The sequence below is a fragment of the Microbacterium sp. NPDC089186 genome (assembly GCF_040685115.1).
Lineage (GTDB): Bacteria > Actinomycetota > Actinomycetes > Actinomycetales > Microbacteriaceae > Microbacterium > Microbacterium galbum.
The window spans coordinates 57460-113946 of record NZ_JBFBHJ010000002.1; the positions used below are offsets into that span (position 1 = coordinate 57460).

Annotated in this window: 51 protein-coding genes (2 of these 51 cut by a window edge); 26 read left to right on the forward strand and 25 right to left on the reverse strand. The window is 71.6% G+C overall.

Going from position 1 to position 56487, the window contains the following annotated elements:
• The 10 genes from AB0N82_RS06505 to AB0N82_RS06550 form a co-directional block, all read left to right on the forward strand.
• Positions 1–135, forward strand: partial view of a nitrilase-related carbon-nitrogen hydrolase gene (locus AB0N82_RS06505; protein ID WP_363389557.1) — the 3' portion only. The gene continues 714 nt to the left of window position 1, outside the view; 135 of the gene's 849 nt are visible here — the last part of the coding sequence; the start codon falls outside the window, past its left edge; its stop codon occupies positions 133–135.
• A gap of 2 nt (positions 136–137) precedes the next feature.
• Complete coding sequence (hydA, locus tag AB0N82_RS06510; protein ID WP_363389560.1) at positions 138–1574, forward strand: dihydropyrimidinase; 1437 nt, start codon at positions 138–140, stop codon at positions 1572–1574.
• An 11-nt stretch (positions 1575–1585) separates the two neighbouring features.
• Positions 1586–2614, forward strand: a complete 1029-nt coding sequence (locus AB0N82_RS06515; protein WP_315994658.1) for a TIGR03842 family LLM class F420-dependent oxidoreductase — start codon at positions 1586–1588, stop codon at positions 2612–2614.
• A 7-nt stretch (positions 2615–2621) separates the two neighbouring features.
• Positions 2622–3575: an ABC transporter permease subunit gene (locus AB0N82_RS06520; protein WP_363389564.1), complete on the forward strand. Its 954-nt coding sequence runs from the start codon at positions 2622–2624 to the stop codon at positions 3573–3575.
• On the forward strand, positions 3572–4366 hold the full coding sequence (locus AB0N82_RS06525) for an ABC transporter ATP-binding protein (RefSeq protein ID WP_363389567.1): 795 nt from the start codon (positions 3572–3574) through the stop codon (positions 4364–4366). Before AB0N82_RS06520 ends, AB0N82_RS06525 begins: the two co-directional genes overlap by 4 nt.
• A complete protein-coding gene (locus tag AB0N82_RS06530) occupies positions 4363–5145 on the forward strand; it encodes an ABC transporter permease subunit (RefSeq protein WP_363389570.1) in 783 nt (260 codons plus the stop codon). Before AB0N82_RS06525 ends, AB0N82_RS06530 begins: the two co-directional genes overlap by 4 nt.
• A 72-nt stretch (positions 5146–5217) precedes the next feature.
• Positions 5218–6390 carry an ABC transporter substrate-binding protein gene (locus AB0N82_RS06535; RefSeq protein WP_363389573.1) on the forward strand — a complete coding sequence of 391 codons (1173 nt, stop codon included), beginning with the start codon at positions 5218–5220 and terminating at the stop codon, positions 6388–6390.
• A 213-nt stretch (positions 6391–6603) separates the two neighbouring features.
• Positions 6604–7863: an LCP family protein gene (locus AB0N82_RS06540; RefSeq protein WP_315994663.1), complete on the forward strand. Its 1260-nt coding sequence runs from the start codon at positions 6604–6606 to the stop codon at positions 7861–7863.
• An 85-nt stretch (positions 7864–7948) separates the two neighbouring features.
• Positions 7949–9109, forward strand: a complete 1161-nt coding sequence (locus AB0N82_RS06545) for a glycoside hydrolase family 3 N-terminal domain-containing protein (RefSeq protein WP_315994664.1) — start codon at positions 7949–7951, stop codon at positions 9107–9109.
• Between the two features lie 97 nt (positions 9110–9206).
• Complete coding sequence (locus tag AB0N82_RS06550; RefSeq protein WP_363389578.1) at positions 9207–13421, forward strand: DUF3418 domain-containing protein; 4215 nt, start codon at positions 9207–9209, stop codon at positions 13419–13421.
• A 327-nt stretch (positions 13422–13748) separates the two neighbouring features.
• On the opposite strand, the gene AB0N82_RS06555 is transcribed toward AB0N82_RS06550, so the two are convergent.
• Positions 13749–14243, reverse strand: a complete 495-nt coding sequence (locus tag AB0N82_RS06555; RefSeq protein ID WP_315994666.1) for a MarR family transcriptional regulator — start codon at positions 14241–14243, stop codon at positions 13749–13751.
• A 40-nt stretch (positions 14244–14283) separates the two neighbouring features.
• On the opposite strand from AB0N82_RS06555, the gene AB0N82_RS06560 reads away from it, so the two are divergent.
• Complete coding sequence (locus AB0N82_RS06560) at positions 14284–15177, forward strand: EamA family transporter (RefSeq protein ID WP_363389582.1); 894 nt, start codon at positions 14284–14286, stop codon at positions 15175–15177.
• A gap of 27 nt (positions 15178–15204) precedes the next feature.
• Here the strand turns inward: AB0N82_RS06560 and AB0N82_RS06565 are convergent, their stop codons facing one another.
• The 9 genes from AB0N82_RS06565 to AB0N82_RS06605 form a co-directional block, all read right to left on the reverse strand.
• Positions 15205–16026, reverse strand: a complete 822-nt coding sequence (locus AB0N82_RS06565; RefSeq protein ID WP_363389585.1) for a DUF2807 domain-containing protein — start codon at positions 16024–16026, stop codon at positions 15205–15207.
• Positions 16023–16688, reverse strand: a complete 666-nt coding sequence (locus AB0N82_RS06570) for a response regulator transcription factor (protein ID WP_363389588.1) — start codon at positions 16686–16688, stop codon at positions 16023–16025. The genes AB0N82_RS06565 and AB0N82_RS06570 overlap by 4 nt, the downstream gene beginning before the upstream one ends.
• Complete coding sequence (locus tag AB0N82_RS06575; protein ID WP_363389591.1) at positions 16676–17998, reverse strand: histidine kinase; 1323 nt, start codon at positions 17996–17998, stop codon at positions 16676–16678. Before AB0N82_RS06575 ends, AB0N82_RS06570 begins: the two co-directional genes overlap by 13 nt.
• Positions 17999–18079: 81 nt before the next feature.
• On the reverse strand, positions 18080–19297 hold the full coding sequence (locus tag AB0N82_RS06580) for a substrate-binding domain-containing protein (RefSeq protein WP_363389594.1): 1218 nt from the start codon (positions 19295–19297) through the stop codon (positions 18080–18082).
• Positions 19298–19368: 71 nt separating this feature from the next.
• Complete coding sequence (gene mmsB / locus AB0N82_RS06585; protein ID WP_315994672.1) at positions 19369–20646, reverse strand: multiple monosaccharide ABC transporter permease; 1278 nt, start codon at positions 20644–20646, stop codon at positions 19369–19371.
• Positions 20633–22159: a multiple monosaccharide ABC transporter ATP-binding protein gene (mmsA, locus tag AB0N82_RS06590; RefSeq protein WP_315995257.1), complete on the reverse strand. Its 1527-nt coding sequence runs from the start codon at positions 22157–22159 to the stop codon at positions 20633–20635. Before mmsA ends, mmsB begins: the two co-directional genes overlap by 14 nt.
• 156 nt (positions 22160–22315) lie before the next feature.
• The gene (gene chvE, locus AB0N82_RS06595) at positions 22316–23419 is read right to left on the reverse strand and encodes a multiple monosaccharide ABC transporter substrate-binding protein (RefSeq protein ID WP_315995258.1); all 1104 of its coding nucleotides are present in this window, start codon (positions 23417–23419) and stop codon (positions 22316–22318) included.
• A gap of 350 nt (positions 23420–23769) precedes the next feature.
• Complete coding sequence (locus tag AB0N82_RS06600) at positions 23770–24795, reverse strand: LacI family DNA-binding transcriptional regulator (protein ID WP_363389597.1); 1026 nt, start codon at positions 24793–24795, stop codon at positions 23770–23772.
• A gap of 242 nt (positions 24796–25037) precedes the next feature.
• Positions 25038–26360 carry a M20/M25/M40 family metallo-hydrolase gene (locus tag AB0N82_RS06605; protein ID WP_363389600.1) on the reverse strand — a complete coding sequence of 441 codons (1323 nt, stop codon included), beginning with the start codon at positions 26358–26360 and terminating at the stop codon, positions 25038–25040.
• Positions 26361–26476: 116 nt separating this feature from the next.
• Here AB0N82_RS06605 and AB0N82_RS06610 point away from each other — a divergent pair, with 116 nt between their 5' ends.
• Both AB0N82_RS06610 and AB0N82_RS06615 read left to right on the forward strand, forming a co-directional pair.
• Positions 26477–27460 (forward strand): Gfo/Idh/MocA family oxidoreductase, encoded by a 984-nt coding sequence (locus AB0N82_RS06610; RefSeq protein WP_363389603.1) that lies wholly within the window; start codon positions 26477–26479, stop codon positions 27458–27460.
• Positions 27461–27735: 275 nt separating this feature from the next.
• A complete protein-coding gene (locus tag AB0N82_RS06615) occupies positions 27736–28596 on the forward strand; it encodes an NYN domain-containing protein (protein WP_315994676.1) in 861 nt (286 codons plus the stop codon).
• Positions 28597–28716: 120 nt separating this feature from the next.
• On the opposite strand, the gene AB0N82_RS06620 is transcribed toward AB0N82_RS06615, so the two are convergent.
• Both AB0N82_RS06620 and AB0N82_RS06625 read right to left on the reverse strand, forming a co-directional pair.
• Positions 28717–29343, reverse strand: coding sequence for a hypothetical protein (locus AB0N82_RS06620; protein ID WP_363389606.1), 627 nt, complete (start codon positions 29341–29343; stop codon positions 28717–28719).
• A 4-nt stretch (positions 29344–29347) separates the two neighbouring features.
• A complete protein-coding gene (locus AB0N82_RS06625; RefSeq protein WP_363391164.1) occupies positions 29348–30892 on the reverse strand; it encodes an ATP-dependent DNA ligase in 1545 nt (514 codons plus the stop codon).
• A 185-nt stretch (positions 30893–31077) separates the two neighbouring features.
• On the opposite strand from AB0N82_RS06625, the gene AB0N82_RS06630 reads away from it, so the two are divergent.
• A complete protein-coding gene (locus AB0N82_RS06630) occupies positions 31078–32742 on the forward strand; it encodes a RecQ family ATP-dependent DNA helicase (protein ID WP_363389609.1) in 1665 nt (554 codons plus the stop codon).
• A gap of 72 nt (positions 32743–32814) precedes the next feature.
• On the opposite strand, the gene AB0N82_RS06635 is transcribed toward AB0N82_RS06630, so the two are convergent.
• Positions 32815–33222, reverse strand: a complete 408-nt coding sequence (locus tag AB0N82_RS06635; protein WP_363389612.1) for a hypothetical protein — start codon at positions 33220–33222, stop codon at positions 32815–32817.
• 122 nt (positions 33223–33344) lie between these two features.
• Between AB0N82_RS06635 and AB0N82_RS06640 the strand changes: the two genes are divergently transcribed.
• Positions 33345–33836, forward strand: a complete 492-nt coding sequence (locus AB0N82_RS06640; RefSeq protein ID WP_363389615.1) for an N-acetyltransferase — start codon at positions 33345–33347, stop codon at positions 33834–33836.
• A gap of 82 nt (positions 33837–33918) precedes the next feature.
• Here the strand turns inward: AB0N82_RS06640 and AB0N82_RS06645 are convergent, their stop codons facing one another.
• From AB0N82_RS06645 to AB0N82_RS06660, 4 genes are all read right to left on the reverse strand, one after another.
• Positions 33919–34695, reverse strand: coding sequence for an LLM class flavin-dependent oxidoreductase (locus AB0N82_RS06645; protein ID WP_363389618.1), 777 nt, complete (start codon positions 34693–34695; stop codon positions 33919–33921).
• A complete protein-coding gene (locus tag AB0N82_RS06650; protein WP_363389621.1) occupies positions 34692–35573 on the reverse strand; it encodes an LLM class flavin-dependent oxidoreductase in 882 nt (293 codons plus the stop codon). The genes AB0N82_RS06645 and AB0N82_RS06650 overlap by 4 nt, the downstream gene beginning before the upstream one ends.
• A 105-nt stretch (positions 35574–35678) precedes the next feature.
• The gene (locus AB0N82_RS06655) at positions 35679–38204 is read right to left on the reverse strand and encodes an ATP-dependent Clp protease ATP-binding subunit (protein ID WP_363389624.1); all 2526 of its coding nucleotides are present in this window, start codon (positions 38202–38204) and stop codon (positions 35679–35681) included.
• Between the two features lie 87 nt (positions 38205–38291).
• Positions 38292–39122, reverse strand: a complete 831-nt coding sequence (locus AB0N82_RS06660; protein ID WP_363389627.1) for a hypothetical protein — start codon at positions 39120–39122, stop codon at positions 38292–38294.
• A 75-nt stretch (positions 39123–39197) separates the two neighbouring features.
• On the opposite strand from AB0N82_RS06660, the gene AB0N82_RS06665 reads away from it, so the two are divergent.
• The 4 genes from AB0N82_RS06665 to AB0N82_RS06680 all read left to right on the forward strand — a co-directional run bounded on the left by AB0N82_RS06665 (position 39198) and on the right by AB0N82_RS06680 (position 42008).
• The gene (locus AB0N82_RS06665; RefSeq protein WP_363389630.1) at positions 39198–40010 is read left to right on the forward strand and encodes an EI24 domain-containing protein; all 813 of its coding nucleotides are present in this window, start codon (positions 39198–39200) and stop codon (positions 40008–40010) included.
• Between the two features lie 24 nt (positions 40011–40034).
• Positions 40035–40184 carry a hypothetical protein gene (locus AB0N82_RS06670; protein ID WP_298873232.1) on the forward strand — a complete coding sequence of 50 codons (150 nt, stop codon included), beginning with the start codon at positions 40035–40037 and terminating at the stop codon, positions 40182–40184.
• 55 nt (positions 40185–40239) lie between these two features.
• Positions 40240–41343: a methyltransferase gene (locus AB0N82_RS06675; protein WP_363389634.1), complete on the forward strand. Its 1104-nt coding sequence runs from the start codon at positions 40240–40242 to the stop codon at positions 41341–41343.
• A gap of 119 nt (positions 41344–41462) precedes the next feature.
• Positions 41463–42008 carry a hypothetical protein gene (locus tag AB0N82_RS06680; protein WP_363389637.1) on the forward strand — a complete coding sequence of 182 codons (546 nt, stop codon included), beginning with the start codon at positions 41463–41465 and terminating at the stop codon, positions 42006–42008.
• A gap of 28 nt (positions 42009–42036) precedes the next feature.
• Here the strand turns inward: AB0N82_RS06680 and AB0N82_RS06685 are convergent, their stop codons facing one another.
• Complete coding sequence (locus AB0N82_RS06685) at positions 42037–42501, reverse strand: DUF3817 domain-containing protein (RefSeq protein WP_363389640.1); 465 nt, start codon at positions 42499–42501, stop codon at positions 42037–42039.
• Positions 42502–42806: 305 nt separating this feature from the next.
• Between AB0N82_RS06685 and AB0N82_RS06690 the strand changes: the two genes are divergently transcribed.
• From AB0N82_RS06690 to AB0N82_RS06705, 4 genes are read left to right on the forward strand one after another with little or no spacing between them, the layout of a single operon-like run.
• Positions 42807–43832, forward strand: a complete 1026-nt coding sequence (locus AB0N82_RS06690) for an FUSC family protein (RefSeq protein ID WP_363389643.1) — start codon at positions 42807–42809, stop codon at positions 43830–43832.
• 5 nt (positions 43833–43837) lie between these two features.
• A complete protein-coding gene (locus AB0N82_RS06695) occupies positions 43838–44323 on the forward strand; it encodes a hypothetical protein (protein ID WP_363389646.1) in 486 nt (161 codons plus the stop codon).
• Between the two features lie 18 nt (positions 44324–44341).
• Positions 44342–45178 (forward strand): PfkB family carbohydrate kinase, encoded by an 837-nt coding sequence (locus AB0N82_RS06700; RefSeq protein ID WP_315994693.1) that lies wholly within the window; start codon positions 44342–44344, stop codon positions 45176–45178.
• Positions 45175–46101 (forward strand): nucleoside hydrolase, encoded by a 927-nt coding sequence (locus AB0N82_RS06705; protein WP_363389650.1) that lies wholly within the window; start codon positions 45175–45177, stop codon positions 46099–46101. Before AB0N82_RS06700 ends, AB0N82_RS06705 begins: the two co-directional genes overlap by 4 nt.
• A 177-nt stretch (positions 46102–46278) precedes the next feature.
• On the opposite strand, the gene AB0N82_RS06710 is transcribed toward AB0N82_RS06705, so the two are convergent.
• From AB0N82_RS06710 to nrdH, 6 genes are all read right to left on the reverse strand, one after another.
• Positions 46279–47427, reverse strand: a complete 1149-nt coding sequence (locus AB0N82_RS06710) for a GDSL-type esterase/lipase family protein (RefSeq protein ID WP_363389653.1) — start codon at positions 47425–47427, stop codon at positions 46279–46281.
• Positions 47424–48002 carry a TetR-like C-terminal domain-containing protein gene (locus AB0N82_RS06715; RefSeq protein ID WP_363389656.1) on the reverse strand — a complete coding sequence of 193 codons (579 nt, stop codon included), beginning with the start codon at positions 48000–48002 and terminating at the stop codon, positions 47424–47426. Before AB0N82_RS06715 ends, AB0N82_RS06710 begins: the two co-directional genes overlap by 4 nt.
• A gap of 107 nt (positions 48003–48109) precedes the next feature.
• A complete protein-coding gene (gene nrdF / locus AB0N82_RS06720) occupies positions 48110–49084 on the reverse strand; it encodes a class 1b ribonucleoside-diphosphate reductase subunit beta (protein WP_108320566.1) in 975 nt (324 codons plus the stop codon).
• A gap of 38 nt (positions 49085–49122) precedes the next feature.
• Positions 49123–51279 (reverse strand): class 1b ribonucleoside-diphosphate reductase subunit alpha, encoded by a 2157-nt coding sequence (nrdE, locus tag AB0N82_RS06725; RefSeq protein ID WP_363389659.1) that lies wholly within the window; start codon positions 51277–51279, stop codon positions 49123–49125.
• Positions 51261–51701, reverse strand: coding sequence for a class Ib ribonucleoside-diphosphate reductase assembly flavoprotein NrdI (gene nrdI / locus AB0N82_RS06730; protein WP_315994698.1), 441 nt, complete (start codon positions 51699–51701; stop codon positions 51261–51263). The genes nrdE and nrdI overlap by 19 nt, the downstream gene beginning before the upstream one ends.
• A 28-nt stretch (positions 51702–51729) precedes the next feature.
• Positions 51730–51963, reverse strand: a complete 234-nt coding sequence (gene nrdH, locus AB0N82_RS06735) for a glutaredoxin-like protein NrdH (RefSeq protein WP_055838040.1) — start codon at positions 51961–51963, stop codon at positions 51730–51732.
• A 511-nt stretch (positions 51964–52474) separates the two neighbouring features.
• Between nrdH and AB0N82_RS06740 the strand changes: the two genes are divergently transcribed.
• A complete protein-coding gene (locus AB0N82_RS06740) occupies positions 52475–53680 on the forward strand; it encodes an MFS transporter (protein WP_363389665.1) in 1206 nt (401 codons plus the stop codon).
• Positions 53681–53873: 193 nt separating this feature from the next.
• Here AB0N82_RS06740 and AB0N82_RS06745 read toward each other — a convergent pair whose 3' ends face one another.
• Positions 53874–54278 carry a pilus assembly protein CpaE gene (locus AB0N82_RS06745; protein WP_315994700.1) on the reverse strand — a complete coding sequence of 135 codons (405 nt, stop codon included), beginning with the start codon at positions 54276–54278 and terminating at the stop codon, positions 53874–53876.
• Positions 54279–54414: 136 nt separating this feature from the next.
• Here AB0N82_RS06745 and AB0N82_RS06750 point away from each other — a divergent pair, with 136 nt between their 5' ends.
• Positions 54415–55575 carry an acyl-CoA dehydrogenase family protein gene (locus AB0N82_RS06750; protein ID WP_363389669.1) on the forward strand — a complete coding sequence of 387 codons (1161 nt, stop codon included), beginning with the start codon at positions 54415–54417 and terminating at the stop codon, positions 55573–55575.
• Positions 55575–56487, forward strand: the 5' portion of a protein-coding gene (locus tag AB0N82_RS06755; RefSeq protein ID WP_315994702.1) for a DUF445 domain-containing protein. Its footprint extends 362 nt past the window's final position; 913 of the gene's 1275 nt are visible here — the first part of the coding sequence; its start codon is at positions 55575–55577; its stop codon lies beyond the right edge, outside the window. Before AB0N82_RS06750 ends, AB0N82_RS06755 begins: the two co-directional genes overlap by 1 nt.

Sequence of the window (56487 nt, forward strand, 5' to 3'; positions counted from 1 at the left end):
GCGGTGGGCTCGTCGGAGCACGAGGAGATCCTCGTCCGCGACCTGGACATGGACCTCGTCCAGCAGATGCGCGACGACTGGCAGTTCTACCGCGACCGCCGGCCGGACACCTACGGCGAGATCGTGGAGGCCTGACCGTGGGCACCACCCTCGTCTCCGGCGGCACCGTCGTCTCGGCCACCGGCCGCACCGCCGCCGACGTGCTGCTGGACGGCGAGACGATCGCCGCGGTCCTCGCGCCCGGCTCCACCCTGCTCGGCCATGACCTCGCGGCATCCGTCGACACCGTCATCGACGCCACGGGCAAGTACGTCATCCCGGGCGGCATCGACGCGCACACGCACATGCAGCTGCCGTTCGGCGGTACGAGCGCCTCCGACACCTTCGAGACCGGGACCCGAGCCGCGGCGTGGGGCGGAACGACCACCATCGTCGACTTCGCCGTGCAGCGCGCCGGCGAGCGCGTGCAGGACGGCCTCGCCCACTGGCACGAGCTCGCGGCGGGTAACTGCGCGATCGACTACGGGTTCCACCAGATCGTCGGAGGAGTGGATTCCGACTCCCTCGCCGCTCTGCCCGGATTGATCGACGAGGGCATCTCGAGCTTCAAGATGTTCATGGCGTACCCGGGGGTCTTCTACGCCGACGACGCGCAGATCCTCCGCGCGATGCAGGTCGCGGCCGACACGGGATTGCTGACGATGATGCACGCCGAGAACGGCCCGGTCATCGACGTGCTCGCGGAACAGCTGATCGAGAAGAACAAGACCTCGCCGTACTTCCACGGCGTCGCCCGCGCGTGGCAGATGGAAGAGGAGGCCACGCACCGCGCGATCATGCTGTCGCACCTCACCGGCGCGCCGCTGTACGTCGTGCACGTCAGCGCCAAGCAGGCCGTCGAACAGCTCGCGTGGGCCCGCGACAACGGGCAGAACGTCTTCGGCGAGACGTGCCCGCAATACCTCTATCTCTCGCTCGAAGACCAGCTCGGCGCCTCGAGCGACGAGTGGGGCGACTTCGAGGGCGCCAAGTGGGTGTGCTCCACTCCCCTGCGGTCGAAGCACGAGGGCCACCAGCACCACATGTGGCAAGCGCTGCGTACGAACGACGTCCAGATGGTGTCGACCGACCACTGCCCCTTCTGCATGAAGGACCAGAAGACACTCGGCCAGGGCGACTTCCGGGCGATCCCCAACGGCATCGGCTCAGTCGAGCACCGGATGGACCTCATGTACCAGGGCGTCGTGACGGGGCAGATCACCCTGGAGCGCTGGGTCGAGCTGACCAGCACGACCCCGGCGCGCATGTTCGGCATGTACGGCAAGAAGGGCGTCATCGCCCCCGGCGCCGACGCCGACATCGTCGTCTACGACCCGGCCGGACACACCTCGATCGGAGTCGGCAAGACCCACCACATGAACATGGACCACTCCGCGTGGGAGGGCTTCGAGATCGACGGGCACGTCGACACGGTCATCTCGCGCGGCAAGGTCGTCGTCGACGACGGCGCGTACCTCGGCGCCAAGGGCGACGGACGCTTCGTCAAGCGCGGCCTGAGCCAGTACCTGGTCTGAGAGGAGACCCCATGGATTTCGGCGTCGTCCTGCAGACCAACCCGCCCGCCGCCCGCACGGTCCAGCTCTCGCAGCTGGCCGAGGCACACGGCTTCAGCCACGTCTGGACCTTCGACTCGCACCTGCTGTGGGAGGAGCCCTACGTCGTGCACTCGGCGATCCTCGCAGCCACGCGACGGGTCACCGTCGGACCGTTCGTGACCAACCCCGCGACCCGGGACTGGACCGTCACGGCCTCCACTTTCGCGACCCTCAACGAGATGTACGGCAACCGCACGATCTGCGGCATCGGCCGCGGCGACTCGGCGGTGCGCGTCACCAACGGTCGGCCCACGACACTGAAAGCGCTGCGGGAGTCGATCCACGTCATCAGGGAGCTCGGCAACTCCCGAGCCGTCGAGTACAACGGCGCGACGCTGCAGTTCCCCTGGAGCCGCGGATCGAAGCTCGACGTGTGGGTGGCGGCCTACGGCCCACTCGCCCTGAAGTTGACCGGCGAGGTGGGCGACGGGTTCATCCTGCAACTGGCCGACCTCGACATCGCGGAGTGGATGATCAAGACGGTCCGTCAGGCCGCCGAGAACGTCGGCCGCGACCCCGACGAGATCGCCTTCTGCGTGGCCGCACCGATGTACATCGGTGAGGACACTCCGGAGAGCCGCGCGCACATGCGCGAGCAATGCCGATGGTTCGGCGGGATGGTGGGAAACCACGTCGCCGACATCGTCGCGAAGTACGGCGTCGGCTCCGACGTGCCCGCCGCGCTCACCGACTACATCGCGGGGCGCACCGGGTACGACTACAACTCGCACGGCAAGAGCGACAACGACCACGTCGACTTCGTGCCCGACGAGATCGTCGAGCGGTTCTGTCTGCTCGGCACCGCCGAGGAGCACGTCGCCAAGCTCGAGAAACTGCGGGCGCTGGGCGTCACCCAGTTCGCCGGCTACCTCCAGCACGACAACAAGGAGGAGACGATGCGGGTCTACGGCGAGACGGTCATCCCCGCGCTGTCCGAGCACGTGACGGCGAAGCAGTGAGCACCCCGTGACCGATCAGGTCCTGACCCCGGGCGCCACCGAGGTCGTCGGTGCGGCCCGCTCCTCGCGGGGACGCGGGATGGCCGCCCGGATCGGCTGGGGAATCGCCGGAGTGACCGCGGTCGTCGTGCTGTGGGAGCTGTACAAGTTCCTCGGACCGGCGGACGGCGTGACCGTGGGCGGGGACGGATCGGCGGGGTCGGGTGTCATCCTGCTCCCCCGCACCCACGACCGCGCCATGCCGCACGTGTGGGACATGGTCGCGCGGATGTTCGCTCCGACCAGCGGGGGCGACACCCCGCCCCTGATCCTCTCGGTACTCCAGGCGGCCGGAACGACCCTCGGGCTGGCCGCCCTGGGATGGCTCATCGGCGTCGTCGTCGGCGCCCTGCTGGGGATCGCGATGCAGCGCTGGCGGCTGGTCGAAGCCGGCCTCCTCCCGTGGATCGTCGTCAGCCAGATCGTTCCGCTGATCGCCTTCGCGCCCGTCGTCAACGCGCTCGGAACGCAGATCGACCGCGCCGGATTCCCCTGGCCGCAGTGGCTCTCGGTCGCCCTCATCGCGTCGTACCTCGCGTTCTTCCCCGTCGCGATCGGCATGCTCCGCGGGCTCGATGCCCCGGACGCCCTGCACCTCGACCTCATGCGGTCAGGCTCCGCCGGGTGGTGGCAGACGCTGGTCCACCTGCGCCTGCCCGCGGCCGTGCCGCATCTGCTCCCCGCTCTGCGTCTCGCGGCGGCATCCGCCGTCGTCGGCGCCGTCGTCGCCGAGGTGTCGATCGGACTGCGCGGCGGGATCGGCCGCATGCTCATCCAGCTCGCCGGGCAGGCGTCGTCCGACCCGGCCGCCCCCTGGGCGCCGACTCTCGGCACCGTCGCCATGGGACTCGTCGCGGCCCTCGGCGTGGCCCTCATCGGCGTCGCCCTTCATCGATTCCGTCGCGGGGAGGACACCGCATGACCACCACCACCGCTGTTCGGGCCCGCGGGCTCGGGAAGGTCTTCCCGAGCGCCGGCGGCGAGGTGATCGCCCTGACCGACGTCGATCTCGACATCGCCGCCGGGGAGTTCGTCTCGCTCATCGGCCCCTCCGGCTGCGGCAAGTCGACGCTGTTGCGTCTCATCGCCGACCTCGACACGGCCACCAGCGGAGAGCTCACCCTCGCGGGCAAGACCGGGCGGCAGGCGCGACTCGACCAGGACTACGGCATCGCGTTCCAGCAGGCGGGACTCCTCCCCTGGCGCACGGTCGCGGCGAACATCGCCCTGCCCCTCGAGCTGCACCGCTGGACCCGCGCCCGCCGCGACGCGCGCGTCGCCGAACTCGCCGACCTCGTGGGTCTCACCGACTTCGTCGGGCGCTACCCCGACCAGCTGTCCGGCGGCATGCAGCAGCGCGTCGCGATCGCCCGCGCGCTCGCGGCCTCACCGCGACTGCTGCTGATGGACGAGCCGTTCGGCGCCCTCGACGAGATGACCCGCGAGCGGCTGCAGTCCGAGCTCGCGCGCATCGCCGCCGAGACCGGGGCCACGGTCGTCTTCGTCACGCACTCGATCCCCGAGGCGGTGTTCCTCTCCGATCGCGTTGTCGTGATGAGTCCCCGACCCGGACGGATCACCGAGGTCGTCGACACCCGACCGGGCCGTGCCCGCGACGACCTCCTCCGGGAGTCGCCGGAGTATTTCTCGCGCGTCACCGCCGTCCGCGAAGCGCTCCACGGCTCGCCCCTGCACCGGGCGAACGAGCGATGACGGCCGCTCGACTCCCCGGGTGGGTGCGGCTGCTGGCGCCCCTCGTCGTCGGTGTCGCCGGACTCGCCGCGTGGTACGCCTTCGTCGCCTCGGGCAGCGCCCCACGGATGCTGCCCGCCCCCTTCGCGGTGGCGAACGAGTTCGTCGATCGCTTCGGCCTGATCGCCGAGGCCGCGGGGATCACGGGGACGAACGCCCTCGTCGGCCTCGTCGCCGGCAGCCTGCTCGCGATTCTGTTCGCCGCCCTCGCCGCCACTTGGCGTCCCGTCGACGGCATGACCGCACCTCTCGTCGCCGCGCTCGCCGTCGTCCCCATCGTCGCGCTCACCCCGATCTTCAACACGATGTTCGGCGCGTCGAGCCAGTTCGGTCGCCAGGCGGTCGCCGGGATCGCCGCGTTCGTCCCGGTGTTCGTCAACACCCTCCGCGGCCTCCGTCAAACCAGGCCCGTCCAACGCGACTTCTTCCGCGCCACCGCCGCGAGCGGGGGCCAGACGTTCCTGCGCCTCACGCTCCCCACGGCCCTGCCGTATCTCGTCACGGGCGTGCGGGTCGCGGCATCCCTCGCCGTCATCTCCGCCCTTGTCGCCGAATACTTCGGCGGGCCCGCCGACGGTATCGGCACCGCGATCGCCACCTACGCCAAGTCCGGCCGCGCCTCTCTCGCGTGGGCGTTCGTGGGCGGGGGCATCGTCATCGGCCTCGTCTTCTTCCTCGTCACCTCGCTGCTCGAACGCCTCGTCGCCCGCCGCCTCGGCGCGGGCCGTGCGCCGAGCTGACCGGCGTCCGCCCTCCGACGAAAGAGCCTGCACCACCCGACACACGCTCCACCCGAACCGGAAGGACCTTCCATGAGACACAGCACCCGACGCACGCTCGGCGCGATCGCCGGCGTCGGCGTCGCCGCCCTCGCGCTCTCCGCCTGCTCCGGCGGCGGCTCCGCGCCCGCGGCATCCGACGCCGACTTCACCCCGCTCACCTCGGTGAAGCTGCAGTTGCAGTGGCTGCCGCAGGCGCAGTTCGCCGGCTATTACGTCGCCCTCGACAAGGGCTACTTCCAGGAGGAGGGCTTCGACGACGTCGAGGTGCTGCCTTCCGGCGGCGACATCGTCCCGCAGGACGCGCTCGTCGCCGGCGACGTCGATTTTGCCGTCGCGTGGGTACCCAAGGTTCTCGGCACCCTCGAGAACCAGGGCGTCGAGCTGACCGACATCGCGCAGGTGTTCCAGAAGTCCGGGACGACCCAGGTGTCGTGGAAGGGCTCGGGCATTACGAGCGTCGACGACTTCGAGGGCAAGCGGATCGGCTCGTGGGGCTTCGGAAACGAGTGGGAGATCTTCGCGGCCATGGCCGACAAGGGCCTGGACGCCTCGACCGTGCAGATCACGACGCAGGACTTCTCGATGAACGCCCTCCTCGACAAAGACGTGGATGCCGCGCAAGCGATGACCTACAACGAGCTCGCGCAGCTGCTCGAGACGGTGAACCCCGCCACGGGGAGGCTCTACACGATGGATGACATCGACGTGATCTCGTACGAGGACACCGCGGGCGCGATGCTGCAGGACGCCATCTGGGCGGACACGACGCGCCTGGCCGACGACCCGGCCTACGCCGACGCCGCCACGCGCTTCCTCAAGGCCGTGATCAAGGGCTGGGTCTTCGCGCGCGACAACCCCACCGAGGCCGCGGACATCACCTACACCGCCGCGACGGCCCCGGGCGTCGACGCTTTCCCGGTCGGCCCCACGCACCAGCTGTGGCAGATGAACGAGGTCAACAAGCTCATCTGGACCGGCGGCGACTTCGGCATGATCGACGCCGACGCCTGGAAGAAGACCGTCGATGGCGCTCTCAAGGCGGTCAACCAGGACGGGCTCAACCTCATCACGGCGGAGCCGGCGGCATCCGCGTATTCCAACGACTACATCGAAGCCGCTCTCAGCGCCCTGAAGGACGAGGGGGTCACGGTCGACGGCGACTACACGCCGATCGACGTGACACTCACCGAGGGCGGGCAGTAGGACGCGAGGAGCCGAGGAGGCGGGGCGGCCGGGTCATCCGGCCGCCCCGCCGTCGTGTCTGCGCGTCGTCTCCCTCGTGCGCGGTCGGCGGAATCGAGCCGGGCGTTTGATCGCTGCTCCCGGCTCCGCCGAAGGTGACCACCGCGCCGCTCGTGCAGCCGGTGCGCGGCCCGGCACCGGGACGAGCCGGCTCCCGCGTGGTTGACTGACCCCATGCACGCCAGCCCCGCCCCGAAGCACGCGCGCCGCCGGCCCGAGTCCGGGCTCCGCCGCGGGCTCACCCTGCTCGCGATCGCCGTGGCCGTGATCGTCGTCGCCGGGGTGGCGGTGGGAGGCTTCTACGCCTGGTCGCTGACGAGCCGCCTGCAGGAGGCCTCGGTTCCGCTGAAGGACGCCCCGGCCGAGCCCCCGGCCCTCAGCGAGTACAACGAGCCCTTCGCGGTGCTGGTGGTCGGCACCGACGAGTGCGACGACGTCGTGGCCGCGGCGTTCGGCCCGCGCTGCACCGACCCCGAGAACGACGGCGCGCGCAACGACGTCAACATGCTGCTGTACGTCTCGGCGAACCCGCGGCGCGCCACCGTGGTGTCGTTCCCGCGCGACCTGCAGGTCGCGATCCCGGAGTGCACCAACGACGACGGCGCCGTCTTCGGCGGCACCGACCGCGCCTCGATCAACACCGCGTTCGAAGACGGCGGTCTGTCGTGCGTCGCCGACACCATCTCGAACCTCACCGGGCAGAGCATCCCCTTCGCCGCGAAGGTCAGCTTCGGCAACGTCGTGAACATCACCGACGCGATCGGGGGCATCGAGGTGTGCATCGGCGGCGAGGGGATCGACGACCCGGATGCCGGCATCCAATGGGAAGCCGGCCCCCGCACGGTCAAGGGGTTCGACGCCCTCGCCTTCCTGCGCACGCGCAAGGGCATCGGCGACGGCAGTGACCTCGCCCGCATCGGCAACCAGCAGCAGTACATGTCGCGCCTGGTCAACAAGCTCCGCAGCGACGAGGTGCTGTCGAACCCGGGCACCCTCATCGGTCTGGCGAACACGGCCGTCAACAACATCCAGCCGAGCGAGAGCCTCGCCGACCCCGTCCGCATCGCGCAGCTGGCGTACACGCTCAAGGACGTGCCGTTCTCCGACATCACCTTCGTGCAGTACCCCGTCGTCGACGACCCGTACGACAGCAATCGCGTCGCGCCCGACGAGGCCTCGGCCCAGGTGCTGTTCGAGGCCCTCGCCGCCAACGCGCCCCTCACGATCACCGGCGAAGCCGGCCGCGGCGTGGTCGCCGACCCGTCGGCTCCCACCGAGGAGCCCACCGCGCCGGCCGAGGAGACCCCTGCTCCGGATGCCACCGATGCCACCGCCTCGCCCGACGCGAGCGCCGCCCCGGGCGTGGTCGATCTGCCCCAGAACATCAACGGCACGAAGGCGGACCAGGCGACCTGCTCGGCCGGCAACGGCTGATCCCGACCACGACGTCGCCGTCCGACGGGCGCACGCCCCCGCGCACGGAGACCGCACACTCAGGTCGATGGGACAGCATCGAGGGGTGAAGACCTCCGCCCGCTTCTCGCTGGTCGTCGTGACCGCAGCGTTCGCCCTCGCCGGGTGCGCGCCCGCGGCCGCCCCGTCGACCCCGACGGCATCCGCCACTCCCACCCCCACCCCGACGCCCAGTCCCACGCGCACGCCCGATCCCCTGGACGGCATGAGCCTGGCCGACAAGGTCGGGCAGCTGTTCATGGTGGGCACCTCGGTCGACGGTGCCGATGCGACGACGGTCGCGGCCGTGCGGGACGACCACATCGGTGGGATCTTCCTGCACGGACGATCGGATGCCGGCACGGAGGCGATCGCGAACCTCGTGAGCGGATTCACCTCGACGGTGCCCGCGGGCCGACCGCCGCTGTGGGTCGCCACCGACCAGGAAGGCGGGACGGTGCAGGTGCTGTCGGGTCCGGGATACGACGACATCCCGTCGGCGCTCGATCAGGCGCAGTCCGATGACGCCGCCCTGCGTGCGAGCGCTGCGACGTGGGGGACGCAGCTCGCCGCCGCGGGGGTGAACATGAACCTCGCGCCGGTCGCCGACATCGTCACGAGCGCGGAGTTCGCGGCATCCAATCCCCCGATTGGCGAGCTGGCCCGCGAGTACGGCTACGACGAGGCGACGGTCGCCGCGAAGGCGGGTGCGTTCGCCGCCGGGATGCGAGACGGCGGGGTGCTGCCGACGTTCAAGCATTTCCCGGGCCTCGGACACGTCGACGACAACACCGACTACTCCACGGGCGTGACGGACGACACGGTCACCGCCGACGGACCCGACGTGGGCGTGTACTCCACGGTGCTGCCGCAGGGGCCCGCCGTCGTCATGCTCTCGACGGCGATCTCCGCGCAGATCGACCCCTCGGCCCCCGCCGCCTTCTCCCCCGCGGTGGTGGGCGTGCTGCGCGACCGCGTGGGGTTCGACGGGGTGGTCACGGTCGACGACCTCTCGGCCGCGCGCCAGGTGCAGCCCTGGTCGCCCGCCGATCGGGCGACGCTGGCGGTCGACGCCGGCGTCGACCTGCTGCTCGTCTCGGCCGACCCGTCGGTGTACCCCGAGATGCATCAGGCCGTGCTGTCGCGCGCCGAGTCCGACCCCGCCTTCGCCGCGAAGGTGGACGCCGCCGCACGCCGCATCCTGGCCCAGAAGGCCGCGATGCCCTGAGCTCTTGCGCGAGTCTCCACGATTCGTCGCCTCCGACACCGGCGTAGCGACAGATCCTGGCGACTCACGCGCGCTGCGGGCGATACGCTGGAAGGCTGTGTCTGTCGAACCCGTCATCGTCTACCCGCCCGAGCTGCCCGTCAGCGCGGCCCGGGACGAGATCGCGCGCGCCATCCGCGACCACCAGGTCGTGATCGTCGCCGGGGCGACGGGCTCCGGGAAGACCACGCAGCTGCCCAAGATCTGCCTCGAGCTCGGGCGCACCTCGATCGCGCACACCCAGCCCCGCCGCATCGCCGCGCGCACGATCGCCGAGCGCATCGCCGAGGAGATGCAGGTCCCCCTCGGTTCCACCGTCGGCTACAAGGTGCGCTTCACCGACAAGGTGTCGGCCGACACGCGCGTGGCGCTGGTGACCGACGGCATCCTGCTCAACGAGATCCACCGCGACCGGCTCCTGCGCCGCTACGACACGATCATCGTCGACGAGGCGCACGAGCGCTCGCTCAACATCGACTTCCTGCTCGGTTACCTCCGCCGCATCCTGCCGAAGCGCCCCGACCTCAAGGTCATCGTCACCTCCGCGACGATCGACCCCGAGAGCTTCGCGCGGCACTTCGCCGCCGCCCCCGCCGAGCCCAGCGGCGAGCCGGTGCCCGCGCCGGTGATCGAGGTGTCGGGGCGAACGTATCCGGTCGAGGTCCGGTACCGGCCGCTCGACGGGGCGGACGAGGTTCCCGACGACGCCGACGACGAGACTCCGCATGCCGGGACCTCGACACCGCGCCCGAAGAAGCCCCGCAGCCCCGCACGGCCGACCGCCACGTCCGGCCGCTCCGCCGACGACGTCGACGAGGTCGGAGCCGTCGTCGCGGCCCTCCGTGAGCTCGACCGGGAGCCCGCGGGCGACGTGCTCGTGTTCTTCCCCGGTGAGGCCGAGATCCGGGATGCGGCGGATGCCATCCGCGGGGCATATCAGAAGGACGCCGCGCCCACCGAGGTGCTGCCCCTGTACGGCCGCCTCTCCGCCGCCGAACAGCACCGCGTGTTCGAGCGCTCCACCGTCGCGGGTGTGCGCCGCCGCGTCATCCTCGCCACGAACGTCGCCGAGACGAGTCTCACGGTCCCCGGCATCCGGTATGTCATCGACACCGGCACCGCGCGCATCTCGCGCTACAGCAACCGCTCGAAGATCCAGCGCCTGCCGATCGAGGCCGTCTCGCAGGCGTCCGCGCAGCAGCGGTCCGGCCGCGCCGGCCGTACGTCGCCCGGTGTCGCGATCCGCCTCTACTCCGAAGACGACTTCCTCCGCCGTCCGGAGTACACCGAGCCCGAGATCCTGCGCACGTCGCTGGCATCCGTCATCCTGCAGATGCTGTCGCTCGGGTTCGGCGACATCCAGGCGTTCCCGTTCCTGACCCCGCCGGATTCGCGCGGCGTGAAGGCGGCGTTCGACCTGCTCGTCGAGCTCGGCGCGGTGAAGCTGCCGGCACCGGGTTCCGAACGCCGCGATCCCCGCGGCGACGGCGACCCCTCGCGCCAGCGGGGTGGGCGGGGAGACGATCGCGGCCCCCGCCTCACCGAGATCGGCCGCGAGATCGCGCGCCTGCCGATCGACCCCCGCTTCGCGCGCATGCTCATCGAGGCCCGCCGCAACGACGTGTCGAGCGAGGTGCTCGCGATCGTGTCGGGCATGTCGATCCAGGACGTGCGCGAGCGCCCCGAGGAACGCCGCGAGGAGGCCGACCGCTTCCACGCGCGCTTCACCGACCCCACCAGCGACTTCCTGTCGCTGCTCAACCTCTGGGACTACCTGCAGGAGAAGCAGGCCGAGCTCGGCTCGAGCGCGTTCCGACGACTCTGCCGCAGCGAGCACCTCAACTACGTGCGGGTGCGCGAATGGATCGATGTGCACCGGCAGCTGCGGTCGCTGGGCGGCTCGGGCGAGCGCCCCGGCTCCGGTGACGACGGGCGCGGCGCTTCTGCGCGCGGCGCTTCTCTGCGCGGCGCGAAGAACCATGTCCCACTTGTGGCGGGTGCGGGGCGCGCAAAGCAGCACAATCCGGGACATGCACCGCCACAAGTGGGACGAGGGTCGACAGACACCGCCCCCGAGGGACACGCCGCCGGCGACGCGATCCACCGCGCGATCCTGTCCGGGCTGCTGTCGCACCTCGGCATCCTGGATCCGCGCACGATGGCGCAGACCAAGGACCGCAAAGCCCCGGGCGACGCCCGCCCCGTCAAGGGCGAGTACATCGGCGCGCGCGGGGCGCGGTTCGCGATCTTCCCCGGCTCGGGGCTGAAGAAGAAGCGTCCCTCGGCCGTGATGGCCGCCGAGCTCGTCGAGACGTCGCGCTTGTTCGCCCGCACGGTCGCCGCCGTCGACCCCGCGTGGGCCGAAGAGCTCGCGCCCGACCTCGTCAAGCGCTCGCTGAGCGAGCCGCACTGGTCGAAGGATGCCGGCTCCGCCGCGGCCTACGAGAAGGTCACCCTCTTCGGGGTCGAGCTCGTCGGCCGTCGCCGGGTGCAGCTCGCGCGCTTCGATCGCCCTCTCGCGCGCGAGATGTTCGTGCGCCACGCGCTCGTGGAGGGCGAGTGGGACCCCTCGGTGCTCGACAAGCGCCTCACGGCGTTCCTGCGCCGCAACGTCGAGCAGCGCCGCCTGCTGGAGAAGATCGAGGAACGCGAGCGCCGCCGCGACATCCTCATCGGCGACGAGGCGGTCTTCGCGTTCTACAACGCGCGCATCCCCGCTGATGTCACCGACGTGCGCTCGTTCGAGACGTGGTGGAAGGATGCCGTCACCCGCACGCCCCACCTGCTCGACCTGCGCGAGTCCGACCTCACCGGCGACCGGGCGCAAGGCGACGACCGCGCCTTCCCCGCGCGCTGGCGCCAGGGAGACCAGACCCTCAACCTCGCGTACCGCTTCGAGCCCGGTGCCCCCGACGACGGCGTGACGGTCGTCGTGCCGCTGCCGTTGCTGGCTCAGCTGCGCCCCGACGGGTTCGACTGGCAGGTGCCGGGCATGCGCGACGAGCTCGTGACCGCGCTGCTGCGAGCCCTGCCGAAGACGATCCGCCGCAACGTCGTGCCCGCCGCCGACTGGGCTGAGAAGTTCTCCGCCGAGCTGGCCGAGAGGGGCCCCGAGCACACGGGCGGTCTGCCGAAGACGCCGCTGGTCGACGCCCTCGCCGCCCAGGTGCAGCGCGTGGCCAACCAGCGCGTGAGTGCTGCCGACTTCGAGCTCGAGCGCGTCCCGGCGCACCTGCTCCCGTCGTTCCGCGCGGTCGATGCGCGCGGGCGGGCGATCGGCAGCGACCGCGACCTCGGCGCCCTGCAGCGCCGCCTGGCCGACAGGGCCCGCTCCAGCGTCGAGTCGACGATCGCCCGACCGGCGCAGAGAGCCGCGAAGGTCGCCGAGGCCTCCCCCGCATTCGCCGCGCGCACCAAGCTCACGACGTGGGACCTCGACGAGCTCACCGAGGTCGTCGACACACCCGTCGCCGGCGGCGTCGTCCGCGGCTACCCGGCCCTCGTGGACGAGGGGGACAGCGTCACGCTGCGCGTCGAGGCGACGCCCGAGGATGCCGCGCGGCACACGCGCACCGGCATCCGACGCCTGATGCTGCTGGCCGTGCCCTCCCCCGCCACGTACGTCCTCGACCACCTCACCGCGAACGAGAAGCTCGCCCTCGCGGCATCCCCGTACCAGAATGCGAAGGCGCTGATCGAGGACGCCCGCGTCGCCCTCGCCGACGACGTGCTCCTGCGCGAGGCGCCGGCCGGTGTCGTCCGCACGAAGGCCGAGTTCGAGCGCGTTCGGGATGCGTTCTCCGCCGTCTCGGTCGAGCGCACGTTCCAGACGGTGTCGCTCGCCGCGAAGATCCTGCTCGCGCAGCGCGAGGTCGAGAGGGCGATGAAGGATGCCGCCTCCATCACGCTGTTGGGCGCGCTGAACGACGTGCGGGGTCAGGTGGCGGGGCTGCTCTTCCCGGGCTTCGTCTCGCGCACGGGCCTGCATCGGCTGCAGCACTACCCGCGCTACCTGGCGGGGGCGCTGGAACGTGTGAAGACCCTGTCGGACAACCCCGGTCGCGACCGCCAGCGGCAGACCGAGTACGAGCGCTCCGCGACCGCGTTCGCCGAGGCGGGCGGTGTCATCCCCCTGCCCGCCGATGCTCCCGCGAACCTCGTGCAGACGCGGTGGCTGCTGGAGGAGCTGCGCGTGAGCCTGTTCGCTCAGCGCCTCGGCACGGCCGAGCCGGTGTCGCCCCAGCGCATCACGAAGGCGCTGAAGGGCGCGTAGGCCGCCGAGGCGGCACGACCGAGCCCCCGGTGCGGGACGTTCGCGTCCTCACGGGTGGATCGCCGCACTTCGCCGCCCAGGCACACCGCACGCGACCACGTCGGGCAACCGAGGGGGCGTCCGGCAGGGCCCGCAGCGTGAGATGCCGCACATGGCCGTCTGGGCACACCCCACCCGACCATGTCGGGCAACCCGAGCGGGCGGGCGGCAGTGGCAGCAGCGTGAGATGCCGCACATGGCCGCGCGGGCACACCCTGAGCGACGAAGTCAGGCAACCCGAACGCCCCCGGCCGCGTCGTGCGCTCGCCGTGCAACCGTCCGTCGCACTCACACGCCGAGCGACGCGCCCCACTCCCGCAGGAGGCCCTCGAGCGTCCGCCGCTGAGGCGGGGTGAGGCCCGCGAGCAGGCGTTCCTCGTTCGCCACGTGGGCCGCGAAGGCCTCGTCGATCACGCGTCGCCCCGCCGTGGTGAGGCGGATGACGCGTCCTCGTCCGTCGTCGACGTCGGCGTCGCGCACGACGAGACCGGATGCCACGAGGCGGTCGACGCGTTTGCTCACCGCTCCCGTGGTGACCATCGTGTGCCGCGCGAGCTCGCCGGGGGCGGCAGCGAACGGCTCCCCCGCACGCCGCAGCGCGGCGAGGATGTCGAACTCGCCCTCACCCAGGCCGTGGCGACGGTACTCCGCGACCAGTTCCTCGCGCAGGTGGTCGGCCAGTCGATGCAGGCGTCCGATCACGTGCAGGGGGGAGACATCGAGGTCGGGACGCTGGGCGCGCCACTGGGCCGTGAGGGAGTCGACGCGGTCGGGCGTGGTCATGGCATCCATCTTATCTTCCACGGAAGCTATTATGTCTTCCATGGAAGCTACGTGGCGCACCGTCGCCGTGACCGCCGTCGCCCCGATCGCGTGGGGCGCCACCTACGTCGTGACGCGGCACGCGCTGCCGGCCGACGCTCCGCTGTGGGGCGCGGCGCTGCGCGCCCTGCCGGCCGGGCTGCTGCTGTGGGCTCTCGTCCGACGCCGCCCGCGCGGATCGTGGTGGGCGAAGGCGCTCGTGCTGGGGCTGCTGAACTTCGCGGCGTTCTTCGTGCTCGTGTACGTTTCCGCACACCTGCTGCCGTCGTCGATCGCCGCCTCGGTCATGGCGCTCGCTCCCCTCGCCCTCGCGGGGATCGCGTGGCCCCTGCTCGGGCAACGGCCGACGGTGCGGTGGGCCCTGGCCTCCGCCGTCGGCATCGCCGGCGTGCTGCTCGTGGTGGGCGGGAGCACCGGAGCGATTCCCCCCGTCGGCGTCATCGTCTCCCTTCTCGCCCTGCTGACGTCGTCATCCGGGGCGATCCTCACCACCCGCTGGCGTGACGAGACGCCGCTGCTCGCCACGACCGCCTGGCAGCTCACCGCCGGAGGACTCGTGCTCGTCGTCGTCGCCGCCGTCGGAGAGGGCCCTCCGCCTCGAGTGGATGCCGCGGGGGTCGCCGCCTATGCCGGGATCGCGGTCGTGGCCACCGCCCTGGCGTTCGTCTGCTGGTTCACGGGTCTGCGACACCTTCCGGCCGGAACGGTGGGCCTCATCGGACTGCTGAACCCGGTGACCGGGGTGCTCCTGGGCGTCCTCGTGGGCGGGGAGACCCTCACCGGTCCCCAGCTCATCGGCATCGCCGCGGTTCTCGCCGCCATCGCCGCCACCCACGCGCGGCGGCGGAGTTCGCGGCGTTCCACGCGCGGACCCGTGCCCTCCCCGAAGGGATGAGCACGGGTGCGCGCGGGGAGCGGATGGTCACGAGCGCAGGCGCACCTCGCCCATCGTCGCCGTGACGTCGACCTCGGCGGTGGCCGTGGGGCTCTGCCGCAGACCGTTGTCGACCTGCCCCAGACCGTCGTCGATGCTCACGCGGTACTCGTCGTCCGGCAGACGGAGGTCGACGGACCCGGCCGTGAGCTGCACATACGTGCGGATCGGGGTGGATCCGCGCAGGTGCGCCGTCACCTCTCCCCCGGCCACCTCGAACGCGGCGGTGCCGACGTCGCGAAGCTGCACCGAGGCCGATCCCCCCGATATGTCCAGCTCGAGCTCCCCCGCCGCGCCGTTCAGCGAGGTGGTCCCGCCGGCGACGCGGACCGAGACCGTGCCGTAGTCGCCCTGGAGGTCGAGAGCGCCGCCGCTGACCTGCGCCTCGACACCGAGTCCCGTCCCCGCCCACTGGCGCGGAAGGGTGATCGTGGCGGACGATCCCGCGCCCCAGTCGACGAACGACCGGTTCGGCGAGGCGACGCGCAGCGCGTCTCCGCGGCGTTCGAAGGTCCAGCCCGCACGACCGGTCGCGGCATCCAGCCGTGCGCTGTCGACGTCGCCGTAGGCGATCGTCAGGGCTCCCCCGGTGACGTCGATGTCGAGCGACCCCACCGCCTGCGCCGCACCGTCGACGCGGACCGATCCGCGGTCGGCGTCGCGCAGCACGACGACGGCCGAGGCGGCGGTTCCGGCGACCGTGCCGAGGGCGACGCACGCGCCGACCACGATCGTGACGATCGACACCGCGAACGCGGCGACGCGACGTCGGGGCGGCGCAGGGGCGGCGGGAGGTGTGTCGATGGTCATGAGGTCGCTCCGGTGTGGTCGTGGCCCAGGTGCACGAGAGCGGCGATGACGCGGCGGTTGCCGGTCTCGTCCTGCTCCAGGCCGAGCTTGGTGAAGATGGCGGTGATGTACTTCTCGACGCTCGCCTCGCTGACGAACAGCGCCCCGGCGATCGCCTGGTTCGAGCGCCCCTCGGCGATCAGGCCGAGGACGGCCCGCTCGCGGTCGGTGAGGCTCTGCAGTCGCTCGTCGCGGCGACGCCGTGTGAGCAGCTGCGCGACGACCTCGGGATCCAGCACGGTGGCACCGTCGGCGATGGAGGCAACGGCGGAGAGGAAGTCGGCGACGTCGGCCACACGGTCCTTGAGCAGATAGCCCAACGCGCCCTGCCCGTCGGCGATCAGGTCGCTCGCGTAGCGCTCCTCGACGTACTGCGACAGCACGAGCACCGGGAGCCCCGGATGCCGCGACCTCAGCGCGATCGCGGCGCGGATGCCCTCGTCGGTCCAGGTCGGCGGCAGCCGCACGTCGAGGATGCACAGCTGCGGCGCCGTCGCGGCGACCGCGGCGTCCAGGCCGTCCGCGTCGGGCAGGGCCGCGACCACCTCGTGGCCGTCGTCGGCGAGCAGGCGCACGAGGCCCTCGCGCAGGAGGACGGAGTCCTCGCAGATCAGGATGCGCACGGGACGTTCACCTCCACCGTCGTCGGGCCGCCGTGGGGGCTGTCGATGCGGGCCGTGCCGCCCGCCGCCGTGACGCGATTGACGATCCCGTCCAGGCCTCCGCCGGGCACGATGCGCGCCCCGCCCAGACCGTCGTCCTCGACGCGTGCCCACAGCGACCCGTCATCGCGCACCCGCACGTCGACACGGCAGGCGGCGGCACGGGAGTGCTTGGCGGCGTTGGTGAGGGTCTCCGCGATGGCGAAGTACACGGCCTCCTCGGCCGCCCGCCCGCAGCGGCGGGGCAGGCGCACGTCGAGGGTGACCGGGATGTGCGAGCGCGACGCGAGCGCCGAGAGGGCGGCATCCAGGCCCCGATCCTCGAGCACCGAGGCGTGGATGCCGCGGGCGAGCTGCCGGAGTTCCGTGATGGCCGACTTGGTCGAGGCGTGCGCCTCGGCGACGAGGGCTTTGGCCGCCTCGGGGTCGTCGTCGATCTTGGTCTGCGCGAGTCCGAGGGTCATGCCGATCGACACGAGCCGCGGCTGGACCCCGTCGTGCAGGTCGCGTTCGATGCGCGTGCGCTCGACCTCGGCCGCGCGGACCGCTCCGGCCCGACGGGTGTCGGACGTGCGGGCCTGCTCGACGAGCTGCGCCTCGCGGGAGGGGACGAAGATCGCGCGCACGATCACGCCGTGCAGGATCGCGAGGCCGATGGCGGCCGCCACCCCGACGATGACGGCGATGACCCCCACGAGGGGGACACCCGCGCCGCTCAGCGGGATCAGATCGAGGAAGCGCGTATTCGACCAGCCGAAGAGCGGGCTGACGGCGAGGGCGAGGCCCCACGCGAGTCCGGCGAGGGCGGTCACCGTCACGAGTCCCATCACCGTCGCGATCGAGAACGAGGCCACCGCGCGCCACTGCAGCGGGTCGATCGCCTGCAACCAGATCGAGTGCAGCACCCCGACGAAGCCCGGCTTGGCACTGCGGCGCGGCCGCAGCGGCGCGAGACCGAGATCGTAGAGCCCGTCGACGCGCGCACGTTCGAACCAGGCGACGGCGAAGAGCGCGTAGACGAAGACGACCAGCACGACGACGCCCACGAGAAGCGCCGCGAGCAGCCCGACGCCCGAGCCCAGCATGCTGAACAGCCCCGTGAAGACGGCCGGCCCGATCACGCCCAGCGCGGCCAGGTGCGCGACGGCAGCGGCGACGCGCCCGGGCGAGGCGACACGCACCCGCTCCGGCACACCGCCCGTCGGCGGGGCGGTCTCGACGGGCCCGCCGGGAACCGGCGGAGGGGGCGGGAGGACGGATGCCGTGGTCATGCGTTCCACGCTAGGGCGCGGTCGGCGCGGGCACCGCCCGGTCAGCCCCCGCGCGGGTTCGGGTTATCCCGAATCACGCGGTCACAGCTCGTCGGCGGAGATCCACCCCGAGGCGATCAGCTCTTCCACGTCGTCGGCGCGCAGGATGCTCGGCGCCACCTCGTCGCCGGCCTCGTCGGGCGCGTCGCGGTCGGCGAGCAACGCCGCGACGGCGTCGGCGGTCGCTGACACGAGCGCCCGCGGATCGGCGAACACGGTGGCGTCGAGGTCGCCGTCGCGCAACGCGCGCACGGTCGGCGCGTCGGCTCCCGATCCGACCACGAGCGGTGCGGGGGCGGGCTCGGCATCGCCGTCGCCGCGGTCCGTCGCCTCCGGGGAGGGCGTCGGCGTGGCGGTCTCGCCCTCGGCCTCGGGAGCCTCGGTCGTGAGCGCGGTCACCACACCCCGGGTCACCGCGTCGCCGAGCGCGAGCACGGTCGTGGGCACGTCGCCGGGGCCACCCGCCCGGAGCTCGCGCACGCGCTTCTCCGCCGCGTCGGCCTGCGCCTGCGCGGTCCGACCGCCGACGGCGGCGGCCTCGGGGGTCGCACCCGACACGATCTCGATGCGGCCGTCCGCGACGGCCGGCTGCAGGGCGGCGAGGGCGGCGGCGTAGCGCTCGACCTCCCAGGCGTCGGAATCCGCGCCGCTCAGCACGGCGACCCGGGCCGTCTCGGCCTCGGCGGTCTCGGGCGCGACCGCCTCGGGCTCGGCGGTCTCGGTGCCCGGCGTTCCGGGCGTGGCTGCCGGGCTCGGGCTCGACGACGCCGTCGCGGTGCGCGGCGCATCGGTGAGATCGGCCAGAAGCGCCTCCGCCTGCGCGCGCCCGAGGGCGGCGGCGTCGAAGGCGACCGCTCCCCCCACGTCGAGTCCGTCGAGCGACCGCCCGAACGCGACGACCGGCACCCCCGCCTCGTCGGCGGCGGCGATCGACGCGGACAGGTCTCCGGATGCCAGGGGCGCGACGACCACGGCATCCACGCTCTTCGTGAGCATGTTCTGCACCTGGGCGGCCTGCGTGCGAGCGTCGGAGGCAGCGAACTGCAGGTCGACGCGGTACCCGCGCGCGGAGAGTTCGCGGCTGAGCGCGTCGCCGCCGCGACTCCACAGCGCGTCGGCCGTCGTCGGCAGCGACACCCCGATGACGCCCGCGCCGTCGTTCGAGCCGGGGGCGGTGGCCGGCGCCGGGGAGCACGCGGCGAGAGCCACGGTCACGGCGACCAGGGCCGCGGCCGCACGGAGCGCGCGCGAAGGTGTCATCCGATCCATCCTCCCCCACGCGACAACGCCCCGCCGCACGAGGCGACGGGGCGTTGCAGGGAGAGCGGGACTCAACCGCGGGTGCGGTTCTTGTTCCACACGTCGAAGGCCACGGCCAGCAGCAGCACGAGACCCTTGATGAACTGCTGCACGTCGGTCGAGATGCCCATGAGCGACATGCCGTTGTTCAGCACACCCATGACCAGACCACCGGCGATCGCGCCGACGACGCGGCCGACGCCACCCTGCACGGCGGCACCACCGATGAAGGATGCCGCGATGGCGTCCAGCTCGAAGAGGTTTCCGGCGCCGGGGCCGGCCGAGTTCAGGCGGCCCGTGAAGACGATGCCGGCGAGGGCCGCGAGCACTCCCATGTTCACGAAGAGCAGGAAGTCGACGCGACGGGTGTTGATGCCCGACAGCTTGGCCGCGGTGCGGTTGCCGCCGATCGCGTAGATGTGGCGACCGAAGACGCTGCGGCTCATGACGGTCGAGTACCCGATGATGAGCAGCGCCAGCACGACGAGCACGATGGGCGTGCCGCGCGATCCGGGCGCGACACCCAGCAGGTAGGTGAGGTACGCGATGAGGGCGCCGCCACCGATGACCTTCACCAGGAACGCCGCGGTGGGCTCGTTCTGCAGCTCGAGGGCTGCGCGCTTGGCGCGCTGACGCACCTGCGACGCGACGAAGAGCACGAGGGTGAGCACGCCCAGGGCGACGGTGATCCACTCGGCCGGCGAGCTGGTCGCCGGGAAGAGGTCGGGGAACAGGTAGCCGCCGCCGAGCTGGCGGTACTCGGTCGGGAAGGGCGTGATCTGCGTGTTGCCGAGCGTCATCTGCGTGAGGCCGCGGAACAGGAGCATGCCCGCCAGGGTCACGATGAAGGCCGGGATGCCGATGTAGGCCACCCAGAAGCCCTGCCACATGCCGACCACCGCGCCCAGCACGAGGGAGAGCAGGATGCCGAGCCACCAGGGCAGGCCCCACTGCACGATGAGCACGCCCGAGACGGCGCCGACGAAGGCCGCGACCGATCCGACCGAGAGGTCGATGTGGCCGGCGATGATGATCATCACCATGCCGATCGCGAGGATCAGGATGTAGCTGTTCTGGACGATGATGTTCGACACGTTGCCCGCGGTGAGCAGGCGCCCGCCGGTGAGGGCCTGGAACAGCAGCACGATGACGATCAGCGCGATGAAGATGCCGATCTCGCGCAGGCGCGAGGTGAAGAACTGCACGATGCCGCCGGCACCGCTGCCACTGCCGTTACCGGCGCCACCGCCGACGGGGCCCTTCGGCGTTGAGGGACCCTGCGGGGTCACCGTGTTGTCAAGCGCTGACATGGTCGGCTTCCTTTTCCTTCGTCATGAGCACCATGAGGGCCTCCGGTGTGGCCTCTTCGATGGGCAGCTGGCCGGTGATGTGGCCTTCGCTGAGGGTGTAGATACGGTCACAGATGCCGAGGAGCTCGGGCAGCTCCGAGGAGATGACGAGCACCCCCTTGCCCTGCGCCGCGAGGGAGTTGATGATCGTGTAGATCTCGTACTTGGCACCGACGTCGATGCCACGGGTGGGCTCGTCGAGGATGAGCACCTCGGGGTCGGAGAACAGCCACTGCGACAGCACGACCTTCTGCTGGTTGCCGCCGGAGAGCTTGCCCACGACCACGTCGACGCTGGGCGCCTTGATGTTCATCGACTTGCGGTAGCGGTTGGCGACCAGGTACTCCTCGTCGCCGTCGACCCAGCCGCCCTTCACGAGCTTGCGCATCCCGGCGAGCGAGATGTTGCGCTTGATCGTGTCGATGAGGTTGAGCCCGGCGCCCTTGCGATCCTCGGTCACGTAAGCCAGACCGCTGCGGATCGCCGCGGGGACGGTCGAGGTGTCGGCCTTCTGCCCGCGGATGTAGACGCTGCCGGAGATCCGCGAGCCGAAGCTCTTGCCGAAGACGCTCATCGCGAGCTCCGTGCGACCGGCGCCCATGAGACCCGCGATGCCGACGACCTCGCCGGCGCGCACGTTCAGGTTCGCCTGGTGGATGACGGTACGGGTGGCATCCGTGGGGTGGCTGACGTTCCAGTCCTCGATGCGCAGGACCTCCTCGCCGATCTCCACGTCGCGGTCGGGGTACCGGTTCTCCAGCTCACGGCCGACCATGCCGCGGATGATGCGGTCTTCGCTGGTGCCGCCGGTCGCGACGTCGAGCGTCTCGATCGTGCGGCCGTCGCGGATGATGGTCACCTCGTCGGCGATCGCGCGGATCTCGTTGAGCTTGTGGCTGATGATGATGCAGGTGATGCCCTGGCCGCGGAGGTGGCGGATCAGATCGAGCAGGTGCTCGGAATCGTCGTCGTTCAGGGCCGCGGTCGGCTCGTCGAGGATGAGGAGCTTGACGTCCTTCGACAGCGCCTTGGCGATCTCGACGAGCTGCTGCTTGCCGACGCCGATCTCGTTCACCGGCACGTCGGGGCTGTCGCCGAGTCCCACGCGCGCGAGGAGCTTCGAGGCCTCGCGGTTGGTGGCATCCCAGTCGATGAGACCACGGTGGGTGATCTCGTTGCCGAGGAAGATGTTCTCGGCGATCGAGAGGTAGGGGCTCAGCGCGAGCTCCTGGTGGATGATGACGATGCCGGCCGCTTCGCTGTCGCGGATGTCCTTGAACTCCACGGTCTGGCCGTCGAAGACGATCTCCCCGCGGTAGTCGCCCGCGGGATACACACCGCTGAGCACCTTCATGAGGGTCGACTTGCCGGCGCCGTTCTCGCCGCAGATGGCGTGGACGGTCCCGCGCTCGACGGTCAGCGACACGTCGGCGAGCGCGATGACGCCGGGGAACTCCTTGGTGATCGAGCGCATCTCGAGGATGGTGCTCACGAGGTCCTCCTTGCAGAACCGGCTCGTGGCCGGTCGGGATGGTGGGGCGGGCGCCGGAGGCGGACCCGCGGGAGCCTCCGCCGCGACCCGATGGGGCCGCGGCGGAGGCGGGGTGGGAGACCGGGGTCCCCCGGGGGATCAGCCCAGGTCGGACTCGGAGTAGTAGCCGCTGTCGACCAGGATCTCCTTGTAGTTGTCCTTCGTGACGATCGTCGACTCGAGCAGGTACGACGGGACGACCTTCTCGCCGTTGTCGTAGGTCTCGGTGTCGTTGACCTCGGGCTCGGTGCCCTTGCGGATGTCGTCGACCATGGTCACGGCCTGCTTGGCGAGCTCGCGCGTGTCCTTGAAGATCGTCGAGTACTGCTCACCCGCGATGATCGACTTGATCGAGCCGACCTCTGCGTCCTGACCCGTGATGACGGGCAGGTCGGAGGCCGAGTAGCCGCCCGAGGTGAGGGCCGAGATGATGCCGATCGACAGGCCGTCGTAGGGCGAGAGCACGCCGTTGAGCTTGGTGCCGCCGATGACGGTGAGGATGTTCTCCATGCGCTTCTGCGCCGTCTCGGGCAGCCAGCGGAGGATGGCCGCCTGGCCGAACTCGGTCTGGCCGGAGGGGACGACGAGCGTGCCCTTGTCCAGGTACGGCTGCAGGGTGTCGATGGCACCCTTCCAGAAGAACGTGGCGTTGTTGTCGTCGGGGCTACCGGCGAACAGCTCGACGTTGAAGGGACCGGCGGCGCCCGTCTCCTTGCCCGAGGCGTCGAGGACGCCCAGGCCCGTGAGGAGCGAGGTGGCCTGCTGCACGCCGACCTTGTAGTTGTCGAACGTCGTGTAGTAGTCGACGTTCTCGGTGCCGTTGATGAGGCGGTCGTACGCGATGACGGGGATGTTCGCGTCCTTGGCCTGCTGCAGCACGTCGGTCAGCGTGGTGCCGTCGATCGAGGCGATGATCAGGGCCTTGGCGCCCGTGGTGATCATGTTCTCGATCTGCGAGACCTGCGTGGGGATGTCGTCGTTGGCGTACTGCAGGTCGACCTGGTAGCCGAGCTCCTCGAGCTGCGACTTGACGTTGTTGCCGTCGGCGATCCACCGCTCCGACTGCTGCGTGGGCATGGCGACGCCGATGGTTCCGCCGGCCTCCTGCGAGTCGCCGCTGCCGGCGCCGGTGCGGTCTCCCGCGCAACCGGCGAGGCCGATGCCGAGCGCGAGGACGCCCGCTCCCGCGACCGCCTTGAGCATGCTGTGCTTCTTCACTCTGGTTCCCTCCGTTGGGTATGTGGCGCGGTCTCTCCCCATGGAGCCCACCGCTTCAGCGAGCGACGCACCGGCCGGGCGCAGAGGTCGGCGGGGCGAAACGAAGCCGTTCGGCGAGGCGGTGACCCGCATCGTTCGAAACCTCTTCGTCTCGACGGATCCGCTCCGCAGCGAGTCCCGTCGGCCTGTGCGACCGGTCATGTGACCGTTCACATCGTGTGTGTGATGCTACCCCGCCGCCGGAGGAAGCTGTCAAGTCCCGGTGCGCTCACCGACCAGCCGTTGCCGAAACGTGACGATTCGAGGCCAAGGCGGCACGCGCGACGCGGGCGCGGTCAGCGGGAAGGCGGTGCGGTGGAGGAGCGCACGATGAGGCGCAGCTGGGCGGGGTCCGACGACGAGTCCTCCTCCGTCGCCTCGCCCAGGGCGGCGAGGAGGTCGGTCATCGCGCGGGTCCCGATCCCGACGAAGTCCTGCCGGACGGTCGTCAGCGGGGGCCAGAGGTGAGCGGATTCGGGCACGTCGTCGAACCCGACGACCGAGATGTCCTCGGGGACGGAGCGACCTATGGCCCGAACGGCATGCATGAACCCGAGCGCCATATGGTCGTTGCCCGCGAACACCGCGGTGGCGTCCTCGGTGCGCAAGAGCTCCAGCCCGGCCTCGAAACCGAACTGCGCGGTCCAGTCGCCCAGCACCGGCGGACGGGGCGAGAGGTCGTTGGCATCCATCTCGGCGAGGTAGCCGCGCATGCGGTGATCGGCCTCGACCCAATCGCGGGGTCCGGCGATGTGCAGGATGCGGGTGTGCCCCAGCTCGATGAGGTGGCGCACGGCGGCGCGGGCACCGGCCGTCTGATCGTTGTGGGATGTCGCGGTGCCGGTGGACGCGACGATCTGCACCGGAACCGGGAGCTTCAGCTCGTCGAGGATCGGGACCACCCGTGTCTGCGGCGCGACGGCGATCAGCCCCTCGATCGACTGCTGCATGAGGTGGTCGATGGAGGACCGCACGTCGTCGGGGGCACTGGTGGCGAGGTTGGTGATCGTGAGCCGATAGCCCGCAGCGCGGGCGGCCGACTCGATCGCCTGGACCATCGAGGCGACGCCGTGCGTGGGCGTGCGCGGGCCCAGCACGCCGATGAGCTTCGAGCGGCTGGTCGCCAGCGCGCGGGCCGCCTGGTTCGGCACGAACTTCAGCTCGGCGATGGCGGAACGCACCTTGGCGGCGGTCTCGGGCCGCAGCGCGGAACTGTTGTTGATGACCCGCGAGACGGTCTGGTACGACACCCCGGCGAGCCGCGCGACATCGCGGATGCTCGGGGCGCGCCCCGTGGTCTCCGGGATGTCGGTGTCGCTCATCAGCCGCCTCATTGCGGGTCGCGCGCGTTGCGTGACCGGTCACACGAGAATAGCCGACGCGGCGCGATTCCCTGTTCCCGGCCCGTTCTCCCCGCTCCGACCACTCGCCGCAGACTTCCCGTCGCCGACGAAACCGCCGCCGGCTGCCGCCCCGATGTCAGCCGGATGCCGTCTCGCGCGGGCCGCGGCGCGGGGCGACCCGCTTCGCGACACCCCGCTCACGCGGGCCGGCACGAGTGCGCTCAGGAACGCAGCAGGGCGCCGTAGAACCGAATGCCGCGCAGCCACACGTCGACACGGATGCGCTCGTCGGGCGCGTGCAGGGCGTCGCGCTCGGAGCGGGTGAGGTGGAACGGGGCGAAGCGGTACACGGCATCCGTCAGTCCCGTGTAGAAGCGGCTGTCGCTCGCCCCCAGCTGCAGGTACGGCAGGGGGACGACGTCGTCGCCGAGGGTCTCGGTCACGGTCCGAGACAGCCGCCGCCACGCCTCACCCCGCCAGGGCGAGACCGGCGACGGATCGTCTCCGTGGCGCAGCTCGATGTCGACGAGGGGGTCGCGCACCGCGCGCCGCAGATGGATCGCCGCGTCCGCGAGCGTGTCGCCGGTGAGCAGCCGCACGTTGACGCTCGCCCGCGCGGTGGTGGCCAGCACGTTCTCGCCCGGCGATCCCTCCAAGCGGGTGACCACGGCGGTCGTGCGCACGAGGGCGTTGGTCTCGGGACCGAGCGCCGACAGCACGACGGTGAGCACGGGTGCCGCCAGCCGCGGGCGTCGGAACACCGAGGCCAACGGCTCCGCGACGTGGGCGGCGGCGGTGGCGAGCATCGCGTGCACGGGAGGGGCGAGACGCCGAGGGAACGGGTGGCGCCGCAGTCGGTCGATCGCCCGCGCCAGCCGCGCCGTGGCCGGCATCGGCGGCGGCGTCGACGCGTGTCCGCCCGCCTCGCGGGTGACGAGGTCGAAGGTGGCGACCCCGCGCTCGGCGACCCCGATCATCGCCGTCGGCGCCGCGACCCCGGGAACCGCGCCGTCGACGACCGCTCCGCCCTCGTCGAGCACCAGCGCCGGTCGCACGCCCCGCTCCGCGAGGAGCCGCGCCATCGCACGGGCCCCGGTCCCGCGTGTCTCCTCGTCGTGGCCGAACGCGAGCCAGACGTCGGCCCGCGGTACGACGCCCTCGGCGAGCGCCTCCTCGACCGCTTCGAAGACGGCGACGAGCGCCCCCTTGTCGTCGATCGCGCCGCGGGCGTGGATCGTGGCATCCGGCCCCTCGCCTTCGATATCGGCGGCGAAGGGGTCGTGGCGCCAGGATTGCCCCTCGATCGGGACGACGTCCTGGTGCGCGAGGAGCAGCAGCGGCGCCTCGGTCGAGGCGCCCGGCCAGCGGTACAGCAACGAATGACCGGCGACGACCTCGCGCTCGAGGTGCGCATGCGTGAGGGGGTAGAGGCGCTCGAGCGCGTCGCGGAAGAGCACGAACGCGTCGTCGTCGACCTCGGCCGGATCGGCTCGGGAGACCGTGGGGATGGACAGCAGCTCACGGAAGCGCTCGACGGGCGTCATGCGACGAGCCTAGGGGCCGTCCCGCCGCGCGTGCGGGGCCGCCCGCGTCGCCGGCGGAGGTGCGCGCGGCGTCCTGTCGGCGCCCGTGCGGCCCGGGCACGGATACGGTGGAGCGCATGACCGGACTGCACTGGGGCATCCTCGCAACGGGCGGCATCGCGCACGCCTTCACCTCCGACCTGCGCACCGCGGGCCTCGACGTCACCGCCGTCGGCTCGCGGAGCCTCGACAGCGCGCGGGAATTCGCCGCGGCGTACGACATCGCGCACGCGCACGGCTCGTACGACGACCTCGTGGCCGACCCCGACGTCGACATCGTCTACATCGCCACCCCGCACCCCTCGCACGTCGAGAACGCGCTGCTCGCCCTCGACCACGGCAAGCACGTGCTGGTCGAGAAGCCGTTCACCCTGAACGAGGCGGAGGCCGCAGCCATCCGCGAGAAGGCGGCCGAGAAGGGCCTGCTGGCGATGGAGGCGATGTGGACGCGCTACCTGCCGCACATGGTGCGCATCCGCGAGATCATCGCCGCCGGAACGCTCGGTGAGATCCGCGTCGTCGCCGCCGACCACACGCAGAAGATCTCGACCGACCCCGCGCACCGCCTCAACGACCTCGCCCTCGGCGGCGGCGCCCTGCTCGACCTCGGCATCTACCCGATCTCGTTCGCCGTCGACGTGCTGGGCCTGCCCGAGAAGGTGTCGGCACTCGCACGGATCTCGGATGCCGGCAGCGACGCCGAGGTGGCGACCATGTTCGTGCACGAGGGTGGCGCCCTGTCGACCACGGTGTCGTCATCGCGCGCGGCGGGCGCCGACACGGCGCAGGTCGTCGGGACCGAGGCCCGCATCGAGATCGACCGCGTCTGGTACACGCCCACCTCGTTCCGGGTGATCACCTCCGACGGCACGGTCACAGAGGAGTTCACCAGCGAGATCGAGGGGCGCGGCATGCAGTTCCAGGCTCTCGCGGCGGAGCGCCTCGTCGCCGACGGCGCGATCTCGAGCGATGTGCTGGGGATCGACGAGACCGTCGCGATCATGGGCGTGCTCGACGAGGTGCGTCGTCAGATCGGCGTGGTGTATCCCGGCGAGCGCTGAGCGCGCCGCCCGTCACCCGCCCCGTCCGACCCCGTGGTCGGGCGGGGCGTCGCGTTTCGAGCAAAGAAGCGGGGCCGCACGGGCGGTGGTTGCGCGCCGGGCGGACCGGGATTCGGCCGCGGCGCATCGGGTGCGGACCGGGCCCCGGACCGGCGGCATCCGGGACGCCTCCTCGGCGCGATGACCGCACGCAGCGCGTGACGGACCACGGCGGGACGGATGCCGGATCGCACCGCGGCTACCCGGGAGGGGTCGCGACCGGTCAGACTGGAGGCATGCCCGACACCCAGACCGCCCGCGTCGCCGTCTACCTCGACTTCGACAACATCGTGATGTCGTGGTACGACCGCGTGCACGGGCGCAACGCGTATTCGCGCGACCGGCAGAAGATCGCCGAGAACCCCATGGACCCCGAGATCGCGGAACGCCTCACCAAGGCGACCATCGACGTGGGCGCCGTGATCGACTACGCGGCCTCGTTCGGCACGCTCGTGCTCACGCGCGCGTACGCCGACTGGTCGGCTCCGGTGAACGCCGAGTACCGCTCGCAGCTGGTGGCGCGCGCCGTCGACCTCGTGCAGCTCTTCCCCGCGGCGGCGTACGCGAAGAACGGCGCCGACATCCGGCTCGCGGTGGATGCCGTGGAAGACATGTTCCGCCTCCCCGACCTGACGCACGTCGTGATCGTCGCCGGCGACAGCGATTACGTCCCGCTCGCTCAGCGCGTCAAGCGCCTCGGTCGCTACGTCGTGGGCGTGGGGGTGGCGGGGTCGACGGCGAAGTCGCTCGCCGCGGCCTGCGACCGCTTCGACGCATACGACTCGCTGCCCGGCATCCCGAATCTCGCCGAGACGAAGAAGGATGCCGCGCCCTCGCGGCCCCGCGCCCGCAAGCGCTCGAAGGACCCGGCGGTCGACCTGCTCGACCGCGCCATGCAGCTGGAGGCCGAACGCGCCGACGGCGAGTGGCTGCACGCCTCGGCGGTCAAGGACCTCATGAAGCGCCTCGACCCGTCGTTCAGCGAGAAGGCGCTCGGGTTCCGCAGCTTCTCGGACTTCCTCAAGGCCCAGACCGACCACGTCGAGGTCGACGAGGAGTCGAACGTCGTGCAGGTGCGCGCGGTCGCCAGAAGCTGAGGCGCGCGGGCGGCTCCGCAGCCCCCCCTGGTCGAGTGTCCAGAACACCCGGACGCCGAAGGAAATCGTCCGGGTGTCGTGGACACTCGATGGTGGCGGAGGGCGCGCGGGAGCGGCGTGTCAGCGGCGCTCGGTGCCGGGCGCGACGTGCGCGAGCACGCGCTCCCAGACCGACGTCAGCGTGACGTGTCCGTTGATCGAGCCGATCTCGTCGGCGGGGATGACCTCCATCTCGGCGACGCGCATGCGCTCGACGTACCACTGCGCGTCGGCGGGGTGCGCGGGCCCCTCGCCACCCACGATCACGAGCGCCTCGGCATCCAGGTGGTCGAGGAGAGGGGTGCGCAGGTCGCGACTGAGGGGGTCGACGGGACTCTCGACGCCCACGATCGCGAGACGGTCCACGACCGGGCCCATGGCGGCGGCCAGATAGATCGCGATCGGCCCCGCCGATCGTTCGCCGACCAGCCCCACCGTCGCGCCGGGGGCCTCGCGGTCGAGCAGCGCCCGGAGCGCCTCGACGGTGAGACCGGCGGGCGTCTGGCCGCCGAAGACCGGCGGGTCCTCGAGCTCCGGAGCATCGAGGCCGACCGCCACGACGCGCACGTCGAAGGCCGAGGTCACGCGGGCATCGGGATCGGTCGTGGCGACGTCTCCGGTGCGCAGCACGACGACCACGCGCGGAGCACCGGGGGTGCCGAAGCTGCGGTAGCCGAGTTCGCCGTCGAGCCAGGGGGCCAGACTCATCGCGTCATCCTTCCGTCGCCGCACCGCCGCCGGGCAGCAGCGCGCGCAGGGTGTCGATCGTGTCGGCCTCGGCCGCGGGCTTGTCGGAGCGGTACTGCTTCACCCGGGCGAAGCGCAGGGCCACTCCCCCGGGATAGCGGACCGACCGCTGCACGCCGTCGATCGCGATCTCGACGACGGTGTCGGCGACGACACGGATGCCGCCGGGCACCTCGCCCGTCTCGCGTTCGGCGAAGTGCGCCGTCTGCCAGGTCAGCAGTTCGTCGGTGAGGCCCTTGAACGTCTTGCCGACCATGACGAAACCGCCCGGTTCGCCGAAGACCCCCTCGGGATCGCGGGCACCGAGGTGGAGGTTGGAGTACCAGCCCGACCGGCGACCCGAGCCGCGCTCGACGCCGAGCACGACGAGGTCGAACGTGTGCACCGGCTTGACCTTGAGCCAGCTCTTGCCGCGGCGGCCCGCAGTGTAGGCCGCGTCGAGCCCCTTGATCATGACGCCCTCGTGACCCGCCGCAAGGGCGTCGCGCGCGAAGGCCTCTGCGGCGTCGGAGTCGTCGGTGACGACGGCCGGGATGCGCCAGGCCGCCGCCACCCGCTCGAGCGCGTCGAGGCGCGCTCCGAGGGGTTCGTCGACGAGATCGCGCCCGTCGAGATGCAGGATGTCGAAGAACCACGGTCGCAGGGCGATCTCGCGCGCGGCCTCGGCGCCGAATCGCGCCATGGTGTCTTGGAAGGGACGCGGGGCACCGTCGTCGTCGAGTGACAACGTCTCGCCGTCGAGGATCACCGCCTCGACGGGTAGACCCCTCACGACCTCCACGATCTCGGGGACGCGGTGGGTGACGTCGGCGAGGGTGCGGGTGTACACGTGCACCTCGTCGCCCTGGCGGTGCACCTGCACGCGCGCGCCGTCGAGCTTGTACTCCACCGAGGCGCGCCCCGCGACGGCCAGCGCCTCCGCGACGGAGGTCGCGGTCGAGGCGAGCATGGGCTGCACGCCGCGGCCGACGACGAGTCCCACGGCATCCAGCTCGGCGTCCGAGCCCGTGAGGGCGACGAGCGCGGTGCCGCCGAGGTCGCCCGAGAGCATCGCCGCGCGTCGCACGGCGGCACCGTCGCGATCGGAGGCCCGGGCGACGGCATCCAGAAGCACGCCTTCGAGGGCACCCGTGCGCAATTCGCCCGTCATCACCCGCACGAGCAGGTGCCACTCGGCGGCCGTGGCGCGACCGGCCACCTCGTCGAGCAGTGCGGTGCGCTGCGCGGCCGATCCGCTGCCGCCGAGGGCCACGAGTCGGTCGAAGGCCGCGTCGACGTCGGTGACGGTCAGCGACGGGGTGTCGGCGTGCTCTCCCCCGCGGCTGGACAGCGTCTTCCACCCGACGCCGAGTCGCCCCTGGCGCGGGGAGGCGGTGAGGATCCCCACCGCGGGGACGATCTCGTCGGGCGCGAGCCCGCGCAGCAGTTGCGCGAGGGCGTCGACCTTCGCCAGACGCGAGCGCGTGCCGGTCACCGCCGCGAGCGCCGTCTCGATGTCGCCGAAGAGCATGTCGGCATCCTGGCATCCCCCTCCGACATCGCCGCGCCGCTTGCGTCGGCGCTCGGCGCGTGCCACCTCGCCGGACGGTGCGCCTCGCGCGTCGCGCACCACACGTCGGCCCCGCCCGCAACCCCCGAGCCGTTGCGGAACGCCTGAGGTGTGCTGGAGGACCTCCCCCCAGGAATGAGGCCTTCGTGAATGCTCCCGCCACCCTCGAACAGTCCGCCCGCACCGCCCGTGAGGTCTTCGGGTGGGACGACCTGCTCCCGGGGCAGGCCGAGGCGATCGACGCGGTGGTCAGCGGACGCGACACCCTCGTCGTCTTCCCCACCGGCGCCGGCAAGTCGGCGGTGTACCAGATCGCGGGGTGCGAACTCGGCGGCGTGACGGTGGTCATCTCGCCCCTCCTCGCCCTGCAGCGCGACCAGATCGACTCGATCGACCGCGCTCCCGACGCCCCCGCCGCCGTCGCGCTGAACTCCCGCACGAGCGCGAGCGCGAAGCGCGCCGCGTGGGCCGCCATCGAGGGCGACGATGCGGTGTACGCCTTCCTCGCCCCCGAGCAGCTGGCCAACAGCGAGGTGTTCGACCGTCTCGCGCGCGCCGACGTGCGGCTCGTGGTGATCGACGAGGCGCACTGCGTCTCGGCCTGGGGCCACGATTTCCGGCCCGACTACGCGCGCATCGGCGATGCCGTCGAAGCGCTGGGCCATCCCCCGGTGCTGGCGCTCACCGCCACGGCATCCGCCCCCGTCCGAGACGACATCGTCTCGAGCCTCGGCATGCGCGACCCGCACCTCGAGGTGCGCGGGATGGACCGCCCCGAGATCCACATGGCCGTCCGCCGACACGAGCACGACGACGACAAGCGTCGTGCCGTGATCGCGGATGTGCAGGATGCCGACGGTCCGACGCTCGTGTACGTGGCGACGCGCAAGGAGACCGACGCCTACGCCGACGAGCTCGCCGACCTCGGGCTGCGCGCGGCGCCGTATCACGGGGCCATGGCGCAGAAGCGACGCGACGAGGTGCACGCCGCGTGGAGCGCGGGCGACCTCGACGTCGTCGTGGCCACCTCCGCCTTCGGCATGGGCGTCGACAAGTCCGACGTGCGCCTGGTCGTGCACGCCGACGTGACGGAGTCGCTGGACTCGTACGCCCAGGAGATCGGCCGCGCGGCGCGCGACGGCCGCCCCGCCCGCGCGATCCTGCACTACCGCGCCGAGGACTTCTCGCTGCGGTCGTTCTTCGCCGGTGGGCACAGTAAGCGCGCCGATGTCGCCGGGGTCTGGGACGAGCTGCGGCGGGCGGAGAAGCCGATGCGCCCGAAGGACATCGCCGCGTCGTCGGGGCGCTCAGTCCGCGCCATCGGGCGCGTGCTCAATCAGCTGGTCGCGTGCGAGCTCGCCGAGTCGGGTCCCGACGGCGTCTCCGCGCGCACGAAGGCGTCGGCGGGCGATGCGGTGGCCGCGGTCCGCGATCGCGACGAGGCCGAGGAGCGCATCCGCGCCTCACGCATCGAGATCATGCGCGGCTACGCCGAGACCTCGCACTGCCGCCGTCGAGCCCTGCTGGAGTACTTCGGTGTCGAGACCCCGACCCACTGCGGGTCGTGCGACCGCTGCGACGCGGACGCCACCGCTCCGGCCCCGGTCGAGACGACGGCCCCGGATGCCGCGGCGGCCGACGCGGACGGCATCCGCATCGATTCCGTCGTCCAACACGGCGAGTTCGGCACCGGGACGGTGATGGGCGTCGAGGAGGACCGCCTCACGGTGTTCTTCCCCGAGCACGGGTACAAGGTGCTGGCGCGCGCGGCGTTCGAGACCGGCGTGCTGGAGCTGGGCGAAGCGGCCTGAGGCGCGGGGCTCGCGCTCGCGCGAGGTTGCAGGTGCGGGGGCGGTACGCGCGAAGCGGCCTGAGGCGCGGGGTCAGTGCTCGCGCGTCGCCCACCACGCCCACGCCACGAGCGGCGGCTGCAGGAACAGGCGGAGGAAACGCGACCGGTCGGTGTTCAGGCCCGGGGCCGAGCGGCCCGTGCGCCACTGGTGCACGTTGCCCGGGAACACCGCGACGAAGAACGCGGCGATCGCCGCCCCGACACGCCGCCGCTCCGCCGGAAGGGCGATCAGCGCGACCCCGAGCACCATCTCCACGGCGCCGGATGCCACGACGATGGCGTCCTTGTCGGTGTGCAGCAGTCGCGTCGCCCATCCCGGGACGACGATGCGGTAGCCACGACGCCCCCACGTGAGGTGGCCCGCGCCCGCCGCCACCAGCAAGAGGGCCAACGCGCCGCGCGAGACCGATCGGAGCGTGGGGCGTCGTCGTCGTGGCATCCGGTCAGTCTGCCACCGTGCTCGACGCGCGGGGCCGATCGTGGGATTTCGGTCCGGGGAAGCGGCGGCGCCGACCCGCGTGCCCGGAGGCGTCCGACGCCCGCGTCTCCTAAGCTCTCGCCATGACGCCGGCGGAGACGACCATCACCATCCGTCCGGCCCGCCCCGAGGATGCCGAGGGCATCGCGTTCGTGCACGCGACCTCGTGGCGCGAGACGTACGGGCGGTTCGTCGACGATCCGGAGACGAACCCGTGGTTCGCCGTCGAGCCGCGGATCGGCATGTGGCGGTCGAACCTCGCCGATGACGTCCTCTCGACGGTGGTGGCCGTCGCCGGGGAACGCATCGTCGGGTTCGCGTCCGTGCAACCGACCCCGGATCCCGACGCCGCGCGACCGGAAGAGCTGACCATGATCTACGTCCTCAACGCCGCCCACGGGACGGGAGCGGGGCAGAGCCTTCTCGATGCCGTCCTGGGCGAACGACCCGCCTCGCTGTGGGTGGCCGCCGACAATCCCCGCGCCCGTGCGTTCTACCGCCGGAACGGCTTCGTCGCGGACGGGGCGCAGTCCTCGTTCGGCCCGATGAAGGAGACCGTCCGGTTGGTGCGCTGAGGCGGACGACGCGGCGCGGCGGCGCAGCACGAGCCCCGCGTCCCGGACCCGACCCGGCGCGGGCGCGCGCGGGTCGCGCCTCTCAGCCCGGGTTCGGCGCCGTCCGTCGCGCGAAGTCGACGTAGGCGGCCACGGTGTCGTCCGGCACGATCGCGCGGAGCACGACCTCGTCGGCGGCGGCGGCGTAGGCGTCGAGGGCGTCGGCGAGCTCGGTGACGTCGCGGATCGTCGTGTCGATGGCATCCACCCCCATCCGCTCGAAATTCGCGGCGTAATTCGGGAACGACGCGTAGCGCGCCGTCTCGGCCTCGAGGCGCTCGCGCGCCGCGGGGACGATGGCGGTGCGCACGTAGACCGCCACGTGCGTCTCGGGCGCGATGTCATGCAGGGCGGCTGCCTGGTCGGCGGCCTCGGTCGGCGGTACCCAGTTCAGCAGCACGCCGTCGGCGCGCTCGGCGGCGAGGCGGCGCATCTTCGGGCCCAGTGCCCCGACCAGAACGCGCGGCAGACCGGCGGCGTGCAGCTCGTCGGCAGCCGCGCGTACGCGGGCGAGGGCGCCCTCACGCGCCATGCCCGAGCCGATGCCGATCGTCACGCGATCGGACGGGAGCGACAGGGATGCCGCGTCGGCGGCGATCGCGGACGCGGGGCGACGATCCACCGGCACGACGCCCGTCGCCAGCCGGAGGCGTTCGGTCACGCGCGCGGCCGCGGCGAGCGCCGCGAGGGCGTCACCGTCGGGGGTGTCGTTGACCCACAGGGTGTGGAACCCGGCCTTCTCGACCTCGGGGGCGATCTCGGCGATCGCGTCGGGACCGAGCGACCCGGCGACGCCGAGCGAGACGACGCCCCGGGTCATGACACGCCCCCGGCGTCGGGGACCGCGACCGCGACCTGACCCACCGCCGAGAAGAACGCGCGGAGGTCGACATCGTCGGTGGGCAGCAGCACCACGTCGTCGACGCCCGCCGCCTGGAACCGGGCGACCCCCTCGGCGACCTCGGACACGGATCCCGCGAGCACCCGGTCGGCGGCGTCGGGGCGGTCGGCGAGCACGGCCGTCGCGCGATCGTGGGCGTCGGGTCCGAAAGCCGTGAGCACGTACGCCACGACATCGGCCCGACCCGCGCGGCCGGCCGCACGACGCGCGGTCTGCACGGTCTCGACGGCGGCGGCGATCTCGGCGACGGTGTGCCGGCTGTCGAGCACCACGCCGTCGGCCACCTCTCCCGCGAGGGCGAGCGTCTTCGGCCCCTCCGCCGCGGCGTAGACGAGAGGAGCGGCCGCCGGCGGCCAGTCGAGCGCGACGTCGCGGAGTGTCACGTAGCGCCCTTCGGCGTTCACCGTCTCACCCGCCAGCAGGGCGCGCAGGGCCGGGAGCTGTTCCCGCATGAGCGTCAGCGGAGACGCGGCCTTGGCGCCGACCTGGCGCATCCAGTCCTGCACGCCGTGCCCGAAGCCCGGAAGGAGCCGCTGCGGGAACATGCGCTCGATCGTGGCCACCTCCATCGCGGAGGCGGCGACGTTGCGCAGCGGGAGCGGCGCGATGCCCACGCCGACGCGGAGGTGGTCGGTCACGGCGAGGGCCGCGGCCGCAGCCGCCCAGGCGGACGAGCGGAAGCAGTCCTCCCACAGCCACAGCTCCTCGACGCCGGCATCCTCCGCCGCGCGTGCGGCGTCGCGCAACTCTTCGGGCGGGTGGGGGTACGGGCTGAAGATCGTGCCGATACGACTCATGCGTCTACTCTGCCGCGAACCTCCGACATCCGGGCAGGGGTGGCGCCCGCGGACGACGCGACGCCCCCGGCGCCGAAGCACCGGGGGCGTCGAAGAAACCGCGCGTCAGGCGGCGACGGCCGACACGACGGGCATTACCACGAACGCCGAATCCGTGGCATCCACCGTCACCGTCCCGCCGTCGCTCAGAGCGCCGGAGACGAACAGGTCGGCGATGCGATCGTCGACCTCGCGCTGGATGACGCGGCGCAGCGGCCGGGCGCCGTACTCGGGCTCGTACCCGACCTCGGCGAGGCGGTCGATCGCCGCATCCGTCACCTCGAGAGTCACCTCGCGGCCCGCGAGCCGGCGCGAGGTGGCGCCCAGCAGCAGCCGCACGATCTCGCGCAGCTGCGCCTTCTCGAGCTTGCGGAACAGCACGATGTCGTCGATGCGGTTGAGGAACTCCGGCCGCATCGCCTCGCGGAGCTTGCCCATCACGCGGTCGCGCAGGTCGTCGTCGGCGAAGTCGCGACCCGTGGTGGTGAAGCCGATGGCCCCCGAGCGGGATGCCAGCACTTCGGCGCCCAGGTTCGAGGTCATCACGATCACGGTGTTGCGGAAGTCGACCGTCCGCCCCTGACCGTCGGTCAGTCGACCGTCGTCGAGCACCTGCAGCAGCAGGGTGAACACGTCGGGGTGGGCCTTCTCGATCTCGTCGAACAGCACGACCGCATAGGGGTTGCGGCGCACGCGCTCGGTGAGCTGACCGGCCTCGTCGTAGCCGACGTATCCCGGAGGGGCACCGATCAGACGCGACACGGTGTGACGCTCGCCGAACTCGCTCATGTCGAAGCGGATGACGGAACTGTCGTCGTCGAAGAGGGAGCCGGCGAGCGCTTTCGCAAGCTCGGTCTTGCCGACGCCGGTGGGTCCGAGGAAGAGGAACGATCCGACGGGCCGGTTCTCGTCCCCCATGCCGGTGCGGTTGCGGCGCACGGCCTTGGCGACAGCGGCGACCGCGTCGTCCTGCCCGATGACGCGGGCGTGCAGCTCCGTCTCGAGCTCGGCGAGGCGTCCGCGCTCGGTGGCGGTGAGACGGGCGACCGGGATGCCGGTGGCCCGGCTGATGACCGCGGCGATCTCGGGTTCGTCCACCACCGCGGCGCCGCGCGGGGCGGTCGTCGCATCGTCGAGCCGGCTCTGCACGGCGGCGATCTCGTCGCGCAGGCGCGAGGCCTCCTCGTAGTGCTCGGCGGACACGGCGGCGTTCTTGTCGGCCTCGAGGGTGGCCAGCCGTTCGAGGAGCGCCGAGGTGTCGACCGAGACGCCCAGGCGCAGGCGCAGCCGGGCTCCGGCCTGATCGATCAGGTCGATCGCCTTGTCGGGCAGCACGCGGTCGGGCAGGTAGCGGTCGCTGAGTTCCACCGCGGCGCGCAGCGCGTCGTCGGTGTAGGCGATGGCGTGGTGCTGCTCGTAGGCGGCGCGCAGGCCGCGCAGGATCTCCACGGCATCCGTGATCGAGGGCTCCCCCACGCGCACGGGCTGCAGGCGCCGCTCGAGGGCGGGGTCCTTCTCGATCGTGCGGTACTCGCGCAGGGTGGTCGCCCCGATCAGGTGCACGTCGCCGCGAGCGAGCCGGGGCTTGAGGATGTTGCCGGCATCCATCGATCCGTCGCCGCTGCCGCCCGCGCCGACGAGGGTGTGCACCTCGTCGATGAAGACGACGAGCTTGTCGGATGCCGAGATCTCGTCCATCGTCTGGGTGAGGCGCTCCTCGAAATCGCCGCGGTAGCGGGCACCCGCGAGCATCGCGGCCAGATCGAGCGAGACCACGCGGGTGTCGCGCAGCTGCTCGGGCACCTCGTCCGCGACGATCGCACGGGCGAGTCCCTCGACGACCGCGGTCTTGCCCACGCCGGCCTCGCCGATGAGCACGGGGTTGTTCTTCGTGCGACGACTGAGGATCTCGATGGTCTGCTCGATCTCGTCGGTGCGGCCGATCACGGGGTCGAGTTCGCCCGCCGCGGCGCGCGCGGTGAGATCGGTGCCGAAGCGGTCGAGGTTCGGGGTCGTGGATGCCGCCTCGGTCGGGGCATCGCTCTGCTCCCCGCCCACGACGGTCTCGCGCACGCCCTGGGTCAGGGCTTCGGCGGTGACGCCGGCCTGCGCGAGGATCTGCCCGGCCGGGGCGTCCTGCGCGAGTACGAGAGCGAAGAAGAGGTGGTCGGGGTCGACGTAGGTCGAGCCCGCGGCGCGGGCGACCTGGAAGGCGTGGAAGAGGGCGCGCTGCACGGAACCCGCGACGACCGCTCCGTCGACGTGCGCCGGGGCGCCCGCGGCGGGCAGGCGGCTCTCGGCGGCACGCGCGATCGCGGCCGGGTCGGCGCCGAGTCGGGCCACGGCGTCCTTCGCGGGCGAGCGCCCCACGAGCACGTGCAGCACGTGCAGGGCGTCGAGTTCACGCTGCCCGCGGCCGAGGGCGAAGCGACCGGCCTCCTGGAGCGCGTCCTGCGTCCGCGCGCTCAGGAACCGGCTGAGGTCGATCGAACGCTCGGCGCGTGCCTGCTCGCCCGCGAGGTAGCGCGCGAGGAACTCGTCGAACGACTGGGCGCCGTCTTCCCCGGCGCCGGGGGTGAAGTCTTCGGGCAATTCCGTCTCCTGTGATACGTGAGTGCGGTTGGCTCAAGTCTGCAACTTGAGCACCGTCGTATCAACTTCAACGCGTCACCCGCGCGGCTATTCCCGGGTAGCCGCGATCGACGGGTCGACCTCGTCCCAGAGCTCCACCGTCTGCACGATCCAGAACACCGCGAACAGGGCCAGCGCCACCGACTCCCCCACCAGCACCACCGGGATGCCGCGCTGCTCCACCCCCGCGAGAACCGCGACGATCAGCAGCACCAGAGTGGCCCCGATGGCCCCCGCCACCGTCGCGTACGCCACGCGCAGGCGGCTCCGCCTCACCCGCGCGGGCCGGGGGCGCCACGCGGCGAGGCCCGCCACGACGGCGATGAGCACGAAGAACGCGACGGCGGCGGCCTCGTGCGCGCGCGCGAGGAAGGCCTCGGGCGCCACCCGGGCCCAGACGCCGCCGCCGAGCACGATCGCCGTGATCACCGCGGCCGTCGTCACCACCCCGCGACTCAGCGTGCCCTGCACCCGCGCGAGCACGATCGCGACCCCGACCCCCAGGAGAACCACGGATGCCACCGCTCCCGCGTTGTTCGCGACCGTCGCGCGCACCTCGGGCGGGATGCATCGCACGTCGACACCGCAGGAGACCGAGGTCGGCACGAACGCGATGACGAGGGCGAGCACGGCCGCGACGTCGAGCAGCCCCTGTTCCACACTGCGCCCCGACAGGGCGAGCAGCGCCAGCGCGATGGCGCTGAGAGCGCCCACGAAGACGGGACCGGCGGGCGTGTAGTACGCCGCACTCACCGAGGGGAGCACGCCCCTGCCGACCAGTTCGATCCCGACGCCGACGGCGAGGAACACCGTGGCCCCCACGATCGCGAGCCGCACGTACCGGTACGTGCGCTGGGTCGACGTCGTGCGGATGCGCATACCCGCATCCTGGCAGGAGCCGCCGACACGACCGGTCGCCCGGCGGGTGTCGGCGGCGTCTGGAAGACTTCCCGCATGCGCGAATTCCTCGCCGGAGCAGGTCTCCTCGCTCGTGGGCTCGGCCAATGGCGTCGCACGCCGGGCGCGATGGCGCTCGGACTCATCCCCGGGACGCTCGTGGGCCTCGTCTTCGGCGGCGCCCTCGTGGCCTGGGGTCTGGTCCTGCCCGGTCTCGTCGACGATTGGACGCCCTTCGCCGACGGCTGGGCGCCCTTCTGGGCGGGGGCGCTGCGCACCGCGATCAGGGTCGCGTCGTTCGGCGCGGCCCTGCTGCTGGCCGTCGTGTCGTTCACCGCCGTCACCCTCGCCGTCGGCGAGCCGTTCTACGACCGCATCTGGCGCGCCACCGAACGCAGCGCCACGGGCGAGGTCCCCGAGGCCGAGTACGGCTTCTGGCGAGCCGTCGGCGACAGCGCACTGCTCATCCTCCGCGGCATCCCGGCCGCTCTCCTCGCCTGGCTGCTGGGCCTGATCCCCTTCGTCGGCGGGGTCGCGGGGTTCGTCGCCGGCGTGCTGCTCACCGGCTGGCTCCTCGCCGACGAGCTCACCTCCCGCGCCCTCTCGGCGCGGGGCCTCGACCGGCGCGCGCGTCGCGCGATCATCCGCGCGCATCGCGCCCGCGCCCTCGGATTCGGGGTCGCCACCCAGCTCTGCTTCCTCGTGCCGTTCGGCGCGGTGGCCGTCATGCCCGCGGCCGTCGCCGGCAGCACCCTCTGGGCGCACGCCGCCCTCGGGTCCGCCGCGTCGCCCCCTCAGACGAGGGAGGCCGACAGGGCCGCGACGCAACCCGCGCCGGCCGCGGACCGTTCCTCCGACGCGGCACGATAGCCTGGAGCGACCGAAGGGATCTTCATGTTCATCGTCTCGCTCATCCTGTTCGTCGGCGGCATGCTGCTGACGGGACTGTCGTTCTCGCTCGCGGCCCCCGCGCTGTTCTTCGCCCTCGGCATCCTGCTGGTCACGGCGTCTCTGGCCCTGCCCTTCCACTTCGGCACGCGGTAAGTCCTCCGCTCGGCGTCCGCGTGAGCGGCGCCGAGCCGCCGGGTACCGTTGCACGGTGCCCTTCTCGTTCGACGCCCTCCGTCGCCGCCCCGATCTCGAGGGTCCCGACCTCGTCGCCGTCGACGCCGCCGATCGCCTGATCCTCGACGAGTCGGCCGTCGCCCGCGCAGACCTCCCCGACGGCGCCCTCGTCGTCATCGGCGACACGCACGGCGCGCTCACCCTGGCCTCCGCCGACGCGGGGGCGCGCGGCATCCGCGTGCATCAGGACGAGCTGCTCGGCGAACGGGCGCTGGCCGCGAACGCTTTCGACGCCGGGCTCGACGAGGCCTTCACCTCGCTCCCGCTCGATGCCGACCTGCTGCGCGGTGCGCGCGTCGTGCTGATGCGCCTTCCCCGCTCGCTGCGGGCCCTGGCCGATGCGGCCGGGCTCATCGCCCTGCACGCGCACCCTGAGGTGCAGGTGTTCGCGGGCGGGCGCATCAAGCACATGACGCTCGCGATGAACGAGGTGCTCCGCGAGCACTTCGACCGCGTCGACGTCTCGCACGCGCGGCAGAAGTCGCGCGTGCTCCTCGCCCGCGGACCGCGCGGCGGCGCGACCCCGGTCCCCGACGAGGCGGAGGTCGACGGCATCCGGATCCGCGCCTTCGGCGGCGCCTTCGCGGGCGCCTCGATCGACATCGGCACCCGCCTGCTCCTCGCCCACCTGCCTGCCCCGCGCGGCGACGAGGCGATCGACCTCGCGTGCGGCACGGGGGTCGTGGCGGCGGCGCTGGCCGTGCGCACCCCCTCGCTGCACGTCGTCGCGTGCGATCAGTCCGCGGTCGCCGTCGCCTCGGCCCGGGCCACCGCGGCGGCCAACGGCGTCGCCGACCGCGTGCGCGTCGACCGCGACGACGTACTGGGGGCGAGACCGGATGCCAGCAGCTCCTTCATCGCGCTCAATCCCCCGTTCCACGCGGGTGCGGCCCTCGCCGACGGTCTCGCTCCGCGCATGTTCGCCGACGCCGCGCGCGTGCTGCGGCCGGGCGGCGAGCTGTGGACCGTGTGGAACTCCGCCCTGCAGTATCGACCCGCCCTCGAGCGCCTCGTCGGCCCGACCCGCCAGGTCGCCCGCGACCGCAAGTTCACCGTGACGGTGTCGACGAAGCGGTGACCGACCGAGGGGACGCGACGGCGGGACATGCCGTGTCCCCGTCGCGCAGGCAAGCCGTCGCATCGGCACGCGCTTGGGCGTAGATTCGGGGACGCTCGACGAGGAGGGAGGACAGCACCATGCGCGTGCCCGCCATCGCCACCTCTCTCGTCGTCCTCTCGGCACTGCTCTCCGGCCCCGCGCCCGCCCTGGCCGACACGCGCGCCGACCCGCTGGATGCGACGGTGTCGACACCGGCGCTCGCCGACTGCTCGAGCATCACGGCGACGGGACGCGAGTACGCCCGCCTGCACGGCATCGCCCTGTGCGGGGCCGATTCCGCTCCGGCATCCGCGCCCCTGCGCACAGAGCAGGTCGGCGGCGAGGAATGCGGGTCGGCGACGCTGGTCATGACCAGCCGCGGCGGCGGCGTCGCCACGGTCGAGTGGCGCGTCGAGTCGACGACCGGGCCGGTGCTCGGGGTCGAGCTCGACGTGTCGACCGCGGGCCGCTCGGGCGACACGATGCGGCGGTTCATCGATGACGCCGCCAGTCAGCGCGTGCGCCGGAGCACGGTGGCGTTCCTGGGCGTGGGGCGGGCGGTGGCGACCGTCTCGGGCACCGTCACCACCTTCCTGGCGACGTGCCGCATCGCGCCCGCGAGCGTGCGCATCCACGTGCGGTGACGCCCGCGCACCACCGCCGCGCGGGCGGTCAGCCCTTGCCGCCCGGCGGACCCGCGATCAGCAGCACGACGAACACCAGCGCGACGACCACGACCAGCACGAGGCCCAGAATCGCGGGTCGGCGCAGGAAGAAGCGCAACAGGCGGTCGAGCGGGCGACGATCGCGCGGATCCGACGTCTCGTCGAGTCGCCAGGCACCCTGCAGGCGTCCCGTGCGGTGCAGCCAGATCTCCGTCGGCACGGTGGCGTACGGGATGACGGCGCTCACGACCGCGATCGCGGCCGGGCCGAAGCCCCACCGCTGATTCAACGCCACCAGCACGGCCGTGGCGCCGTAGGCGAGGAACACGAAGCCGTGGATGCCGCCGCCGATCGACACCGCGATCGGCAGGTCGGCCGTGGCCCGCAGGATGAGGCCGGCGATGAGCAACGTCCACGAGACCGCCTCGGCGATCGCGAGGGTGCGGAGCAGGGTCAGGGGCGTGCGGAACACGTCTCTCCTCGATCGGTCGGGGCTTCCCACCCTACGGAAGGGCTCGACGTGTCACCCGGGCACCCTTCGACGTCGAGACGTCCCGCCGCCCGTCACTCGATCGGCTGGTCGTCGCCGTCCAGGCTCGGGTCGGAACGCTCCCCCTCGGCGGCCGTGGTGGTGTCGGGCTCGGGCCCGGGGTCGATCGGGGGCTTCTCGCGGTCGGCATCCATGCCCCCACCTCACCAGATCCCCGCGCGCAGGCCACGGCCTTGACGCCGCCATCTCGGAACGGATGCCACCCACCCGGCGCGTAGGCTGGAGGGGTGGCGGAATCCCGGGGGCGCGTGTGGACCGGCGTCATCCGGGTCGGCCCCCACCGGGGCGATCATCGGGTCGCGGTGCGCGCGGTGCTCAGCGTCGGCATCCCCCTGATCGCCCTCCTGCTGCTGAACCGCCTCGACCTCGCCGTCTACGCGAGCTTCGGCGCGTTCGCCGCCCTGTACGGCCGCACCGACGCGCCGCGAGCCCGTGTGCGCATGCAGGCGACGGCGGGGGTGATCCTCGTCGGTTCGATGCTCGTGGGCACCGCCCTGTCGGCCCTGGCGACGCCCGCCCCCGTCAGCGTCGCGGTCGTCGCCGTGCTCGCCGCGATCGTGACGCTCTTCGCTTACCGCGCCCAGTGGCATCCTCCGGGCGCGCTCTTCGCGGTGTTCGCCGCGGGAGCCACCGCGAGCTTCCCGGCGACGGCGTCGACGTTCGCGACCGTCGTCGTGGTCGGCGGCGCAAGCGTGGCGTGGAGCCTGCTCGTCACGACCGTCTTCGTGCTGGCACGCCGGGGGTCGTGGGCGCGTCCGACGCGCCCCCGGCCGTCGATCGGCGCGGTGGCCGGGGAGATGACCGCGACCGTCGGAATCGCCGCACTGCTCGCCGGCATCGCGGGGGCGCTGCTGGTCGGGACGCACTGGTACTGGGCGATGGTCGGCGCCGTCGCCGCGGTCGGCGGGGCTCACGTCACCGCGCGCCTCATCCGGGGCGTCCAGCGCCTCGTGGGCACCCTGCTCGGCGTGCTGATCGCTGCGGGGCTGCTCGCGCTCCACCTCCCGCCGTGGCTCGTCATCATCGTGGCGGTCGTGCTGCAGGCCGGGGCCGAACTGTTCGTGGGGCGCAACTACGGCATCGCGATGCTCTTCATCACCCCGCTCGCGCTGCTGATGATCTCCCTCGCCTCGCCCGCCTCCCCCGACCTGCTGTTGCGCGACCGCGTGATCGAGACGGTCATCGGCGTCGCGGTCGGCACCACGGTGGCGATCGTCTCCGCCGGACTCCGCCGCCGCGGAACGCGGGGGTGACGACGATGGATGCCCCCTCCCCCCGCCGCCTCGGACACGACGCCGCCGAGCGCATCAGTGCGGGCTGCTACGGCGCGCTCGTCTCGGCATCCACGCTCATCGGGCTGAGCGACAGCGAGCTGGGACTCGTCGTGGCCGTGGTCGCGCTGACGAATCTCGTGTACTTCGCGACGCACGTCTTCGCGTACTCGCTCGGCGACACCTCCACCGAGCGCCCGTCGAGGATCTTCCGCCACCACCTCGCGGTGAGCGCGCCCATGGTGTCGGTGACGTTCCTGCCGCTGCTCGTGGTCGTGCTCCTCGTCGCGTTCGGTGTCGCCCTGGCGACCGCGCTGCTCTGGGGCGTCGGGGTGGCGATGGCCTACCTCGTCGTCGTCGCGACGGCCGGAGCGCGCCTGCGGGGGTACTCCCTCGTCGGCGTCGTCCTGACGGCGATCGGGGCCGCGCTGGTGTCGGCGCTGCTGATCGTGGCGAAGCTGTTGCTGCACTGACCTCGAAAGGACCCGCGCATGCCCTCCCCCTCCCTCACCGTCGTCGGTGCGATCAACGTCGACCTCACCGCGCGCGTGGATCGCGCGCCCGCCGCGGGCGAGACCGTCGCCGACGGCGTGCTGCAGCGCGGACCCGGGGGAAAGGGCGCCAACCAGGCGGTCGCCGCGGCCCGCCTCGGCGCCGCCGTGCGTCTGGTCGGCGCGGTCGGCGACGACCTCGACGGGCGCGGGATCCGCACGCAGCTCGCGGCCGAGGGCATCGACGCCTCCGGGGTGCAGACGGCGTCGGCCGCCACGGGAACGGCGCTCATCGTCGTCGATGCGACCGGCGAGAACTCGATCGTGGTGTGCCCGGGGGCGAACGCCGAGATCGACGCGACGCACCTGCGCATCGAGCCCGACAGCGCCGTGCTGCTGCAGCTCGAAGTGTCGGATGCCGTCGTGATCGCCGCCGCGCGCGCGTCGAGCTTCCTCGCCGTCAACGCCGCCCCCGCCCGCCCGCTCCCGCCCGGCGTGCTCGAGAAGTGCGACGTCGTCATCGTCAACGAGACCGAGTACGCACAGCTCCCCGAGGTGCACGACGTGCCGCTGCTGTGCGTGACGCTGGGCGCCGCGGGTGCTCGCCTGTACCGTTACGGCGAGCTCGCGGCATCCGCCCCGGGACTCGCCTCGACCGTCGTCAACACCGTCGGCGCGGGCGACGCGTTCTGCGCGGCCCTGGTCTGCGGTCTGCTGCGCGGCGACTCCGATGAGACCGCGCTCGTGCGCGCGTGCGCCGTGGGGGCCGCCGCGGTCGCCGATCCCGCCTCGCAACCCCGTCTCTCCCACCTCGACACCTACGGAGCCGACGCATGACCCGCCGCCCGATCCTCGTCGACTGCGACACCGGCATCGACGACGCGCTCGCCCTGGCGTACCTGCTGGCCGAGCCGGCGGTCGAGGTCGTCGGCGTCACAACGGTGTCGGGGAACACGGATGCCGCCCGCGCGGCCGCCAACACGCTCTCGCTGTTCGAGCTCGCGGGGGTGCACGACATCCCGGTGGCGATCGGCGCGCACGACTTCCGCGGTCGGGCCTACGCCGGAGGCGCTCCCCACGTGCACGGCGACGACGGCGTCGGCGGCATCGCCCTGACCGCCGCCGCCCGGGCCCACGACGCGCGACCCGCGGTCGAGCTCATCGATCACCTGGCGACGCGGCATCCCGATCTCACCGTTCTCGCCCTCGGTCCGCTCACCAACCTCGCCGCCTACGCCGAGACGTCCGGAGTCGCCGCCTTCGACCACCTCGTCGTGATGGGCGGCGCCTTCGCCCACTCGGGCAACGTCACGGCGTGGGCCGAGGCGAACATTCACAACGACCCCGAGGCGGCGGCCGTCGTGTTCGCGCAGGACTGGGACACCACCCTCGTGCCGCTGGACGTCACCATGACGCAGACGCTCGACGAGGCCGACCTCGTGCGCCTCGAGGCGATCCCGGGCGCCCTGCCGCGGGCGCTGGCTGCGATGCTGCCGCTGTACCTCGACTTCTACGCCGGACGCGTCTTCCCCGATCGCCGGTGCGCCCTGCACGATCCCCTCGCCGCGATGGTCGCCGCGGGGGCGCTGCGGGGCGTGAGCGTCACCTCGGGACACGTCGACGTGCGCCTCGAGCGCGGCGAACGCGGGCGCACGGTGTCGTCGCGCGGCTCCGACACGCAGCGCTGGGTGCGCGGCATGGAGGGCTCCGCGGTCGAGGTGCTGCTCGAGCGGCTCGAGGCGCGGGAGTGGCCGGTCTGACGCGCTCGCGCCGGGCCGGCGCGCCGCTGGTCGCGGGCGGGGCCGGTTCCGCGAGAGGCTGTCGATGCCGGCGGGGTCGGCTCCGCGAAAAACCGTCCGCACCGGCGCCGCCGGCTCCGCGAGGGAGCACCGGCGCCGCCGCGCGAGCGGACCGGCGCGCCGGGCCCCGGCGGCCCGCTAGCGGCTGAGCGGAGCCCCGGCGCCGAACGCCGCCGCCGCGAACCGCTCCCCGATCAGGCGGTGCGTCGCCGTGTCGGGGTGCAGCCCGTCCGGGAGCGGGTGGGTGACCGCCTCGTCGGCGCCGTACAGCGACAGACCGTCGAGGTAGTGCAGCGCGGGGTCGTCGGCCCGCGCAGCCACCACCGACGCGAGCAGATCCCGGATCACCTCCAGAGTGAGCGCTCCGCGCGCGACCTCGGCGGGCGACCCGGTGGCGACGAATCGCGCCGACCCGGAGCGCAGGCTCTCCGGATCGAAGGCGCCGGGGCCGGGGGTCTTCTCGTGGATGCCGCTGAAGATCGGCGACACCACCAGCAGCGGGGTGTCGGGATGCCCCTCGCGGATCGTGTCGAGGAACCCGTGCACCGCCGGGACGAAGGCGCGCGCCCGCATCGCATCGGCGTTCACGACGTTGATGCCGAGCTTGACGCTGATGAGGTCGGCATCCCGGTCGCGGATCACCCGGGCGAGGAAGGGGTCGACCATCGCGCTGCCCCCGAAGCCGAGGTTCTGCAGCTGCACCCCCGCGGCGCGCGCCGCGACGACGGGCCAGATCTCGGTGGGAGCGGCGGCGTTCGAGCCGTGGCTGATGGAGCTGCCGTGGTGCACCCAGACCGGTCGGGCGTCGGCGATCGGGGCGAGCGGCGCGTCGGACTCGAGCGAGACGAGGTCGATCTGCTCGTTGTGGGGCAGCCAGATCTCGACGGTCTTCTCGGTCGGAGCGAGGTCGCCCACCGCGACGGTGTCGGCCGCCCCGGGCCGAGGAGTCGCCGCTCCCGTCGCCAGGTCGAGCTCGAGCGCGTCGCCCTCTTCGAGAGGTCGACGCCGCACGAGCACGTCGTCGACCAGCACGTCCACCTGCCCGCGGGCACGATCGAGCCCGCGGTACGACACCCGCGTGGCGTGCAGGCGCAGGGTGAGGGTGGTCGCCGTCGTCCGGAAGCGCAGATGGATGCCGGACGGCTGACGCTCCACCATCGCGAGCTGCCCGTCGGCCTCCCGGGAGCGGTACGGCAGCGGCAGGCGATGCAGGCGCAGGCCGCGCTCGACCGGCTCGAGCTCCGCGCCGCCGCGAATCAGCTCCGGGGTCAGGGGGGTCGTGATCACTTCTCGTCCTTCGCGTTCCAGTGAGCCAGGAGACCGTCGAGACGGTCGATGAGCAGGCGCCAGGAGTCGTCCGCCGGCGGCGCGCTGTGCGCGAAGCTCCCGATGTGCTCGAGGTGCAGGAAGCCGTTCAGGAACGACCCGATGAGCCGCGTCGCGTGCACGCGATCGTCCTCGGGGATGCCGTAGCCGCGCAGCACCGCTGCCGGCGCACGGCTCGATCGCGCGGCCTCCTCGGTGCGCGCGACCGCGTCGCCGGCCCGGCGCTGCAGGCTCTCCCAGCGGCCGGGGTGGGCGCGCGCGTACTCGCGGTGCGCGTCGCACAGCGCGCGGAGGGCGTCTCGCCCGGCGCGACCGGCCACCGCCTCGCTCGCACGGTCGCCCACCTCGCCGAGCGCGAGGGTCGTGATGCCGTCGCGGAGGGCCGCGAGATCGCGCACGTGGCCGTAGAGGCTCGGGGTGCGCACGTCGAGTTCACGGGCGACGGCGGAGAGGGTCACCTCGGTGAGGCCACGCGCGTCGGCGAGGTCGGCCGCGGTGCGGATGACGGATCGCGGGGTGAGCGGGGAACGTTGCATGCCGTAAGCCTATAGGTATTAGGCATTTAGCTACTAATCGTAGGTGGGAAGCGGCGAACGACGAAGGCCCCGCACGGTCGTCCGTGCGGGGCCTTCGTCGTCGGAACTCAGAAGTCCCAGTCGTCGTCTTCCGTCGCCTCGGCCTTGCCGATGACGTACGACGAGCCCGACCCCGAGAAGAAGTCGTGGTTCTCGTCGGCGTTCGGCGAGAGCGCCGACAGGATCGCCGGGTTCACGTTCGTCACCGACGCGGGGAACATCGCCTCGTAGCCGAGGTTCATCAGCGCCTTGTTGGCGTTGTAGTGCAGGAACTTCTTGACGTCCTCGCTCAGTCCGACTGAGTCGTAGAGGCTCTGGGTGTAGCCCACCTCGTTGTCGTAGAGCTCGTACATCAGCGAGAACGTGTAGTCCTTGATGTCCTGACGACGGGCCTCGTCGACGGTCTCGAGTCCGCGCTGGAACTTGTAGCCGATGTAGTACCCGTGCACGGCCTCGTCGCGGATGATGAGGCGGACCAGGTCTGCCGTGTTGGTGAGCTTGGCGCGGCTCGACCAGTGCATGGGCAGGTAGAAGCCCGAGTAGAACAGGAACGACTCGAGAAGGGTCGAGGCGACCTTGCGCTTGAGGGGATCGTCGCCACGGTAGTAGTCCATGACGATGCGCGCCTTCTTCTGAAGGAACTCGTTCTCGGTCGACCAGCGGAACGCCTCGTCGATCTCCTTCGTCGAGCACAGCGTCGAGAAGATCGACGAGTAGCTCTTCGCGTGCACCGACTCCATGAACGCGATGTTCGTGTAGACGGCCTCCTCGTGCGGGGTGATCGCGTCGGGGATCAGCGAGACCGCGCCCACCGTGCCCTGGATCGTGTCGAGGAGCGTGAGCCCCGTGAAGACGCGCATCGTGAGCGTCTGCTCCTCGGGGGTGAGCGTGTTCCACGACTGGATGTCGTTCGACAGCGGCACCTTCTCGGGGAGCCAGAAGTTGTTCACCAGACGGTTCCAGACCTCGAGGTCTTTGTCGTCCTGGATGCGGTTCCAGTTGATGGCCTGCACGTGGTTCAGCAACTGCAGCTTCTCAGCCATGTCGTTCCTGTGTCCTTGATCGGTCGGTGGTCAGCGGATCAGAGCATGCACGAGACGCACTCGGTCATGTCGGTGCCCTCGAGCGCCAGCTGACGGAGGCGAATGTAGTAGATGGTCTTGATGCCCTTGCGCCAGGCGTAGATCTGGGCCTTGTTGATGTCGCGCGTCGTGACGGTGTCCTTGAAGAACAGCGTCAGCGACAGGCCCTGGTCGACGTGCTGGGTGGCTGCGGCGTACGTGTCGATGACCTTCTCGTAGCCGATCTCGTACGCGTCCTGGTAGTACTCCAGGTTCTCGTTCGTCATGAACGGGGCCGGGTAGTAGACGCGACCGAGCTTGCCTTCCTTGCGGATCTCGATCTTCGAGGCGATCGGGTGGATCGAGCTCGTCGAGTTGTTGATGTACGAGATCGATCCGGTCGGCGGCACGGCCTGCAGGTTCTGGTTGTAGATGCCGTGCTGCTGGATGGAGGCCTTCAGCTCGCGCCAGTCGTCCTGCGTGGGGATCTGCACCCCGGCGAAGAGTTCTTTCGCCTTGGCCGTCTGCGGCTCCCACGCCTGGTCGGTGTACTTGTCGAAGAACTCCCCCGACGCGTAGGTGGAGTTCTCGAAGCCGTCGAAGGCCGTGCCGCGCTCGATCGCGAGGCGGTTCGAGGCGCGCAGCGCGTGGAACAGCACCGTGTAGAAGTAGATGTTCGTGAAGTCGATGCCCTCTTCGGAGCCGTAGTAGACGTGCTCGCGAGCGAGGTATCCGTGCAGGTTCATCTGGCCGAGGCCGATGGCGTGCGAGCGGTCGTTGCCGTCTTCGATCGAGCGCACCGAGGCGATGTGGCTCTGCACGCTGACCGCGGTGAGGGCACGGATCGCGGTCTCGACCGTGAGGCCGAGGTCGCCGCCGTCCATCGCGAGGGCGATGTTCATCGAGCCGAGGTTGCAGCTGATGTCCTTGCCGATGGTGTCGTACGAGAGGTCCTCGTTGTACGTGGTCGGCGTGTTGACCTGCAGGATCTCGGAGCACAAGTTCGACATGTTGATGCGGCCTGCGATGGGGTTCGCCTTGTTCACCGTGTCCTCGAACATGATGTACGGGTAGCCCGACTCGAACTGGATCTCGGCGAGGGTCTGGAAGAACTCGCGCGCGTTGATCTTCGTCTTCTTGATGCGCGGGTCGTCGACCATCTCGCGGTACTTCTCGGTGACCGAGATGTCGCCGAACGGCTTGCCGTAGACCTTCTCGACGTCGTACGGCGAGAAGAGGTACATGTCCTCGCCGTTCTTCGCGAGCTCGAACGTGACGTCGGGGATGACGACACCCAGCGACAGCGTCTTGATGCGGATCTTCTCGTCGGCGTTCTCGCGCTTGGTGTCGAGGAACCGGAGGATGTCGGGGTGGTGGGCGTTGAGGTACACCGCGCCGGCGCCCTGACGCGCACCGAGCTGGTTGGCGTAGCTGAAGCTGTCTTCGAGGAGCTTCATGACGGGGATGATGCCCGACGACTGGTTCTCGATCTGCTTGATCGGCGCACCCGCTTCGCGGATGTTCGACAGCAGCAGGGCCACGCCGCCGCCGCGCTTCGACAGCTGCAGGGCGGAGTTGATGCCGCGGGCGATCGACTCCATGTTGTCTTCGATACGGAGCAGGAAGCACGACACGAGCTCGCCGCGCTGGGCCTTGCCCGCGTTGAGGAACGTGGGGGTCGCGGGCTGGAAGCGGCCCGAGATGATCTCGTCGACGAGCTGGACCGCGAGACGCTGGTCGCCGTCGGCGAGGGCGAGGGCGGTCATGACGACGCGGTCCTCGAAGCGCTCGAGGTAGCGCTTTCCGTCGAAGGTCTTGAGCGTGTAGCTCGTGTAGTACTTGAACGCGCCGAGGAAGGTCTCGAAGCGGAACTTGGCACCGTAGGCGCGGTCGTTCAGCTCCTGGATGAACTCCATCGAGTACTTCGCGAGCACGGTCGGCTCGTAGTACTCCTTCTCGACGAGGTAGTCGAGACGTTCCTTGAGGGAGTGGAAGAACACCGTGTTCTGGTTGACGTGCTGCAGGAAGTACTCCCGCGCCGCGCGCTTGTCGGCGTCGAACTGGATCTTGCCGTCGGCGTCGTACAGATTCAGCATCGCGTTGAGGGCGTGGTAATCCAGTCCCTCGAATCGCGCTTCGGTCTTGAAGTCCACGTCGGTCAGCTCAACTTCCACCATCGTTCCAATCCCTCGGTGACCCGCTCGACATCGTCGGGGGTGCCGAAAACTTCCAGCCGGTATAGGTGCGGCACCGCGCATTTGCGCGCGATGATGTCTCCGGCGAGGCAGAAGGCGTCGCCGAAGTTCGTGTTTCCCGCGGAGATGACCCCGCGGATGTTTCGTCGGTTCCGCTCCTCGTTGAGGAACCGGATGACTTGCTTGGGGACCGCGCCCTTCTCGACGCCCCGGCCGGCTCCCCCGCCATAGGTGGGGGTGACCAGCACGAAGGGTTCGTCGATGTGGAGGGGCGGGTCGGTCGGCCGCAGCGGAATGCGCACGGCCCGCTTGCCGAGCTTCTCGATGAAACGTGCGGTGTTGCCGGACACGCTCGAGAAGTAGACGAGCAACGGGGCCTCGGTCGCCGACACGACAGCGCTCATGACGGGGGTCTGAGAGCCTGTCGCCGGATCAGGCGAGGCGCGACGCGAGCTCGTCGATCTTGTCGGGGCGGAAGCCCGACCAGTGGTCCTCATCGGTGATGACGACGGGTGCCTGCAGGTACCCGAGCGACTTGACCTGCTCGAGCGCCGACGGGTCTTCGGACAGGTCGAGCACGTTGTACTCGATGCCCTTCGAGTCGAGCGCGCGGTAGGTCGCGGTGCACTGGACGCAGGACGGCTTGGTGTAGACCGTGATCGCCATGTCGTTCTCTCTCTCCCCTGGAAAATCGTCGTCCGGGCGGGCAGGGCTCGCCGGGACCTCAATACTACATATGGGGACGGACATCGGAAGGCACCACAAGGGGTAGTAGTTACATCCGTGTGATTTTCCACCGTCTCTCCCCATGTACAACACAGGTTGTCCACGATTTCATCCACAGATGGCCCTCCTTCCCGAGTGCTGTTAACAGGCGCGATTCCGCGGTTGTCGCCGAGTCCGACGCCGTCTGTCCACAGATCGGACGCTAGACGGGGGTTCCGACATCGCACAGGCCGTGGAATTCGCCCACCGGCGTGTCGCGGCGTGTCGCCGGACCGGCCCCACCGGCCGCCGATCGAGATCCCACTGTCCGCGCGAGAGCACGGCATCCGATCCCCGAGGACGGCGTGATCTCGACACGACCGCGTGCGTCCGGGGCGCAGGGCCGGTGCTCCCCCTGCGCACGCCACCCGCCGTCGACACGGATGTCCGAACCGCGCTGTAGCGTTGTGCGGTGGCCGGCTACCGCGAACTGCTTCGAACCCCTGGTGTGGGGCGCATCATCGCCGCGCAGCTGACCGCGCGCTTCCCCAACGGCATGACGAGCCTCGCCGTCCTGCTGCACATCGAGCACGTCACGGGGTCGTACGGCGCCGCGGGCCTGGTGCTGGCCGCCACGAGTATCGGACAGGCCGTCGCGGGCCCGGTCACGAGCCGGTGGATGGGGCGCTGGGGCATGCGCCGCGTCCTCACCGTCACGCTGCTCGTGTGCGCCGCCGCCATCGCCACTCTCGCGCTCATCGAGATGCCGCTGCCCCTGTACATGACGCTCGGCCTCGTCGCGGGCCTTTCGACACCGCCGATCCAGTCGGCCGTGCGCACCATCTACCCCAAGATGGTCAATTCGAAGCAGCTCACCCCGCTGTACTCGCTCGACGCCTCGCTGCAGGAGATCATCTGGGTGCTCGCACCGGTGCTCATCACCCTCGTCGCGACCCAGGTCGGCACCGTCCCCGGGCTGTTGCTCGTCGTCGTCATCCTGCTCGGCGGCGGCGCCTGGTTCATCCTCAGCCCCGAGGTCGGCCGCGTCCGCATCCCGCGCAGCCGTCGGGGTCTGGGGCGCGTCCTGGCCAAGCCGCCCGTGATCCTCGCCACCGCGACCGGGTTCCTCCTCATCGGCGCGTGCGCCGCGGTCGAGGCGGGCGTGGTCGCGACCTTCGACCACGGCGGCCTCGAGGCCGGGCTCATCCTCGCCGTCTTCGCCGTCGGCAGCCTCGCGGGCGGACTCTCGTTCGGCCACATCCCGATCGGCCCCTGGGCCATGGCGCGCCGCCTCGCGATCGTCGCCCTGGGCCTGTCGCTCACGATCGTCTCGCTCAACGCATGGTGGCTGGGAGCGACCCTGCTGGTCGCCGGCGCCGGCATCGCCCCCGCCCTCGCGGTGATGTTCGCGATGACCTCCGCGAGCGTCCGCTTCAGCGAGACCGCCGAGGCCTACGGCTGGATCAGCACCGGGCAGCTCATCGGCGCCGCCGCCGGCTCCGCCGTCGCCGGGCTCCTCATCGACGGCATCGGCCCCACCGGGGCCTACGTCGCGGCGGCGGCTTTCGCGGTCGCCGGTTTCGTCGTCGCCGCGGTCTGCGTGCGCGGCTTCCCCGACCTGCGCCACCGCGACGCCAGCCCGATCCCCGACACCGAGCCGGTCGAGACCATCACCTGACCGGTCGCCGACCGCCCGGCATCCACGGCCCCGCCGGAACCCACGGGAGCCGCCCGAGCACGGGCCCGGGCGCGGTTCGGGGTGCATTCCGCACGTCGGGGCGCGATTCCCGCGCCCGGACCGCAGGATCACGCCCCGAACCCGCTACCCGCGGCCCCGGCGGGGCCACCGCGTGCGAACGGCAGTGGGACGATCAGTGCGTGCGGCGCAGCAGCTCCAGCACGGCGAGCGCGTAGGCGTCCTCGGGAGCGGGGTGGTCGAACACGAGGGTGGAGCCGCCGATCGAAATCTCGACCTCGTAGGTGTCGGACAGCCGCCGCAGCGAGCGGAACGTCGAACGCAGCAGCTCGCGCAGCTGCAGCTCCGACGGCAGCCACAGCGCCTCCTCGGTCGCCACGGAGTCCAGCGCCCACTCGGTCGTGCCGTTGAAGGCCAGGATGCGCCCCGTGGGGTACTCGCGCGGCTCGACCGTCATCTCGCTCACGGTGAACACGTCGGCCTCGAACTCGGGCTCGTCGAGTTGGAAACGGTCGCCGGATCGCGGATGCCACACCAGACCCGCCTCGCGCAGGGCCAGGGCCATCTCGGTCGAGATCATGGCATCCATTCTGGGGGGGCGATCGGCGCACGGCGGCCGAACGGGCGCGCGCGCACGGAGCCTCGAGGCCTACGGCGCCTCGACCCCCCTGTCACCCCCGGCCGCGATGTCGGCGGTCACGAGCAGAATGGATGCCATGACCTCGTTCGATCCGGCTCGGTATCTGCCCGACGATCTGCTGGCGCGGATGCGCGAGCGGGCGGTCGTCCACGACCGCGAGAACACATTCCCCCACGACGACCTCGACGAGCTGCGCGCGGCGGGGTATCTCGGCATCCTGGTCTCCGAGGAGCGGGGCGGCGGAGGCCTCGCCCTCGCCGAGGCGTCGGTGCTGCAGCAGCGACTCGCCGGGGCGGCGCCCGCCACGGCGCTCGCGGTGAACATGCATCTCGTGTGGACCGGGGTGGCCAAGGTGCTGCGCGACCGCGGGATCGATGATCTGTCCTTCGTCGAGGAGGGCGCCGCGGCGGGCGAGGTCTTCGCGTTCGGCATCAGCGAGGCCGGCAACGATCTCGTGCTGTTCGGCAGCGACACGACAGCCGAGCCCGACGGCGAGGGCGGTTACCGGTTCACCGGCACGAAGATCTTCACCTCCCTCTCCCCCGCGTGGGACCACCTCGGCGTCCACGGGCTCGACAGCACGTCGCCCGACGGCCCGAAGATGGTGTTCGCCTTCCTCGATCGCGATGACTCCGTCGTCAGCCGCGACGACTGGGACACCCTCGGCATGCGCGGCACCCAGAGCCGCACCACCGAGCTGCGCGGCGCGCACGCGCCCGCGCGCCGGGTGGTGCGCCGACTCGACCCGGGCCCGCAGCCCGATCCGCTGGTGTTCGGGATCTTCTCCGTGTTCGAGATCTTTCTCGCCTCGGTCTACACGGGCATCGCCCGCCGCGCCCTGGAACTCGCGGTCGAGGCGGCGACCTCGCGCCGCTCGAAGAAGACGGGCACCACCTACGCCAACGACCCCGATATCCGCTGGCGCGTGGCCGACATGGCCCTCGCGTACGAGGCGCTCCCCCCGCAGCTCGCCGCCCTCGCCCACGACGTCGACGCCCTCGCCGACCACAGCGGGCGATGGTTCTCGCTGCTCGCGGGCGTCAAGCATCGGGCCGTGACGATGGCGAAGTCCGTCGTCGACGACGCGATCCTCGTCGGCGGCGGCTCCGCTTACTCGTCCCGCAACGAGCTCAGCCGGCTCTACCGCGACGTGCTCGCCGGGATGTTCCACCCCTCCGACCCGGAGTCCGCGCACTCGACCGCGGCGACCGCGTGGCTCGGACCGGTGACCGCCTGATGGCCCGCACACCCACGGCCGCCCTCAGCCCGGCCGACCAGGAGCGTCGGCGCGCGCTGCGCGTGATGAAGGGAGTGGCCCTCGGGGCGCTGCTCGCGATGGCCCTCGTCTTCGCCGTCTCCTTCTCGCTGCAGCGCGAGGTCGAGTGGTTGCAGTACGTGCGCGCGGCGGCGGAGGGCGGCATGGTCGGCGCCCTCGCCGACTGGTTCGCCGTCACCGCTCTCTTCCGGCATCCGCTGGGACTGCCCATCCCCCACACCGCGATCATCCCGCGCCGGAAGGACGAGATCGGGCGGCAGCTCGGCGAGTTCGTCGAGACGAACTTCCTCGAGGGCGACGTCGTGCGCACGAAGCTCGAGTCGACCCCGCTGTCGGCGCGGGCCGGAGCATGGCTGGCCGATCCTGCCCACGCCGACCGCGTCGCCGCGGAGGGGGCCACGCTCGCCACCAGCGTGCTCACGGCCCTCGACGACGACGACGTGCAGGGCCTGATCGAAGACCTCGCGCGCGAGCACCTGCTCTCGCCCGACTGGGGCCCCTCGATCGGTGGGTGGTTGCAGCGCGTGGTCGGCTCCGGCGCGCACCACGGCGCCGTCGACCTGGCCCTCGACAACATCGCCGTGTGGCTCGCCAACAACCGCGACACGTTCCAGGGGCTCGTGTCGCGGCGTCTGCCCTCGTGGGTCCCGAGCATGGCCGCGCGCCTCGTCGACGACACCGTCTACCGCGAGGCCGTGCAGTTCGTCGACGCCGTGCGCGCCGACCCCCGCCACCAGGCGCGCGGCGCCATCGACGGCTACCTCGCGCGCCTCGCCGACAATCTGCAGCACGACCCCGCCACCATGGTGCGCCTCGAGGAGGCCAAGGCCGCCGTGTTCGACAGCCCCCGGGTGCGCCAGCTCGCCGCCGACG

Coding starts and splice junctions, on each gene's coding strand:
- AB0N82_RS06515 (WP_315994658.1), top strand. CDS start 1,586: ATGGATTTCGGCGTCGTCCTGCAGACCAACCCGCCCGCCGCCCGCACG.
- AB0N82_RS06525 (WP_363389567.1), top strand. CDS start 3,572: ATGACCACCACCACCGCTGTTCGGGCCCGCGGGCTCGGGAAGGTCTTC.
- AB0N82_RS06530 (WP_363389570.1), top strand. CDS start 4,363: ATGACGGCCGCTCGACTCCCCGGGTGGGTGCGGCTGCTGGCGCCCCTC.
- AB0N82_RS06535 (WP_363389573.1), top strand. CDS start 5,218: ATGAGACACAGCACCCGACGCACGCTCGGCGCGATCGCCGGCGTCGGC.
- AB0N82_RS06540 (WP_315994663.1), top strand. CDS start 6,604: ATGCACGCCAGCCCCGCCCCGAAGCACGCGCGCCGCCGGCCCGAGTCC.
- AB0N82_RS06555 (WP_315994666.1), bottom strand. CDS start 14,243: ATGACCACGCCCGACCGCGTCGACTCCCTCACGGCCCAGTGGCGCGCC.
- AB0N82_RS06560 (WP_363389582.1), top strand. CDS start 14,284: ATGGAAGCTACGTGGCGCACCGTCGCCGTGACCGCCGTCGCCCCGATC.
- AB0N82_RS06565 (WP_363389585.1), bottom strand. CDS start 16,026: ATGACCATCGACACACCTCCCGCCGCCCCTGCGCCGCCCCGACGTCGC.
- AB0N82_RS06575 (WP_363389591.1), bottom strand. CDS start 17,998: ATGACCACGGCATCCGTCCTCCCGCCCCCTCCGCCGGTTCCCGGCGGG.
- AB0N82_RS06580 (WP_363389594.1), bottom strand. CDS start 19,297: ATGACACCTTCGCGCGCGCTCCGTGCGGCCGCGGCCCTGGTCGCCGTG.
- mmsB (WP_315994672.1), bottom strand. CDS start 20,646: ATGTCAGCGCTTGACAACACGGTGACCCCGCAGGGTCCCTCAACGCCG.
- mmsA (WP_315995257.1), bottom strand. CDS start 22,159: ATGCGCTCGATCACCAAGGAGTTCCCCGGCGTCATCGCGCTCGCCGAC.
- chvE (WP_315995258.1), bottom strand. CDS start 23,419: ATGCTCAAGGCGGTCGCGGGAGCGGGCGTCCTCGCGCTCGGCATCGGC.
- AB0N82_RS06600 (WP_363389597.1), bottom strand. CDS start 24,795: ATGAGCGACACCGACATCCCGGAGACCACGGGGCGCGCCCCGAGCATC.
- AB0N82_RS06605 (WP_363389600.1), bottom strand. CDS start 26,360: ATGACGCCCGTCGAGCGCTTCCGTGAGCTGCTGTCCATCCCCACGGTC.
- AB0N82_RS06610 (WP_363389603.1), top strand. CDS start 26,477: ATGACCGGACTGCACTGGGGCATCCTCGCAACGGGCGGCATCGCGCAC.
- AB0N82_RS06615 (WP_315994676.1), top strand. CDS start 27,736: ATGCCCGACACCCAGACCGCCCGCGTCGCCGTCTACCTCGACTTCGAC.
- AB0N82_RS06620 (WP_363389606.1), bottom strand. CDS start 29,343: ATGAGTCTGGCCCCCTGGCTCGACGGCGAACTCGGCTACCGCAGCTTC.
- AB0N82_RS06625 (WP_363391164.1), bottom strand. CDS start 30,892: ATGCTCTTCGGCGACATCGAGACGGCGCTCGCGGCGGTGACCGGCACG.
- AB0N82_RS06635 (WP_363389612.1), bottom strand. CDS start 33,222: ATGCCACGACGACGACGCCCCACGCTCCGATCGGTCTCGCGCGGCGCG.
- AB0N82_RS06640 (WP_363389615.1), top strand. CDS start 33,345: ATGACGCCGGCGGAGACGACCATCACCATCCGTCCGGCCCGCCCCGAG.
- AB0N82_RS06645 (WP_363389618.1), bottom strand. CDS start 34,695: ATGACCCGGGGCGTCGTCTCGCTCGGCGTCGCCGGGTCGCTCGGTCCC.
- AB0N82_RS06650 (WP_363389621.1), bottom strand. CDS start 35,573: ATGAGTCGTATCGGCACGATCTTCAGCCCGTACCCCCACCCGCCCGAA.
- AB0N82_RS06660 (WP_363389627.1), bottom strand. CDS start 39,122: ATGCGCATCCGCACGACGTCGACCCAGCGCACGTACCGGTACGTGCGG.
- AB0N82_RS06665 (WP_363389630.1), top strand. CDS start 39,198: ATGCGCGAATTCCTCGCCGGAGCAGGTCTCCTCGCTCGTGGGCTCGGC.
- AB0N82_RS06670 (WP_298873232.1), top strand. CDS start 40,035: ATGTTCATCGTCTCGCTCATCCTGTTCGTCGGCGGCATGCTGCTGACG.
- AB0N82_RS06680 (WP_363389637.1), top strand. CDS start 41,463: ATGCGCGTGCCCGCCATCGCCACCTCTCTCGTCGTCCTCTCGGCACTG.
- AB0N82_RS06695 (WP_363389646.1), top strand. CDS start 43,838: ATGGATGCCCCCTCCCCCCGCCGCCTCGGACACGACGCCGCCGAGCGC.
- AB0N82_RS06700 (WP_315994693.1), top strand. CDS start 44,342: ATGCCCTCCCCCTCCCTCACCGTCGTCGGTGCGATCAACGTCGACCTC.
- AB0N82_RS06705 (WP_363389650.1), top strand. CDS start 45,175: ATGACCCGCCGCCCGATCCTCGTCGACTGCGACACCGGCATCGACGAC.
- AB0N82_RS06715 (WP_363389656.1), bottom strand. CDS start 48,002: ATGCAACGTTCCCCGCTCACCCCGCGATCCGTCATCCGCACCGCGGCC.
- nrdF (WP_108320566.1), bottom strand. CDS start 49,084: ATGGCTGAGAAGCTGCAGTTGCTGAACCACGTGCAGGCCATCAACTGG.
- nrdE (WP_363389659.1), bottom strand. CDS start 51,279: ATGGTGGAAGTTGAGCTGACCGACGTGGACTTCAAGACCGAAGCGCGA.
- nrdI (WP_315994698.1), bottom strand. CDS start 51,701: ATGAGCGCTGTCGTGTCGGCGACCGAGGCCCCGTTGCTCGTCTACTTC.
- nrdH (WP_055838040.1), bottom strand. CDS start 51,963: ATGGCGATCACGGTCTACACCAAGCCGTCCTGCGTCCAGTGCACCGCG.
- AB0N82_RS06745 (WP_315994700.1), bottom strand. CDS start 54,278: ATGATCTCGACCGAGATGGCCCTGGCCCTGCGCGAGGCGGGTCTGGTG.
- AB0N82_RS06750 (WP_363389669.1), top strand. CDS start 54,415: ATGACCTCGTTCGATCCGGCTCGGTATCTGCCCGACGATCTGCTGGCG.